Source organism: Allokutzneria multivorans, from assembly GCF_039537405.1.
Lineage (GTDB): Bacteria > Actinomycetota > Actinomycetes > Mycobacteriales > Pseudonocardiaceae > Allokutzneria > Allokutzneria multivorans.
Genome location: NZ_BAABAL010000006.1, coordinates 56,911 through 114,353 on the forward strand (window position 1 = coordinate 56,911; position 57,443 = coordinate 114,353).

Sequence of the window (57,443 nt, forward strand, 5' to 3'; positions counted from 1 at the left end):
ATCGCGGACCTCCGCAAGGAGCTCGCCGACCCGACGCCCGCGCGCGCACGACGCTTGGCCGAGCTGGCCGCCCTGTGCCTCCAGGGCTCCCTGCTGGCGCGGGAAGCCCCCAACGAGGTTTCCGACGCGTTCCTGGCGACCCGCTTCGGCTCAGAAGCCACGCGCACCTTCGGCACGCTCCCGCGCGGCCTCAACACCGCCGCGCTCGTAGAACGCGTGACGCCGACCGTGGCCTAAGCCCTGAACGGGTCGTTTGGTGCGTTGAGCGCACTGAACGGGTCGTTCAGCGCGCTCAACGCACTGAAGTAGGCGTTCGCGCGGGCGGGCGGGTCTAGGCCCTGTCCTGCAGCTCATGAGGTTCGCCGGTCTTCAAGACCACCCAACCCCCAGCCCAGCCATCTCCAACGACAGCAAACCCCGCAACACCGCTGGGTTTGCAGCGGTTAACAACGATCAACAGAGGGGTTTGCCGGTCTTGAAGACACCCCAACCTCCGGTGACGCAGCTCAACCACTTGCAGGACGGGCGCTAGGGCTGCGGGGTGTGGCGCTGGGCGCAGGGGCCGGGCTTCCACCACTCGCCTGCGGCCTCGATGGACTCGTCGCCGAAGGGGTTGACGCCGGGGCCGGTCGCGAGGGCGTGCGCCACGTGGACGTGCAGGCACTTCACGCGGTCGGGCATACCGCCCGCGCTGACCTTGGTACCCAAGGACTCGATGGAGTCGCGTTCGGCCAGGTAGGACTCGTGCGCCTTGAGGTACTGCTCGGCCAGGGCCGGGTCCTCGGCGAGGCGGTCGGTCATCTCCTGCATCACGCCGGACGCTTCCTGCGTGCCCAGGCGCGAGGACAGCCGCGCGCAGGTCAGGTAGTACATCGTCGGGAACGGGGTCCCGTCCTCCAGGCGCGGGTTGGTCTGCACGACCGCCGGGTCGCCGCACGGGCAGCGGTAGGCGACGGCGCGCACGCCGCGCGGGGTCCTGCCGAGCTGCGCGGTGATCGCGTCCCGGTCTGCCTGGCTTGCGGGCTCGTGCCCGGCTCCGGACGTCACTGCGGTCAGCCTCCGACGATCGAGTCCCACAGGCGCTCGAACCACGACTTGTTCGGGGTCGCCTGCTTGGTGGTGTCCTGTTCCTGCGGCGGCGCCGGGGTCGGCAGTTCCACCACGTACGGGGTCTCCCCCGGGTTGACGTACTTCAGCCGCCGCCGCGCCTCGGCCTCGACCTGGGCGGGGTCCAGCAGCTGGGCCTTGCGCTCCTCCAGCCGCCGCACCTCGTCGGCGTTCTGCTGCTGGGACAGGGTTTCCTGCTTGATCTCCGAGCGCTGGCTGATGTAGGTCCGCAGCGGCACGGCCACGGACAGCACCAGAGCGCACACCACCAGCGCCAGCATCGCGGCCCTGCGGGTGGAGGAGAGCTGGAAGGCTCCCGCCGCCTTCGGGGCCATGCTCTGCCTGCGCGGCGGCTGCGGAGTTCGGCGCGGGGCACCGCCGCGGTGGGGCGAGCCCGGCTGCTGCTCGCGCGCGTGCGGTCGGCCCGCGCGCTCACCACCGCTCCGCTCGCCCCGGTCGCCTCTGTCTCCCCGGATACCGGTCCAGCCGCTCAGCCTGCGCTGGGCGCGCTCCGGTCGACGCGCCGCCGCGGCCTCGGTCCGGCGACGGCGGCGCTCCCGATCCTGATCGCGCCCAGCCATGGCTCATCAGCCCCCGTTGGCCGGGGTGTAGCGCGGGAAGGCGAGGTCGCCCGCGTAGCGCGCCGCGTCGCCGAGGGCTTCCTCGATGCGCAGCAGCTGGTTGTACTTGGCGACGCGCTCGGAGCGGGCGGGCGCACCGGTCTTGATCTGGCCCGCGCTGGTCGCCACGGCCAGGTCGGCGATGGTGGTGTCCTCGGTCTCGCCGGAGCGGTGGCTCATCATGCAGCGGTAGCCGCAGGTCTGCGCCAGGGTGACCGCGTCGAGGGTCTCCGAGAGCGTGCCGATCTGGTTGACCTTCACCAGCAGCGCGTTGGCGGCGCGGCGGGAGATGCCCTCCTCCAGGCGCTCGGAGTTGGTGACGAACAGGTCGTCGCCGACGATCTGGACGCGCTCGCCCAGCTCGCTGGTCATCCGCACCCAGCCGTCCCAGTCGTCCTCGCTCAGCGGGTCCTCGATGGAGACCAGCGGGTAGGCCTTGACCAGCTCCTCGTAGTAGCCGGTCATCTGCTCGGCGCTGCGCTTGGAGCCCTCGAAGTGGTAGGCGCCGTCGCGGTAGAACTCGGTCGCGGCCACGTCGAGCGCGAGCACGACATCGCGGCCGAGCCGGTAGCCCGCCTTCTCCACGGCGCTGGCGATCAGGTCCAGCGCGTCGCGGTTGCTGGGCAGGTCGGGGGCGAAGCCGCCCTCATCGCCCAGACCGGTGTTGAGGCCCTTGGCCTTGAGCACCGACTTCAGCGCGTGGTAGACCTCCGCGCCCCAGCGAACGGCCTCGCGGAAGGACTCCGCGCCGATCGGGGCGATCATGAACTCCTGGATGTCGACGCCGCTGTCCGCGTGCGCACCACCGTTGATGATGTTCATCATCGGCACCGGGAGCACGTGCGCGTTGGGGCCGCCGACGTAGCGGAACAGCTCGAGACCGCTGCTCTCCGCCGCCGCCTTGGCCACGGCGAGCGAGGCGCCGAGGATGGCGTTCGCGCCGAGGCGGGACTTGTCGGGGGTGCCGTCCAGGTCGACCAGCTTCTGGTCGACGACGCGCTGCTCGATGGCCTCGATGCCGGTGAGCGCGGGGCCGATCTCGTCGAGGACCGCGGTCACGGCCTTCTCGACGCCCTTGCCCAGGTAGCGGCCCTTGTCGCCGTCGCGGAGCTCGACCGCCTCGTGCTCACCGGTCGACGCCCCGGACGGGACGGCGGCGCGCCCCAGGGTTCCGTCGTCCAGCAGCACCTCAACCTCGACGGTGGGGTTTCCGCGCGAATCCAGGATCTCGCGGGCGCCTACCTGCTCGATGACCGCCACGTGCGCTCCCTCTTTACCAGCGTGTGGGACCCAACAGGCGCCGAGCCTAGTCGTGCCGGGCGAGCACGTCGCGGACCACCTCCGCGGCGACCGCGGCGAGCCCCGCCGGAGCGCCCCTGCGCGCCCTGACCCGCAGCGGAGCGGGCCGCAACACGGGCAAGCCTTCGTATTCGGCCAACCCCTCGGGACGGCGCGCGGTGACGGGGAGCAATGTGACGCCGAGCCCACCTCGGGCCGCCGCGAGCACGCCGGAGAGGTCCTGCGCCTCGCACGCGAGCCGGTACGGGACGTGCTCCTCGTTGAGCACGGCGAGGGCGGTCCGGCGCACGACGCAGGGCTCGGCGTAGACGACCAGCGGCAGCGGATCGGTCGGCACGAACTTCGGCGCCGCGAACCAGGTGAGCCGCATCGTGCCCGCCGCGCGGCTGCGCCCGCCCGTAGGCCCGCCGAGCAGCAGCGCGAGGTCGACGTCACCTCGCTCCACCGCCTCGGCCAGCCGTGCCGTGCGGTCCAGCCGGAAGCGGATCTCGCGCTGGGGGAAGGCATCGCGCAGAGCGACGGCGAGTTCGGGCAGGAGTTGGTCGGCGGCGTGCTCGCTGGAGCCGATGACCAGTGCGGCGTCGTGGTCGAGGCCGAGCCTGCGCAGCGCCTGGTCGTGCGCGGCGAGGATCGTCCTCGCCTCGGCGAGCAGCCGGTCACCGCGCTCGGTGAAGCGGCTCTGCCTGCCGTCGCGTTCGAGCAGCTCCCCGCCGACGATCTTGGCCAGCCGGGCGACGTGCTGGCTGACGGCGGACTGCGTGAGGTGCAGAGCTGTTGCCGCGCGGTGGAAACCCCCGTGGTCGGCGATCGCCACGAGGCTGCGCAGCTGGACGATGTCGAGCACGGCCATGACCCGGATGCTAACCGCTCAATCCATCACGTCTGCTGATCGATCGCGTTTCCTAATCGTTCGGGTGCGCGGTGGCTGGTCCGGCTCAGGCTTGCCGCATGAGGATTCCCGTTCCGGTCGCGCTCGGAGTCGTGTTCGTCTGGACCTCCGGTTACGTGTTGGGCGCCTTGGCGGTCGGCGTGGTCCCGCCGTACCTGCTGACGGCGGTTCGCCTGACGCTGGGCGCGGTGTTGATGGGCGCGATCGCACTCGTGACTCGCGCGCGCTGGCCGCGCGGACGGCTCCTGCTGCACGTCGCTGTCGCCGGTGTGCTCACGCAAGCCGTGCAGTTCGCCGGTGTCTACGGCGGTTTGCAGGCAGGAGTGCCCGCGGCGGTGACCGCGCTCGTGATGGCGTTGAACCCCGTGCTGACAGCGGTTCTGGTGACGGGCCTGCTCGGCGAGCGCGTGGGTCGTCGGCAGCTGGTCGGGCTCGCGCTCGGCGTGCTGTCGGTGCTCGCGGTGCTCGGCGAGCGCGTGGTGGAGGTGGGTCTGGACGCGGGGAGCCTGCTGACGCTGATCGGCCTCTTCGGCTTCGCCGCAGGGGGGATCTACCAGCAGCGGTTCTGCGTCGGCGTCGACGTGCGGGCCGCGAGCACCGTCCAGATGGCCGTGTCCGCTCCGCTGGTCGGAGTGCTCGCGCTGTTCGAGGCCGGGACCGTGCAGGACTGGACCGGCGCCGGGCTGATCGCGCTGTGGTTGGTGTTGATCAACGCTCTGTTCGGGACGGCGGTGTACTTCGAGGCGGTCCGGCGCGGTGGGGCCCGGCGCGCCAGCTCGCTGTTCAGCGTCGTGCCCGCCATGACCGCGATCGCCGCGTGGCCGGTCCTGGGCGAGGTGCCGTCGCTCGGAGCCGCCTTCGGCTTGGTCGTCGGAGCGGCCGCGTGCGTGCTGGGAACGGCGGACATCCGTCCGGTACCGCGAAGAGATCGCGTCGCGACCGTCCATCCGGGATGATCACTGAGGGTGCCGGAGCGCGCGCCGGCTGCCCACCATCCGGCGGTCGATCACTGGCCGTCCCCGGCGTAGCGTGGGGTGGACCATGAGCGACGGCACATTCGAGGCGTTCCGCAAGGCCGAGGCGCTACTGGCGCGACGGCGGCCCCTCGACGCCATCCGGGCGCTGGAGCCGGTTCTCGAGGACGAGCCCAACACGCCGAGCGTTCAACTGCTCGCCGCCCGCGCCTACTTCGCCTCTGCGCAGCTCAACCGGGCCGAGACCGCTTTCCGCAAGGTCGTCGAGCTCGACCCGACCGACCACTACGCGCGCTTCGGCCTCGGCAAGACGCTGCACCGCCAAGGTCGGCTGCACGACGCCGTGCGCGAGCTCAGGATCGCCGTCGCCATGCTGCCCTCCCCCGACTACCAGGAAGCCCTCAACGAGGTGCGCGCCCGCATAGCCGTGGAGAACAGCAACTGACCGCCCTTCCCCCCGGCCTCAACGCGGGCTCCGCACCAATGCCGCGTTTGGTCCGTTGAACGCGCTGAATGACTCATTCAGGTACTTGAGCGCCCTCAATGACTCATTCAGCTACTTGAACGGAGTGCGCGGCTAGCGGGGGAGGCTGCGGCGGGCGTAGGTGTCGGCCAGGCCGAAGACCTTTTGGCCGTACTCCGTGGAGTTGTTGTAGGCGAAGACGGCGGCCCACCAGCCCTTGGCGTCGCTGAGGTCGCGGTTGGCGGAGCAGAGGTAGCGCGCCGCGGTGACGGCGGCGTCGTCGATCTGCTGGGGGTCGGCGCGGCCGTCGCCGTTGCCGTCAGCGGCGTAGCGCTTCCACGTGCCGGGGATGAATTGGAGCGGCCCGACGGCGCGGTCCCAGGTGGTGTCCCCGTCAAGGGTTCCGCCGTCGGTGTCGGGGATGGCGCGCACGTTGGGGCCGCCGTCGAGCGGGATGCCGATGATCGGCTTGGACGGCCTGCCCTCGTCGGTGAGGGTGGCCCCGCCGTAGCGGCCGTGGTTGGACTCGATGCGGCCGATCCCCGCGACAGTGGCCCAGGACAGGCGGCAGCGCGGGCGCTCCACGCGCATGGCCAGGTCGGCGAGTGCGTAAGCGCGCAACGCCCGCGCGGGCACGTCGACGGTGTCGGCGAGGCGGTTGGCCCACTCGGTCAACGAATCGCGCGCGGCGGGAGAGCCCTGCGGCGTCGGCTGTTGCTGGTCTGGGACGACGCCCGCGTCACCGGGCACGACCGAACCGGGACGCACGGGAGCGGCGGTGACCGGAGTCTCCAGCCGGTTGTCCCGCGACGGCGTCATCAGGTCGGACAGAACGGCCAGGCCCGCACCGCCGACGCCGAGCACCAGAACGACGATGAGCAGCCGCCCCAGCAGCGAGCGACCGCGGCGCGGCGGGGTCGGCGACAGCACAGGGGCGGGGGTTACCACCCGGTCAGGTTACGTGCACTTCGGGCCGAACGGTCGGCCTCAACGGCTCAACCTGCCATAACGATCAGCGCGGTCCAGGACGTCCTGGGCGTAGCGACGGCTCTCGTTGTAGGTCAGCACCGCGCGCCACCAGCCGTCCTCGGTGCCCAGGTCGCCGCCGGAAGCGCACAGGTAGCGGGCGGCGGCGAGCGCGGCGTCATCGAGGTCGTTGGGGTCGGCGCGCCCGTCACCGTCGGCGTCGGCGCCCCAAGAGCGCCAGGTCGTGGGGATGAACTGCATCGGGCCGACGGCGCGGTCCCACACGGTGTCCCCGTCGAGCACCCCGAGGTCGGAGTCCGGGATCGACTTCACACCGGGCCGCCCGTCCAGCGGAAGCCCTCGGATGGGCACGGTCGGCCGGGCGTCGGCGTCCAGCCGGGCACCGTTGAAGCGCCCGTGGTTGGACTCGACCTGGCCGATGCCCGCGAGCAGGGTCCAGGTGATCCGGCAGGCCGGGCGCTCGCGCTGGAGCCGCGCGGTCGCGTAGCCGTAGGCCTGCATCGCCGCGCGCGGCACGTTGAGCCGGTCGGACAGGCCGCCCGCCCAGCTCGCGAGCTGTCGCTGGGGCGTCTGGCCGAACACGGTCAGGTGCGCGGCGACCCCGAGCACCGGCAGCGCGGTGCCGCTGTTGGGCGGGGCGTTCGCGGGCAGCAGCGGTGCGGTGGGGCCCGTCGGCTGCTGCCGGGCCCCGACCTCCGGGTCACCTGCGACCAGCAGGGCCGAGAGCGTGCACGCGGCGACGCCCAGCGAACCGAGCGCGAGCGCGGACCACCGTTTTCGCCTCCAGGCAACGTCGAAACGCAAGGAAGCCTCCTCTCCAACCGCCCAGCGTGCCGGTAACGGAACGGTTTCAGCAGAGTAGACAGGAGGACTCGCAGAGCGGTCACGCCGCCAGGTGAGAAGGTTCGCCCGTCCGGTTGACCATGATCTGGTCGACGCGCGAACACGGGGAGAAACGCGGGGAGAATTGTCGGATTTGCCGCCTTGTCCGGGGACATCCCACACAGAACCCTCGAACGGCACTAGACAGCGCAGGTCAGGCTAACCTAATTTCGCCCGTCGGGTTCGCGACGGAAGGACTGCGGAGTGCTGTTCAGCAACGCCCTCATCGGGCTGCGCGAGGGCCTGGAAGCCGCCCTCGTGATCAGCATCCTGGTGGCCTTCCTCGTCCGCACCGACCGCCGCTCCGCGCTGCCGCTGGTGTGGACCGGGGTCGCCGTCGCGATCGGGCTCTCGGTCGCGGCGGGCGCGCTGCTCACCTTCACCGCCGCCAGCCTCAGCTTCGAGCAGCAGGAGGCCTTCGGCGGCTTCGCGTCGATCGTCGCGGTCGCCCTGGTCACCGGCATGATCTTCTGGATGCGCCGCACCGCGCGCACGCTCGCAGGGCAGCTGCGCGAGAAGCTCGGCGAGGCACTGGAGATCGGCCCGGCCGCGGTGATCGCGGTGGCCTTCCTGGCCGTGGCCCGCGAGGGCCTTGAGACCGCGCTGTTCTTCTTCTCCAGCGTGCAGGCCGCTGGCGGCGGAACGCTGGAACCGTTGCTGGGCTTCGTGATCGGCATCGCCGTCGCGGTCGTGCTCGCGTGGCTGCTCTACCTCGGGACCGCGCGGGTGAACCTGGGGAAGTTCTTCACCGTCACCGGGGTCCTGCTGGTCTTCGTCGCGGCGGGCGTGCTGGCCTACGGCGTGCACGACCTCCAGGAGGCGGCGATCCTGCCGGGCCTGAACACGCTGGCCTTCGACGTCAGCGAGTACGTGCCCGCCGACTCCTGGTACGGCACGTTGCTCAAGGGAATCCTCAACTTCTCCCCGCAGACCACCGTGCTCGAAGCCGTGGTGTGGGGCGCCTACGTCCTCGTCGTCCTCACCCTTTTCCTTGCCCCGCAAAGCAAGCGCACCCAGGAGACCGCACAGTGAACAGAAGGCCGTACATCGCAGCACTTGCGCTGGTCTCGCTCTCCGCCTGCGGCTCCCCCGCCGGGGACGGCGGCCCGATCGCGGTGCGCGCCACCGACACGGAGTGCGCGGTCGCCAAGACCACGACAGGCGCCGGGACGATCACCTTCGAGGTGGCGAACAAGGGCACGAAGGTCACCGAGTTCTACCTCTACGCCGAGGGCGACCGGATCATGGGCGAGGTCGAGAACATCGGCCCCGGCCTGACCCGCAAGCTCAACGTGGAGGTCTCCGAGGGCGGCAAGTACACGACCGCCTGCAAGCCGGGGATGAAGGGCGACGGCATCCGCGCCGCCTTCACCGTGACCGGCGGCGCCGCCAAGGCCGTCGACGGAGACGCGAAACTGGCCGAGGCGACCAAGAGCTACCAGCGCTACGTGAACTCGCAGTCCGACGCGCTGCTGGCGAAGACGACCGAGTTCGTGAACGCCGTCAAGGCGGGCAAGGTCGAGGACGCGAAGGCGCTGTTCCCGATCGCGCGGACGTACTGGGAGCGGATCGAGCCGGTCGCGGAGAGCTTCGGCGACCTGGACCCGAAGATCGACGGCCGCGAGGACGTGATCGAGGAGGGTAGTGAGTTCACCGGCTACCACCGGCTGGAGAAGGACCTGTGGGTGGACGGCCTGAAGCCGGACTCGAACTCCATCGCCGACCGGCTGCTCACCGACGTGAAGGAGATCGTCGAGCGGGCGAAGAAGGTCGAGCTGACCCCGTTGCAGCTGGCCAACGGCGCCAAGGAACTGCTGGACGAGGTCGCCACCGGCAAGATCACCGGCGAGGAGGACCGCTACTCGCACACCGATCTCTGGGACTTCCGGGCCAACGTGGACGGCGCGCAGGCCGCCATCGCCTCGCTGCGCCCCGTGCTCGTGGAGCGGGACGCCAAGACTCTGTCCACTGTGGAGGAACGGTTCTCCGCGCTGGACAAGCTGCTGGAGAAGCAGCGCAAGGGCGACGGGTTCAAGCTCTACACCGAGCTGACCGAGCCGGAGAAGAAGGAGCTGGCGGCGGGTGTCGACGCGCTCGGCGAGCCGCTGAGCAAGGTCGCGTCGGTGGTGGCTGGCAAATGACGGGCGTCTCCCGGCGCAGGCTGTTCGGCTACGCGGGTGCCGGGGTGGCGCTCGCCGGAGCCGGAGCTACGGCCGGAGTCCTTGCGGCGCAACCGAAATCCACCCCTCATGTGGTGCCGTTCCACGGCGAGCACCAGGCCGGGATCACCACGGCGGCGCAGGACCGGCTGCACTTCGTGTCCTTCGACGTCACCACGGACAAGCGCGCCGAACTCGTGGACCTGTTGCGCGAGTGGACGATCGCGGCCGAGCGCATGACCAAGGGCGAGGAAGCCGCTGACCGGGGCGCTGTCGGCGGCCCGCAGCACGCTCCGCCAGCGGACACCGGTGAGGCGCTTGGGCTTTCGGCCGCCTCGCTGACGCTGACCGTGGGCTTCGGGCCGTCGTTGTTCGACAAGCGCTTCGGCCTGGAGCCAGCCCGCCCGGCCGCGCTCGCGGAGCTGCCGAGGTTCCCGCAGGACGACCTCGACCCCAAGCGCAGCGGCGGCGACATCTGCGTGCAGGCGTGCGCGGACGACCCCCAGGTCGCGGTGCACGCGGTGCGCAACCTCGCGCGGATCGGCTTCGGCGCGGTCGCGGTGCGCTGGTCGCAGCTCGGCTTCGGGCGCACGTCCTCGACCACGAAGGACCAGGCCACGCCTCGGAACCTGTTCGGGTTCAAGGACGGCACGAACAACATCAAGGCGGAGAGCCCCGAGGAGCTGCGCGAGCACGTGTGGGTCCGCGACGGCGAAGGTCCACAGTGGATGGTCGGCGGCAGCTACCTGGTCGCGCGCCGCATCCGCATGCACATCGAGACCTGGGACCGGACCTCGCTGGCCGAGCAGGAGGCGATCGTCGGCAGGAAGAAGGGCTCCGGCGCGCCACTGGGCCAGACCGAGGAGTTCGACCCGGTCGACCTGCACGTGAAGGGCGCGGGCGGGGTGCCGCTGATCGCCGAGGACTCGCACGTCCGGCTGGCGGCGGCGGAGTCGCTCGGCGGGGTGAAGATCTTGCGGCGCGGCTACAACTTCACCGACGGCTCCGACGGTTTCGGGCACCTCGACGCGGGGCTGTTCTTCATCTGCTTCAACCGCGATCCGCGCACGCAGTTCGTTCCCATGCAGCAGGCACTGTCCAGTCGGGACACAATGATGGAGTACTTGAAGCACAACGGTTCCGGGTTGTTCGCCTGTCCGCCGGGCGTGCGCCCCGGAGAATTCTGGGGACAGCGGTTGTTCCAGTAACCAGACTGGCTCGTTTCCCCTTTCACACGGAGAAGGAGCCAACCCATGGGTGCGCCCTACCCACCGATCGAGCCCTACGACCACGGTCTGCTCGACGTCGGTGACGGGAACCTCGTCTACTGGGAGACCTGCGGGAACCCCGACGGCAAGCCCGCCGTGGTGGTGCACGGCGGGCCGGGATCGGGGTGTTCGGCCAACCCGAGGAAGAACTTCGACCCCGAGCGCTATCGGACGATCCTGTTCGACCAGCGCGGTTGCGGGCGCAGCCTGCCGCACGCCAGCGATCCGGCGACGGACATGAGCGTCAACACCACCGAGCACCTCATCGGTGACATGGAGAAGCTGCGCGAGCACCTCGGCGTCGAACGCTGGCTGCTCTACGGCGGTTCGTGGGGCGTGACGCTCGCGCTCGCCTACGCGCAGCGGTTCCCCGAGCGCGTGTCCGAAATGGTGCTGATCTCGCTGAGCACCACGCGCCGCCGCGAGCTGGATTGGCTCTACGGCGGGGTGAAGCGGTTCTTCCCCGAGGCCTTCGAGCGGTTCCGCGACGCCGTGCCGGAGGCCGACCGCGACGGCAACCTGATGGCCGCCTACGCGCGCTTGATGGAGGACCCCGACCCCGAGGTGCGCGCGAAGGCCGCGCAGGAGTGGTGTCTTTGGGAGGACACCGTGCTCAGCCTGGAGCCCAACGGCTCGATGAGCCCGTTCGTCGGACGGCCTTCGGACTCCACCCTCGCGCTGGTCCGGATCATCACGCACTACTACTCGAACGCGGGGTGGCTGGAGGAGGACGTTCTGATCCGGGAAGCCCATCGCCTCAAGGGAATCCCCGGTGTGCTGATCCACGGGCGCCAGGACCTCAGCTGCCCCGTGGAGACCGCCCACGCGCTCGCGGCGAACTGGCCCGACGCCGAACTGCACGTCGTTGACGCGGCGGGCCACCTTGGCGGCGGCGACACGTCCAAGCACCTCTTCGCCGCGCTGGACCGCTTCGCCACCACCTGACGCGACGCGGCGGGCGGTCCCAGCTCAGGCACCGCCCGCCGCGCTTCAGGTCAGGACAGCTCGGGCAGCGCGGGGAGGGTGACCGCCGGGGTTTCCTCCAGCGCCTCCAACGCCATCCGGATCGCGGTGTCCAGCTGCGGGTCGCGGCCGTTGACCCAGTCCTGCGGGGCCATCACGACCTCGACGTCCGGGTCGACGCCGTGGTTCTCCATGCCCCACTCCACGCCCTTGATCCACGTGGCGTAGCTGGGCTGCGTGACAAGCGTGCCGTCGACGAGGCGGTAGCGGGAGTCGATGCCGACCGTTCCGCCCCACGTGCGCGTGCCGACCACCGGCCCGATCCCCATCGCCTTCGCCGCGGCGTTGACGATGTCGCCGTCGGAGCCGGAGAACTCGTTGGCCACCAACACGACCGGTCCGCGCGCGGCGTGCATCGGGTAGGTGGTCGGTTGGTAGCCACCGCGACCGACCTGCCAGCCGATGACACGTCGAGCCAGCTTCTCCACCACCAGCTGGGAAACGTGCCCGCCACGGTTCTCGCGGACGTCGGCGATGACACCCTCCTTCGCCGTCTCCACGCGGAGGTCGCGGTGCAGTTCCGCCCAGCCCGCCCCCATCATGTCCGGGACGTGCACGTAGCCGATGCGGCCTTCGGCCACTCTGTCCACATAGGACCTTCGGTCGGCCACCCACGCCTGGTAGCGCAGGGTTTCCTCCGAACCCAGGGGCACGACGACCACGCGCCGCGACTCCCCGCCGTCACGCGGTCCGACCGTCAGCTCGATCGCCGTGTCCGCCGTTCCCACGAGCAGCGGGCCGGGCCCGGACTCCGCGTCGACCGCGCGTCCGTTCACCGCGAGCAGCGCATCGCCCTCGCGGACGCCGACCCCGGGAGCGGCCAGCGGCGACCGCGCGTCCGGCACGGAGGACTCGCCGGGCAGGACCCGCACGACCCGCCAGACCCCGTCCTCGTCGCGGGCGATGTCCGCGCCCAGCTTGCCCATCCGGCGCGCGGCGGCGTTCGGGCGGGCGGGCGGCACCACGTAGGCGTGCGAGGCGGCGAGCTCCGCCTGCACCTCCCACAACATGTCGACGAAGTCGTCGTGACTGCCGAGTCGTTCCAGCAGCGGCTCGTACCGGTCGAGCACGCCCGCCCAGTCGACGCCGCTCATGTCCTCGCGCCAGTAGTGGTCGCGCATGAGGCGGCCGTTCTCGCGGAAGGCTTGGCGCCACTCGGCTCCCGGGTCGATGACCACGCGCACCCGCGACAGCTCGACCTCGATGCGGTCGTCGCCCGCGTCGCCGTTGGACTTCGCCTTGCGGTCGGCGGGGAGCACGCGCAGACCACCGCTGTCGCGCACCACGATCCGCTTGCCGTCACCGCTCACCGAGTACCAGTCGAGCTCGTCGACCAACTCCTCGACGGAGCGCTTCTCCAGGTCGAAGTACTCCAGGGAGTTCGGCTGGCCGTCGACACCGCTCGCCCCGTCCTCGTCGAGCACGCCGTTGGTCGGGTAGCGCAGCCACAGCAGGCCGCCCTCCGCCGCGCTCAGCGCGTGGTAGCGGCCGGTCGGCACCGGGAACGCGACCACGCGGGCGGCAAGGCCGTCGATGTCGACGGTGACTGTGACCGAGCGGTCCTCCTTCTTCTTGTCCTTCTGCTCGTCGTCGGAGTCCGGCGTGAACGGGCGACCGTCCAGCTGCGGGCCGAACGGCGAGCGGGTCGTCACGCCCAGCGGCACCAGGTACGGCCGCCCGCCGCTGGCGAAGGACATGTCGAACACGTGCTCGTCGTAGATCGGGTCGAAGTTGCGCTTGGACAGGAAGGCGAGGTGCTTGCCGTCCGAGGTGAACGCGGGCGAGTGGTCGACGAAGCGCAGCGGAGTGACGTCCACAGTGGACAGATCGTCCACGCGGGCCAGCCGGATCTGCCGCAGCGGCCACGCTCCGGGGTGCGACCACGCCACCCACTCGGAGTCCGGCGAGAACACCGCGTCCTCCGGGTCGCCCTGCTCCCCGACCGCCAGTTCGCGCAGCGCGCCGCTGCCCACGTCGATCAGCACCAGCCGGCAGTCGTGCGTGGTGGCCGCGATGGTGCTGCCGTCCGGCGACACCGCCAACTCCTGCACGCGGCCGAGCTGGCCGGAGGCGAGCCTGCGCGGGGTCACGCCCGCCGCGCGCCCGGCGACCGGGCTGATCTCCAGCGCGTCCTCGCCGTCCGCGTCGGTCACCCACACCACGCGGTCGTCGCCGAGCGGTCGCGGCAACCGGCCGCGCACGCCGGGCTCAGCGGCGAGGGCTCGCACCGGCCCATCGCGGTGGGTCAGCCAGTGCACGGTCCCGCGCACCTCGATCGCGCTCGCGCGTCCCGTGCGGTCCGACACCGCCGCGCCCAGGTGCTTCGCGGTGGGCACCGGCGTCGGCTGGCGGAACGGCCTCGGCCCGGTGAGCCGCACGTCGAGCTTGCGGGGCTCGGCGTCCAGACCGTCGAGCAGCCACAGCGAACCGCCGCTCTGGTAGACCACCCGCGAACCGTCCGTGCTGGCGTGCCTGGCGAAGAAGTCCTCGTGCGAGGTGTGCCGCCGCACGTCGGAGCCGTCCGCGGCGCACGAGTAGAGGTTGCCGAAGCCCTCGTGGTCGGAGATGAAGACGATCCGCCCGTCCACCCAGAGCGGCCGGACCAGTGAGGAGCGCAGCTCCGGCAGAAGGCGCTCGAACTCGCCGTCGCCGTCGGTGTCGATCCAGAGCTTGCCCGCCCTGCCGCCCCGGTAGCGCTTCCACCACGCGGGTTCCGGGTTCGCCGTCGAGCTGAGCACCACCGCTCCGTCCGGCGCGACCGCGACACCGCTGACCGGCCCGTAGGGCAGGCGGGTCGCGGGGGCTCCGTCCACGGGCACGGCGCGCGCCCAGGTGTGCGGAAGGCTCTGCTCGCCGACCGCGCTGATCGCGAGGACGTCGCCGTCGGCCGTCCAGCCCAGCACGTTGGCCTTGAGATCGCCCCAGTGCGTCAGCCGCTTGCCGAGCCCTCCGGCGACCGGGACCACGTGGACCTCGGGGGCGCCGTTGAGCCTGCTGGCCCAGGCGAGCAGTTCGCCGTCGGGAGAGAAGCGGGGGTTCGCGGCGGGGACTCCGTCCGCCGTGACCCTCCAGGCGCGGCCACCGTCGAGCGGGGCCAGCCAGACGTCGTCCTCGGCGACGAAGGTCACCAGATCGTCGTGCACGTGCGGAAAGCGCAGGTACCCATCTGTCACCGCACCGACGTTAGTCCCTGCCCCCGTTACCCGGTCGTGAACGGACCCGCGCCGTATTCACACTTCAACACCCACCGAAGCCCCCAACGACCCCTTCAGTGCGTTGAACGCACTAAACGACCCGTTGAGGTCCTTGAACGCACTGAACGACCCGTTCAGTGCGTTGAGCGCGCCAAACGGGTCGTTCAGGGCTTAAGCGGCCGGGGTGGGGGTGGTGGGCCAGTGGGTGCGCCAGCCGGTGGGGCCCATGGTGGCGGGGTCGAGGCCCGCTGACCTGGCGGAGCGTTCGGCGGCGCGGACGTCCTCGGCGTAGCGGCGGGCGACCACGCGCAGCTCGTTCTCGGGGTCCTCCCCCGCGAGCTTGGCGAGCGCGGCGACCACGAACAGCGTCGCCCCGGTGCCGTCGCCGTCGGGGAGCAGGTCGGCGGGGAAGCCCGCGCGCCCGGTCCGCTGGGCGAGCTTGGCGGCGAGGGCCACGGCGGGCTGACCGAGCGCGACACCGTCCACAGTGGACTCGCGACGCTTCTCGGCCTGCTTCAGCTCCTCCCAGCGCACTTCCTGGGTCTCGGCGTCGCGCACGGCGGGGTCCCCGCCCGCGAAGACGTGCGGGTGCCTGCCGGTGAGCTTGGCGACGAGGTCTGCGGCGACCTCGTCGACGGAGAACGGGTCGGCGGGGTCCTCGGCGGCGACCCTGGCGTGGAAGAGCACCTGGAGCAGCACGTCGCCGAGCTCCTCGCGCAGCGCCTGCCGGTCGCCGTCCTCGATCGCCTCCAGCAGCTCGTAGGTCTCCTCGACCAGGTACTGCCGGAGCGAGTCGTGGGTCTGCTTGGCGTCCCACGGGCATCCGCCGGGCGAGCGCAGCTTGTCCATCACCGCGGTGGCCTCGACGAGCGCGGCACCGGCGGGTTCTGGCGTGCCGATGATCCGCGCGCCAGCCTCGTGCAGCGCCGCCGCGGCCGGGTCGGTGAGCGCGGTCGTGATCACCACGACCGGCTCTTCCTCGGCTCGGCGCAGCAGTTCGGCGGCGTCCGGGACCGGTTCCGCCGCGGCTTCCTCGGCAGCACCGGGGGTCGCGTAGACCGCCGATGCCGCGCGGAGCGCGGGAAGCGCGGCAGCGGGCAGGACGGCGCCGAGTCGCGGGCTGAGCAGGACGACCGCGCAGCCCGCAGCGAGCGAGGAGGACGTCACGACCGGGGCGTGGTGGCCTTGAGCTGGAGGGTGGCCTGCTCCAGCGCGCTCGGGACGAGCTGTGCGTTGGTCAGGTCCCAGGTGCCGTAGCGCGGGTTGACCTGCATGCCGATCTCCTCGCGCAGCAGCGAGGCCATGCCCCGGCCGAGCGCGCCGTTGAGCTTGGCCTGCGCCGACGCCCCGGCCTGCCCGGCCTGCGGGTTCGGCGGGGTGGTCGTGCTGGTGTCGCGCTTGTGCACGTAGGCGACGAGCCACTGGCTGGTGGGCGTGGTCTGCTCCATCTGGCCGGACTCGTCGGGCAGCGGGAACGCGACGACGGTGTTGGCGCCGGTGGCGAAGATCGGGCTGGCCGCGATGGCGCTGCTGGCCCGGGAGAACGCGAAGTCCGCGTTCTTGCCGGCCTGGCGCTTCTTCGCGAGCTCGTCCTTGACCAGCTGGGCGGCGGCGGCCGGGCCCTTGGCCATCTGCTTGGCCTTGGCGACCGCGTCCTCACGGCTGTCGGTCACGACGAGGTCGAAGGAGACGGAGGTCCGGTTCGCGTACTTCTTGCCGATCTCGCTCGCCAGCATGTCGCCGCGGATGCGCTCGCGCAGCACCTGCTCGTCGTAGGCGGGGAAGGCGTTCTCGGGGAGGCTGCCGCCGAAGCTGGCGATCACCGAGTCCACCGCGCTGTTGTCGACCTGGACGCCTTCGCGCTGGGCGAGCCGTTCGAGCAGTTCGAGCCGGATCAGCACGCTGAGCAGGCCCCGTCCGGCCAGGTCCAGCTTGTTCTGGGCCTGCAACCGGAGGTACGTGGGGTCCTGGGCGGCCAGGCCGCCGTCGATCCGGCGCTGCACCTCGGCAACGCTGATGACCTTGTCACCGATGATCGCGGCGGCGTTGGGCTGCCCGGCACCGGTGCTGCACCCGGTGAGCAGGAGACCGGTGGTGGCCGCCAGCGCAGCGACCAGGCGAGAGGAACGGCTGATGGCCTTCACGGTGTCGTACCTTCTCACGCTCGGGGTGGGCATGGGGTGCAAGGGTTGGCCAAGCATCGAATGACTGCTGGTCAGACGCCCGCTGGCTGGGGTGCGGCGGCGATCGACTCGACGAACTTGGCGCACCAGTCGAGCAGCTCGCGGTCACGCAGCAGCGGCGCTCCGATCCGCCCGCCCGCCGCGCCCTCGGTGGGCCGGGGCACGGAGACGGTCTTCACGGCGGGCTTGTGCACGGCCTTGGGGTGCAGTCGCTTGAGCCGGACCATCTGCGAGTCGCGCAGGTCCATCGGCGCGAACCGGACGGTGCTGCCCTGCACGGCGACCTCGGTGATGCCGTGCTTGCGGCAGACCTGGCGGAAGGTCGCGACGGCGAGCAGGTGCTCGACGGGCTCGGGCAGCTGGCCGTAGCGGTCGGTCAGCTCCTCGCGCACCGCGTCCAGCGCGGCGGCGTCCCCGGCGGAGGCGATCTTGCGGTAGGCCTCGAGGCGCAGCCGCTCGCCGGGCACGTAGTCGTGCGGGATGTGCGCGTCGACCGGCAGTTCGACCCGGACGTCGGCCAGCTCCTCGTCCTCCTCGCCGGTGCCCGCGCCCGCGTGCTTGCGGAAGGCCTCCACGGCCTCGCCGACCAAGCGCACGTAGAGGTCGAAACCGACGCCAGCGATGTGCCCGGACTGCTCGGCGCCGAGGATGTTGCCCGCGCCCCGGATCTCCAGGTCCTTCATGGCGACCGCCATGCCCGCGCCGAGTTCGGAGTTCTGCGCGATGGTGGCGAGCCGGTCGTGCGCCTGCTCGGTGAGCGGCTTCTCCGGCGGGTAGAGGAAGTAGGCGTAGCCGCGCTCGCGTCCGCGGCCGACGCGCCCGCGCAGCTGGTGCAGCTGGGAGAGGCCGAGCATGTCGCCGCGCTCGACGATGAGGGTGTTGGCGTTGGAGATGTCCAGGCCGGTCTCGACGATCGTGGTGCAGACCAGGACGTCGTACTCGTTCTCCCAGAAGCCCTCGATGATCTTTTCGAGGCGGTCCTCGTTCATCTGGCCGTGCGCGGTGACCACGCGGGCCTCCGGGACCAGTTCGCGGATGCGGCGCGCGGCCTTCTCGATCGAGCTGACCCTGTTGTGCACGAAGAAGACCTGGCCGTCGCGGAGCAGCTCGCGCCGGATCGCCGCACCGACCTGCTTGTCGTCGTAGGCGCCGACGTAGGTCAGCACCGGGTGCCGTTCCTCCGGAGGCGTGAGGATGGTGGACATCTCGCGGATGCCCGCCAGGCTCATCTCCAGGGTGCGCGGGATCGGCGTCGCGGACATGGTCAGGACGTCGACGTGGGTGCGCAGCGACTTGATGTGTTCCTTGTGCTCGACGCCGAAGCGCTGTTCCTCGTCGACGATCACCAGCCCGAGGTCCTTGTAGCGCAGTCCGGTCTGGAGCAGTCGGTGCGTTCCGATGACCACGTCGACGGAGCCGTCGGCCAGGCCCGCGATGACCTGCTCGCCCTCCATCGGGTCGGTGAACCGGGACAGGCCCTTGACCGTGACCGGGAAGGCGCGCATCCGTTCGGTGAAGGTGTTGAGGTGCTGCTGCGCCAGCAGGGTGGTGGGCACCAGCACGACGACCTGCTTGCCGTCCTGGACGGCCTTGAACGCCGCGCGGACCGCGATCTCGGTCTTGCCGTAGCCGACGTCGCCGCAGATGACGCGGTCCATCGGGACGGCCTTCTCCATGTCCGCCTTGACCTCTTCGATCGCGCCCATCTGGTCGGCGGTCTCGACGTAGGCGAAGGCGTCCTCCAGCTCGCGCTGCCACGGCGTGTCCTTGCCGAAGGCGTGGCCGGGCGCGGACTGGCGCGCGGCGTAGAGCTGGACGAGCTCGGCCGCGATCTGCTTGACCGCCTTGCGCGCCTTGGCTTTGGTGTTCTTCCAGTCGGAGCCGCCGAGCTTGTTCAGCGTGGGCAGCTCGCCGCCGACGTAGCGGGAGACCTCGTCGAGCTGGTCGGTGGGGACGAAGAGCCGGTCGCCGGGCTGGCCGCGCTTGCTGGAGGCGTACTCCAGCAGCAGGTACTCGCGGGTGGCCCCGGCGACGGTGCGCTGGACCATCTCGACGTAGCGGCCGATGCCGTGCTGTTCGTGCACGACGTAGTCGCCGGGCTTGAGCGCGAGCGGGTCGACGGCGTTGCGGCGCTTGGACGGCATCCGCCGCATGTCCTTTGTGGACGTTCCACCGCGTCCGCCGGTGAGGTCGGTCTCGGTGAGCACGACCAGTGCCACGTCGGGGGCGGAGAAGCCGTCCTCCATGCCGCCGCAGGCGACCGTGACGACTCCGGTGGCGGGCGCTTCGACGAGCCCGTCCTGGGCGTGCACGGCGGGGACTTCGGCGTCGCGCAGCTGTTCGCAGGCGCGCTGCGCGGTTCCGGCTCCCGGCACGACGAGGACCGCGGCTCCCCCGGCGGCGGTGTGCGCGCGGAGGTCGGAGAAGGCCCGGTCGAGTTCGCCGTGGTAGGCCTCGACCGGCTTGAGGCCGAGCCGGATCGCTCCGGTCGCGGGCCCGGCGGAGAACTGGCTGAGCGTCCACCAGGGGCGGCCGCTGGCGCGGGCGTGGTCGGCGATCTCGTCGAGCGCCCGGTAGGCGGTGGCGCCGAGGTCGATCGGGGCGGACCCGCCGCCCGCCGCCGCCATCCAGGAGGCTTCGAGGAACTCCTGGCCGGTGCGGACGAGGTCGTGCGCGCGGGTGCGGATCTTCTCCGGGTCGGCGAGGAGCACGTGGGTGCCTTCGGGGACCACGTCGGTGAGCAGCTGGAGCTCGCCCGGCAGCAGTGCGGGGATGAGCGCTTCCATGCCCTCGCAAGGGATTCCCTGGGCGAGCTTGGTGAGCATCTCGGCGAGGTGGGCATCGCCCGCGTGCTGTTCTGCGAGCTTCTCCGCGCGTTCCCGGACCGGCGCGGTGAGCAGCAGTTCGCGGCACGGCGGCGCGTGCAGCTCGGCCAGTTCGTCGGGCAGGGAGCGCTGGTCGGCGACGGAGAAGGCGCGGATCTCGGTGACCTCGTCGCCCCAGAACTCCACGCGCACCGGGTGTTCGGCGGTGGGCGGGAAGATGTCGAGGATGCCGCCGCGGACGGCGAACTCGCCGCGCTTCTCCACGAGGTCGACGCGGGCGTAGGCGAGGTCGACGATCCGTTCGACGAGCTGGGCGAAGTCGTGCTCGCCGCCGACGCGCAGGCGCACGGGTTCGAGGTCGCCGAGGCCCGGCGCCATCGGCTGGATGAGGCTGCGGACCGTCGCGACGACGACCTTGATCGCGGTTGCTGTGTCTTCTTCGGGGTGTGCGAGGCGGCGCAGCACCGTGAGGCGCTTGCCGACGGTGTCCGCGCGCGGGGAGAGGCGTTCGTGCGGCAGCGTCTCCCAGGACGGCAGGGACGCGACGACGTCCTGGCCGAGGAGGTCGCCGAGGGTCGTGGTGAGCTCGTCGGCTTCGCGCCCGGTGGCCGTGACCACGAGGACGGTGTTGCGGGCGGCGAGGGTCGCGGCGACGAGCGCTCTGGCGGCCGGTGGGCCTTCCAGTTGGACCGAGGTGGTGCCTGCGGCGTCGGCGACCGCTCGCAGCGCCTCCGCCCTGCCGAGGGTGCTGAGCAGGCCGGACAACGATGCCGCCATCGTGACTTTCCCTCCGTATTGCCGTGTGCGTCCGAGACTACGTCGTGGGTCTGACGGTGGCGCGCCGCGCCCGCTCAGCTCGCGTCGAGGGCGTCCAGCACGCCTGCGCGCGGTTGCTCGTCCGGTCGTCCGGTCGTCGAGGTCGCCGTTGGGCAGGACGTGCAGTGCGTCTCGCTCGACCGCGGTGACAATCCGTTCGGCGGCGACGTCCACGTCGATCATGGTGGCGGCGGAGCCCCGCAGTCCACCGGTTACTCCGCCCACCGCGCCCCGACCAAAGCGGATGTCCCGGCTCACGCGCAGCCCCCCACCCTCCCGGGGGGCGACCCCGAGGCCAGTCTACCGATGCCCAAGCCCGCGAAACCGAAGCTCGACGCACCTGTGGACAACACGAGCCGATGTGGACAACTAGGCGCATCACCTGGTTCGCCGGTCTTCAAGACCACCCAACCCCGCGTTCGATCATCGCTAACCGCCCCCAACCTCGGCGCGGTTGAGGGTTTGTCGTCGTTGAAGACCGCTGAGGAGGGGGTTTGGGGGTCTTGAAGACTGGCGAACCCGGTTGCGCGCGACGTGCCGGGCGATCGCGCGTCAAGGGTTCCGTTGAATCCCTTGGGGTTTCACGCCCGCGCTGAGCACGCGAAACAGATTCACGGTGGTTGTACACGCGACGGGGGACCATGGCGGGGTGATCAAGCGCGGCGTTGCGGTTGTTGCTGTCCTGGCGTTCGCGGCCGGGTGCGCGGGCCAAGGATCGCCCGAGCCTCGCGGGAACGCGCCAACGGCGGGGAAGGCACCGGCGCTCAAGGTCGACGTGGTGACCGCGGGCCTGGAGCACGGGTGGGACGTCGGTTTCCTGCCGGACGGCAAGGCGCTGGTCACGCAGCGACCGGGCAAGCTGACGTTGCTGTCGAGCACGAAACCGGGCGCGACCGCGACGACGGTGCAGGCGGACTTCGGCGACCTGATGGCGCGCAGCGAGGGCGGGCTGATGAGCCTGCTCGTGCACCCGGCGTTCGCCACCAACCGCCGGTTCGTGACGTGCCAGACCACCCAGGCGGACACGCGCCTGATCACCTGGCGGTTGGCGGAGGACGGCACCCGCGCGGAGCGGACCGGCGAGCTGCTCACGGGAATCCCGGTCAGCAGCGGGCGGCACTCCGGGTGCCGGATGGAGCTGGCCAACGACGGCTCGCTGCTCGTGGGCACGGGGGACGCGGCGCGCGCGGACTCGGCGCAGGACCGCAACGGCTTGGGCGGCAAGGTGTTGCGCATCGACCTGGAGACCGGAGGCCCCGCGCCGGGCAACCCGTTCGCCACGTCGGCGAACCCGCGCGAGCGGCTGCTGTGGACCTACGGGCACCGCAACGTGCAGGGCCTCGTCAAGCGGTTGGGGACGGACCAGGTCTTCTCCGCCGAGCACGGGCCGGACGTCGACGACGAGGTCAACCTGTTGCGGCCAGGCGGAAACTACGGGTGGGACCCCTCGCGCGGAGGCACGGTCGGCGGGTATGACGAGGACGTGCCCATGACTGACACGAAGCGGTTCCCCGACGCCGTGACCGCGACGTGGAGTTCGGGATCGCCGACCGAGGCCCTGTGCGGAGCGGCCTTCCTGTCGGGACCGAGCTGGGGTGATCTGGACGGCGTGCTCGCGGTGACCGCGCTCAAGGGCAGCAAGCTGTTGCTGTTCAGCCTCGACGCGGCCGGAGCGGTGCGCCAGGTCTCGACGCCCGCCGAGCTGAACGACACCCACGGCAGGCTGCGCGGCGCGCGGCTCGGACCGGACGGCGCGCTGTACGTGACGACGTCCAACGGCGAGGACGACAAGCTGCTGCGGATAAGCCGGTGAGCACCGGGCGCTGGCTCGACCTGCTCACCGGTGGCGCGGAAGCCGATCCGACCGATCCGCTGATCGCCGCCGCCATCGAGCGCACCGAGTCCCGCGCCCGCACATTGATGTCCACAATGGACAGATCTCCCGGCAGGACGTCGTTGTGGCCGGACCTCACGGGACCCGGCGTCGAGCACACGACCGCGTCGCTCTCCCGGCTGCGCGCGATGGCGCTCTCCCCCAGCACCAAGGGCACGGTGACCGAGGCGCTCGAATGGTTGGCACGCAACCGCTACCGGGAGGACATGGACGAGGTCGGCAACTGGTGGGAATGGGAGATCGGCATCCCCGACCTGCTGCTCGACACGCTCGTGCTGTCCGGCGCGCACATCCCGGAACTGCTCCGCGCGGTGCGGCGGTTCGTCCCCGACCCCACGCGCCGGACCGCCAACCCCAGCGAGGAGGAGGTGGGCGCCAACCGCGCGGACAAGGCGTACATCCACCTCCGGCGCGGCCTGCTCAGCGATTCCGGCCTCATCCCGGAAGCCCGCCGCGCGCTCGACCAGGTCTTCGAGCACGTGGTCACCGGCGACGGCTTCTACCGCGACGGCTCGTTCGTGCAGCACCAGCGCCACGCCTACACCGGCACCTATGGCGTTGTTCTGCTCGACAGCGTGGCGAGAACCCTTGCAGTGCTTGGCGATCCGGTCCCGGAGGTGGTCGAGCGCTGGGTGTTCGACAGCTTCGAGCCGATCACGTTCCGGGGTCAGGTGATGTCCTTCGTGCGAGGTCGCTCGATCACCAGGAGCACCGACGACCACGCCTGGGGACGCCAGCTCGTCAGCGCGCTGACCCTGTTGGCCAGCAAGAAGTTCGGCCCGCTCATCGGCAGCTTGGTCGAGTCCGGCGTCTACGAGCGAACCGCCAGCCCAGCCGAGATCGTGTTGCTGCGCAAAGCAATTGCGCCACCGGATGCACGAAAGAACGCGCACCACACGTTCACCAGCATGGATCGCGTGGTGCACAAACGCAGCGACTGGGTGTTCGCGATCTCCGCACGCAGCAACAGGATCAACGGCCACGAGTCGGGCAACGGCGAGAACCTGCGCGGGTGGTACACCGGCGAGGGCATGACCTACCTCTACAACAACGATCTACAGCACTACTCCGGCGATTTCTGGTCCACAGTGGACATGTATCGGCTACCGGGAACCACAACCGCAACGCATCCCCGGACACCTGCGGACAACCTGTGGTTCGACGGGTTCCGCGGGCCGGACAAATGGGTCGGCGGAGTCACGCTGGACAACGACACCGGCAGCTTCGGGATGCGCTTCACCGCAGGACCGGACCAGCTCGACCACGGACGCCCCGGAGCACCGAACTCGTTGCGCGGCACCAAGTCCTGGTTCATGTTCGGCGACGAGATCGTCGCGCTCGGCGCGGGCATCACCAGCGAGGACGGCGACATCATCACCACGGTCGAGAACCGCAGGACCTCCGCGAAGTTCACGACCGGGCCGGACTGGGCACATCTCGCCGGAGTCGGCGGCTACCTCTTCCCAGCAAACACGAATTACCGCACCGAGACGGGAAAGTACGCCTTATTGGTGTTCGACCACGGCCGCAATCCCCGGTCCAGCAGCTATGAATACGTACTTCTCCCAGGGCTATCAGCGGAGGAGACGGCGCAGCACGCGAGAAACCCGAAGGCGACGATTCTCAGCAACACCGCCCAAGTGCAAGCCGTGCGGCACGGCGACATCCTCGCGGTGAACTTCTACGAGCCAGGCGCAGTCGAGGATCTGAGTGTCGAGAACCCCGCCGCAGTGATCATCGACCGGCGCACGCTTGCGGTCTCCGACCCAACTCGCTCGCAGGAACCCTTGGTGCTCAACGTGTTCCGCCCAGGACTGCGCGTGTCGGCGGCCGACCCCGGCGTGCTCGTGAAGGAACTGCCCCGTGGGTTGCGCATCACGGTCGACGCCGCGCACGGCCGGACCTACCGCGTGCGGTTCGACCAGATCAGGAACGGGCGCGGCGCTTGGGCTTGTGGTCCAGGTGGGACAGGCCGTTCCAACACAGGTTGACCAGGTGCGCGACGACGTCGTCCTTCTTGGGTTTGCGCGCCTCCAGCCACCACTGACCGGTCAGCGCGACCATGCCCACCAGTGCCTGCGCGTAGAGCGCCGCCAGCTTCGCGTCGTAGCCGCGGGCGGAGAACTGCTGGCCGAGGATGTCCTCGACCTGGCTGGCGATGTCGTTGAGCAGACTGGAGAAGGTGCCCGTGCTCGCCGCGACCGGGGAGTCGCGAACCAGGATGCGGAAGCCGTCGGTGGAGTCCTCGATGTAGTCCAGCAACGAGCTGGCCGCACGCTCCAGCAGCTCCCTGGGGTGGTCCGCGACGGAGAGCGCGGAGACCATGCCGTTCAGCAGCACCTGCATCTCGCGGTCGACGACGACCGCGTAGAGCCCTTCCTTGCCGCCGAAGTGCTCGTACACGACGGGCTTGCTGACCCCGGCGCGGTGCGCGACCTCCTCGATGGAGGTCCCGTCGAAACCCTTCTCCGCGAACAGCTTCCTGCCGACGTCCAGCAGTTGTTGCCGTCGTTCCTTGCCGGTCATCCGTACACGGGCCACCGGAGCTCCCCCTCCTGCGATGGCTTCACGCGCGTGCCGGAACCTGTCGCACGTGGACTGTGGCGAGCAGTTTATGCGCTTCGCCAACGAATTACCGGGGACCCCTGAGAACAGGGACCCCCGGTATCGGTGTTCGTCAGTGCTGGTCGGCGGTGATGCGCGCCAAGCGAGCTTCGGTGGGCCAGCGGACGTTCCACACCCAGCCGAACTTCTCGAAGATCCAGATGACCCGCGCGGAGGTGTCGATCTGGCCGCGCTTCACGCCGTGCCTGGCCGACGTCGGGTCGGCGTGGTGCAGGTTGTGCCAGGACTCGCCGAAGGACAGGATCGCCAGCGGCCAGAAGTTCGCGGCCTTGTCCTTGGACTTGAACGGGCGCTCACCGATCATGTGGCAGACCGAGTTCACCGACCAGGTCACGTGGTGCAGCACGGCGATGCGCACGACACCGGCCCAGAAGAACGCGGTGACCGCACCCCACAGGGACCAGGTGATCAGACCGCCGAGCAGCGCGGGCAGGCCGAGGCTGAGCACGATCCACACCACGAACAGCTTGTCGACGCGGCGAATGTCCTTGTCCGCCAACAGGTCCGGCGCGAAGCGCTCGGCGTTGGTGACGTCCCTGCGCAGCATCCAGCCCATGTGCGCGTGCCAGAAGCCCTTGGTGAGCGCCCACGGCGAGGTGCCGTAGAGCCACGGCGAGTGCGGGTCGCCCTCCTTGTCGGAGAACGCGTGGTGGCGCCGGTGGTCGGCGACCCAGTGCAGGATCGGGCCCTGCACGGCGCTGCTGCCCGCGATGGCGAGCATGACGCGCACCCAGCGCTTGGCCTTGAAGGAGCCGTGGGTGAAGTAGCGGTGGTAGCCGACGGTCACGCCGAGCCCGCCGATGTAGTAGAAGACCAGCGCCAGCCCGACGTCCACCCAGCCGAGACCCCAGCCCCACGCGAAGGGGACGGCCGCGATGAGCGCCAGCGTCGGGATGATGACGAACGCGAACACGACGACCTGCCCAACGCGGCTGCGGGGCTCGTCGAACATCGGCTTGGGGCCACGCGCTGGTTCCGCGCCGGAGCGCGTGGAGGGCTCGGATGTCAGCGTCATGCGTTGGCTACCTCATCACTTCGGCACCGGCGAGTCCGGAGCGCATTTCCTGGAACAATTCCTACGGCTACGGAACCGTAACCTACGCAAGCGTAAGTTGAGCGTGAGCCGCCCGTCACCCCCCGAGTGACAACTCGCGGCGTGTCGCATCAAATCGGGCGTGTCGGGCACGTGCGGCGAAGTTTTCAGCACCACACCGGCGGCACGCGCGTGATCGCGCATGATCGGCGCATGACGACATCACCCGTCGCCGAGGCCCCGGTGGCGCGGCCGAGGACGCGGCGCTCATCACCGCGCCGCCGCGTGACCGTCCTGGTGCTGGTCACGGCGCTGCTGCTGGGGCTGGCAGCGGTGGGCGGCTCGTACTACTACTCCTCGGTGCTGCTCGTCCCGAACCACTCGGAACCCCGGTACTACGACGAGGTCTTCGCGGTGAACGACCGGGGCGGCGTGAGGAGCGTCACCCTGGCCGAGAACGAGGGCACCCTCCGCCCCGGCGTCTGGGACCTCCGGTGGACGACGGAGTTCTCCGGCTCCGCGCAGATCGGCGAGATCCTCGGCCGCTCCGACGGAAAGGTGGAGCGCCGCCTGCTGGGCGGAGCGACCCCGCCGATCGGCTCGCGCGTGCGGGTGAACAACGACGTCTGGGGTGCGGGAAACCCGCGCACGGCCTTCGGGCTGGACTTCAGCGAGGTGATGGTGCCGACGGAGCTGGGCCCGGCCAAGGCCTGGTACGTCGGCCCGCCCGCCGGGATCGAGCCGGACACCTGGGTGATCGGCGTGCACGGGCACAACGCCAGCTACACCGAGACGCTGCGGATGATCGGCCCGGTGCACCGGGCGGGAATGGCCTCGCTGTCGGTCAGCTACCGCAACGACAGGGACGCCCCGGGTTCGGCGGACGGCCTGCACCACCTGGGTGACTCCGAGTGGCGTGACGTGGAGTCCGCGATGCGGATGGCGCTGGGCAACGGGGCCAAGCGGTTCGTGCTCTACGGCTACTCGATGGGCGGCGCGGTGGTCGGCCAGCTGCTCGCGCGCTCGGCACTGGCGTCGAAGGTGGCCGCCGTCGTGCTGGACTCGCCGGTGGTGAGCTGGAGCAAGACCCTCACCTTCCAGGCCGAGCAGCGCGGGCTGCCGACCTTCCTCGTCCCGATCGCCAAGACCATCAGCAGCTGGCGGGCCGGGCTGGACTTCGACCGCTTCGACCTGGCCGAGCGGCCGCCGACGGTGAAGCCGGAGACCCTGCTGCTGCACGGCGACGCCGACCGGACGGTGCCGGTGACCGCCGCGCGGGAGCTGGCGTGGGCGGCGGGGCGGTTGAACTGGCCGCTGCGCTACACCGAGGTGCAGGGGGCCGGGCACGTCGCGCTCTGGAACCACGACCGGGCGAGCTACGAGCGGACGGTGACGGACTTCATTACCAACTCGGTTGCGGCCGCGGGGCGCTGACCGGGGAAAAGCTGTCGGAAAACAGCCAGAAGTGTGGCCTGCCTGCCACGAACGGCGCGCGCATGCCACCATGTCGTTGCGTGCGGTAGCGATACCGTGCGCGATGTCGCCCACTATCCGCCGTGGTGTAACGGCAGCACCTCAGATTTTGGTTCTGATGGTTCAGGTTCGAATCCTGGCGGCGGAGCGGACGGGCCCTCCCGGTGTACCCGGCACCGGAGCGGAGCGCCCGGCACGGTGCCCACGACCACGTCGTGGCTGTTCACAAGGGGGGTGAATGCACCTGCAGCAGGAGACCGGCATCGACGGTCCCGCGTACGGCCCGGAGGAGTCCCGGACGGGGCGCCGGCGGCTGGAGCACCTTCCCCCGGAACAGACCGATCTGGAGCTGTCCACCCCGGACCTCCCCTTCCCGCCGATCAGCGCGGTGCCCGAGCCCGGAACCCCGGACGCCTCCGAACTCGTCGAGGCGGAGAGCCCGGACGCCGACACGGCGTCCGCGAGCTCCCCCGTGGAACAAGCAGTAGAACCAGCACAACCCGAGAAGCCGGAAACGCAGCCGGAGCGCCAGGACGCGCGTCCGCCCGCGCTCGCCGAGGTCTCCGACGCGTGGCTGGTCGGCCGCGCCCGCGAACTGACCGCGACCGCGCAGTCCAGCGATCTGGAAGCCCAGCTGACCATGGCCCACGAGGCCGACGGCCTGCTGGCCGAGGCGCAGCGGCGGGGCGAGCCGAGGATGGTCGCGCAGATCCTGCGCGCCTCGGTGATCGTCCGCCTGGTCACGCCGGGGCTCGGCGAGCTGACCGATCCGCTGCTGGAGGAGCTGCTCAGCCACACCGGCAGGCACGGTCTGATCGTGTTGCAGGCCGACGCGCACGCGCTGGCCGGACGCCGCGCGCTGATGTCGGGCTACGAGGACACCGCGCTCTCCGAGGTCGCCGCCGCGCTGGTGATGCTGGAGGGCGACCCGGTCCCCGACGTGCTCTTCGGCGGGCGCACCTGGGCCCGCCTGCTCGCCGCGGCGTGGGTGGACATCGGCCTCGTGCTCACCCAGCTCGGCGTCTACGAGCTCGCCGACGAGGTGCTGGCCAGGGCGAACCTGTGCGTCCGGGAGAACGGCGGACCGCACGAGATCGCCGTGCACATGATCAACCGCGTGCGGCTGCTGCTCGGCTGGGGTCTGCGGCTGGAGCGGGTCGGCAAGGGCGAGGAAGCCGTCGACCGCTTCGCCACCGCCTCCGCGCTGGCCGTCTCCGTCGAGGGCCCGTGGCGGGAGTCGTTGTTCCCCAGGCGCAGCGACCGCCCGGCGGCCGTGCAGGTGCCGATGCTGGGCGCCGCGCACGCGCTGGCCCGCCCCAGCGCCGAGCACATCGAGAGGCTGGAGGAGCTGCTCACGCTCTCGATGTACCCGAGGGAGCAGATCGTCACCGCGATCGCGCTTTCCCGCTGCCTCGAACTGGCAGGCCGGGACGAGCAGGCGCAGCGCGTCCTCGGGGACACCCGCGTGCAGCTGGCCCGCGACACCAGCGAGCCGACCCTGATGCTGTGCCTGGTCCGCGAGTACGCGCGGTTGTGCGGCCCGGACGGCGGCAGGGAGACGAGCAACGCCCTTGAGGCGTACGCGACCGCGCTGGAGCACGAGCTGTGGACGCTGCGCGAGGCCCGCGTGGCCACGCTGCTGACCAGGCTGGAGCACGAGCGGCTGAGCCGTGAGCACGGCGCGATCGCGCAGCAGGCGTTGCAGGACCCGCTGACCGGACTGCCCAACCGGCGCGCGCTGGACGAGCGGATGGACACGCTGGTCGCCACCCCGTCGGCCTACCCGCTGTCGGTGGCGCTGGTGGACCTGGACGGCTTCAAGAGCGTCAACGACCGGTGCTCGCACGCCGAGGGCGACGACGTGCTGCGGGTGATCGCGAGCACGCTGCGCGACGCGCTGCGCGGGGACGACCTGGTCGGCCGCTACGGCGGGGACGAGTTCGTGGTGCTGCTGCCCGGGGCTCCGCTCGGGGCGGCCGAGGCGGCGCTGTCCAGGGCGGTCGAGGCGGTTTCGCGCCTGCCGGTGGACTTCTCGCGCGGCGTGACGCTGTCGATCGGCGTGGTCTCGGTGCGGCCCGCCGAAACGCCCGGTCAGGCGCTGGCCCGCGCCGACGCCGCGATGTACCAGGCCAAGCGCCAGGGCGGCTGCCGGGTCGCGGTGAGCGGTGCCGACACCGCCGACGACCTGCCGCACTCCTCCAGCTGGGTGCCGCCGCCCTGCCCGTGAGCCGAGCATCCGTCATCTGGGCGAACACCGGAAACAGACCCACAGGATTTTCACTTTCCTGATGCGGCTGTGGTCCCGGCCACAGCGCTCGTCCTAGAGTGCTGTGGTCCGATCGGAGCATGAAGATCACGCGAGGGGGTGCCGCCGATGCCCCGCCACCACAGCGACGACGACACCGCCTCGGGGGACTTCCCCAGCGGCGAATGGCTGAACGAACGCGGGAACGTGCTGCTGGCCCGCGCGCAGAGCGTGCCGTTGCAGGAGCGCTGGGCGATCCTCGCCGAGGTCGACGAGCTGCTGACCCGAGCGCGGCAGGTGGCCTCCAGCGAGGTGCTCGCCGCGACGCTGCGCCGGGCGCTGCTGCTGCGGTTGCTGACCAACCCCGACGACGAGGCCGTCGAATCGCTGCTCGACGAACTGGACGCGACCGCGCGCGCCCACGAGCTGCCGCTCTACGAGATCCACCACCACGCACTGCGCGGGCGGTTCGCGAACCGGCGGGCACGACAGAGCGACGCGCTCGTGGCGGCGGCGCGCGGGCTGGCGGTCATGGCAGAGCCGCTGGACCCGCCTGAGGGAACTCCCACCGCCGTGTGGGGCAAGAAGGTCGCGTGCGCACTGCTGACGTTGAGCAGCGCGCTGTCCGGGCTCGGCACCTACGAGCTGGCCGAGGAGACGCTGGACCTCGCGGAGCGCCACATCGCGGCCGAGGACGTCCACCAGCGCACGGTGCTCACGATCAACCGGCTGTGCCTGACGCTGGACTGGGGCCTGCGGCTGGAGCGCGCGGGCTTCGCCGAGCAGAGCGCCGAGCGCTTCGCCGCCGCGGAACGGCTCGCCCGCACGGCCGAGGAGCTGTGGAGCGGCTCGCTGTTCGCCGAGGACGCCACGGGCAAGGCGGCCGACGAGGTCGTGTCCATCGCGGTCGCACTGGCGCTGGCCGAGCCGGACATCTCGCACGTCGACCGGCTGCTGCGGCTGCGCGAGAGCTCGCGCGAGCCCAGCAAGCTGATCCACCTGACCGTCGCGCTGGCCCGCTGCCTCGACGACACCGCGACCGGGATCGCGATGATCTCCGATCTGGAGCGGGAGTTGAAGGGCAGCACCGAGGTGCGGCTGCTCCGGCTGACGCTGAGCTGGGAGCACGCGCGGCTGTTCGCGCTCCAGGAGGGCATCGACCCCGTCAACCACCCGTCCTACCTGCACGTGACCGCCATGGAGGAGTACCTCTGGGGCGCGCGGCAGGCCCTGATCGGCACCATCAGGGCGCGGGTGGAGCACGAGCGGCTCGCGCGGGTGCACGGGGCCGTGACCAGGCAGGCGTTGCAGGACCCGCTGACCGGGCTGGCCAACCGCAGGGGGCTCGCCGAGCGGCTGTGCGCCGCGGCGCTGGCGCCCGGCGGACCGGCGGTGATGGTGGCCGTGCTCGACCTCGACGGCTTCAAGGCGGTCAACGACCGGCTCAGCCACATGGTCGGCGACACGGTGCTGCGCGCGGTCGCGGACACGCTGCGCGCGGCGGTGCGGGCGGACGACCTGGTGGCGCGCTACGGCGGGGACGAGTTCGTGGTGGTGCTGCCGGGCAAGAGCACCGAGCAGGCGCGGTCGGCGCTGGTGCGGGTCGTGCGGGCGGTCGCGGGGCTGCCCGCGCCTGTCGGGCACGGGGTCACGCTGTCGGCCGGGCTGACCCGGCTGCGCACGGGCGAAGCCGCCGAGGAGGCCCTCCGCCGGGCCGACGCGACGATGTACGTGGCGAAACACCAGGGTGGCAACCGGGTGGCGGTCGGCTGACGACGCGGGGCCGGGGCTCGTCGCGGCACCCGTAGGATCGCCCCGCCGGGGTCACCGGTTGGTGCGGCCCCGCGTGTCTGCTGCGAAACGACCCAAGGAGAGCTCTGATGCCACAGGGCGCACCCGCCCCAGGCTCCTCCAGCGTCCCCACCACCCCAGGACCGGTCAACGCGATCGTCCTCGCCGCCGGCGAGGGCACCAGAATGCGCTCGGCCACCCCGAAGGTGCTGCACCCGCTGGCCGGACGGCCGCTGATCGACCACGCGGTCCGGGCCGCCGCCGGACTGGACCCCGCGCACCTCGTCGTGGTCGTCGGCCACGGCAGGCAAGCGGTCGGCGAACGGCTGGAGGGCACCGCGCACCAGCTCGACCGCAAGATCGTCACCGCCGTGCAGGAGGAGCAGAACGGCACCGGGCACGCGGTCGGCTGCGCGCTCGCCACCCTGCCCGCGGGCGCCGACGGCACCGTCGTGGTGACCTACGGCGACGTGCCGCTGCTCACCACGGAGACCCTGGAGGGGCTGCTCGCCGAGCACCGTGACCAGGGCAACGCCGTGACTGTTCTCACCGCCGTGGTGTCCGATCCGTCCGGTTACGGCCGGGTGGTCAGGGACGCCGACGGCGGCGTGCGCGCGATCGTGGAGCAGAAGGACGCCACCGAGGAGCAGCGCGCGATCCAGGAGATCAACTCCGGGGTCTACGCCTTCGACGCGGCGGTGCTGCGCGACGGCCTCGGCCGCATCTCCACCGCCAACGCGCAGGGCGAGCTGTACCTGACCGACGTGCTCGGCATCGCCAGGGGCGACGGTCGCAGGGTCGGCGCGCTGGTGTGCGACGACGTGTGGCAGGTGGAGGGCGTCAACGACCGCGTGCAGCTGGCCGCGCTCGGCGCCGAGCTGAACCGGCGGCTGGTCACCGGCTGGATGCGCGAGGGCGTCACGGTCGTCGACCCGGCCTCGGTCTGGCTGGACGCCGACGTGGTCCTCGCCCGCGACGTCGTGCTCGAACCCGGCGTGCAGCTCAAGGCCGCGACGCAGGTCGGCGAGGGTGCGGTCGTCGGACCGGACACCACGCTCAGCGGCTGCTCGATCGGTGCGGGCGCCTCGGTCGTGCGCACCCACGGCACCGACGCGGAGATCGGCGCGGGCGCCACGGTCGGCCCGTTCGCCTACCTCCGCCCCGGCACCAGGCTCGGCGCGAAGGGCAAGATCGGCACCTTCGTCGAGACCAAGAACGCCACGATCGGCGAGGGCTCCAAGGTCCCCCACCTGACCTACGTCGGGGACGCCACGATCGGCGACTTCAGCAACATCGGCGCGGCCACCGTCTTCGTCAACTACGACGGCGTGACCAAGAGCCACACCACCATCGGCTCGCACGCCCGCACCGGCGCGGACAACATGTTCGTCGCCCCGGTGAACGTGGGCGACGGGGCCTACACGGCGGCGGGCTCGGTGATCATCACCGACGTGCCGCCGGGCGCGATGGGCGTGGCCCGCGCGAAGCAGCGCAACGTTGAGGGATGGGTCACACGCAAGCGCTCCGGCACGCCTGCCGCGGACGCCGCGGCGCGAGCACTCGCGGCGAACAGCGATGATGTGGCGGGCAACGACGCGGAGGACGGGAAGTGAACGACATGACCGTGAGCGCGAGCGCGATGTCGGCGACACCGAAGAAGAGCCTGATGCTCTTCGCCGGGCGCAGCCATCCCGAGCTGGCCGAGGAGGTGTCCAAGCACCTCGACGTGCCGATCACCCCGCAGGCGGCCTACGACTTCGCCAACGGCGAGATCTTCGTCCGCTTCGAGGAGTCGGTGCGCGGGTGTGACGCCTTCGTCATGCAGAGCCACGCCGCTCCCATCAACCAGTGGGTGATGGAGCAGCTGATCATGGTGGACGCGCTCAAGCGCGCCAGCGCCAAGCGGATCACCGTGATCATGCCGTTCTACCCCTACGCGCGGCAGGACAAGAAGCACCGCGGCCGCGAGCCGATCTCGGCGCGGCTGATCGCCGACCTGTTCAAGACCGCGGGCGCCGACCGGATCATGACCGTGGACCTGCACACCGCGCAGATCTCCGGCTTCTTCGACGGCCCGGTCGACCACCTGCTGGCGATGTCCCTGCTGGCCAACCACGTGCGCAGCAAGTACAGCGACGCCAAGATGACCGTCGTCTCCCCCGACGCCGGGCGCACCAAGCTGGCGGAGAAGTGGGCCAACACCCTCGACGGCTGCCCGATCGCCTTCATCCACAAGACCCGCGACCCGCTCAAGCCCAACGAGGTGGTGGCCAACCGCGTCGTCGGTGAGGTCAAGGGCCGCACCTGCGTGGTCATCGACGACATGGTCGACACCGGCGGCACCATCGCCAAGGCGGTGGAGCAGCTGCTGGAGGAGGGCGCGGCGGACGTGATCATCGCGGCCACCCACGGCGTGCTCTCCGGCCCGGCCACCGAGCGGCTGGCCAACTGCGGGGCCAAGGAGGTCATCTTCACCAACACGCTGCCGATCCCGGACGAGCGCCGCTTCCCGCAGATGACCGTGCTCTCCATCGCGCCGCTGCTGGCCAAGGCGATCCACCAGGTCTTCGACGACGGTTCGGTGACCAGCCTGTTCGACGGCGAGGCCTGAGTTCGGGTCCTGCCGAAGCTTCGGTGCGGGGGCCGCACCCGGTACGTAGGGTGCCCCCGCACCAGCACTGGCAACGCTTACGGAGAAACATGATCGTCTGGACCGGCTGGGGAATCCTGGCCCTTCTCATCGCGGCGCTCGGCGGGGGCGGCGGCAGCGGCATCGGTGTCGCGCTCGGCGGCCCCAGCGATTCGCCCAACCTCGGCACGGTGATCGGCCTGGCGCTGGCCGCCGTGGCCATCTGGTTCGTCGGGGAGCGGCTCAACCGGCCGGTCCAGGGCTTCGACCAGAACACCGGTCAGCCCGTGCTCTACCGCAACCGGCACCGGCTGTTCTGGGTGCCGATGCAGTACTTCGGCCCGATCCTGGGCCTGACCGCGCTCGGTCTCGGCGTCGGTCTGCTGTTCTGAGCCCGTCCTCCCGACGGCCCCCGCCGAACCTCGGCGGGGGCCGTCGGCGCGTTGCCCGGTTGGGGGATTGCGCGAAACGGCCCCCGGTTAGGCCCTGGGAAAACCACGGCCTACACTTGCCAGGTTGTCTCGGCGAGGTCGGGTCGTCGCACCCGGCGTGATCGACGCGGCGGCTCATCGGCCGCGCGCATTCACACCTCTCCCGCGCCGCCCGCCGCCGCAGACCGCCAGCTACGAAGTTGATCACTCGACGTCGCAAGGGAGCACCACCGTGTCCGAGGTCCGTCTGGCAGCCGAGCCGCGCACCGAGTTCGGCAAGGGTGCCGCTCGCCGCACCCGCCGCGCAGGCAAGATCCCCGCCGTCCTCTACGGCCACGGCTCCGACCCCAAGCACGTGGCCCTGCCCGCGCTGGAGTTCGCCCGTGTGATGCGCCAGCACGGCACCAACACCGTGCTGTCCCTGGAGGTCGGCTCGGACACCGAGCTGGCCCTCACCAAGACCGTTGTCACGCACCCGCTGCGCAACTACATCGAGCACGTCGACCTGCTGCTGGTCAAGCGCGGCGAGAAGGTCACCGTCGACGTGACCGTCGCCGTCACCGGCACCGCTGCCTCGGGCACCCTGATCACCCAGGAGGCCACCGAGATCCAGGTCGAGGCCGACGCGCTGAACATCCCGGACGGCTTCGAGGTCTCGGTCGAGGGCGCCGCCGCCGGTACCCAGATCCTGGCCAGCCAGGTCCAGCTGCCCGCGAACGTCACCCTGGTGACCGACCCGGAGGCGCTGCTGGTGCACGTCCTCGCCGCGCCCAGCGCCGCCCAGATGGAGGCCGCTGTCGACGCCGAGGGCGCCGGTGTCGTCGAGGACGCTCCGGAGTCCGACAGCTGATCACGCCCACGACGTCGGGCACACAGCACTGCTGACGGCGCGCCGCCCGCGAGGGTGGCGCGCCGTTGCGCTTTCTTCAGGACCGTTCAGGTCGTTCTGGTCGTTCAGGGGGTGGATCATGGTCGGCGCGGACGAGCTGGCGCTGGTGGTCGGGCTCGGCAACCCGGGACCGGGCTACGCGGGCAACCGGCACAACATCGGCTTCCTGGTGCTCGACGAGCTGGCCGGGCGGATCGGCGGCAAGTTCAAGTCGCACAAGGCGGGCGCCGAGGTGGTCGAGGGCAGGCTCTCCGGCAGCCGCGTCGTGCTCGCCAAGCCGCGCTCGTACATGAACCTCTCCGGCGGGGCCACCGCGGGCGCCGCGCGCTTCTACAAGGCCGAGCCCGGCGCGATCGTGGTCGTGCACGACGAACTGGATCTGCCGTTCGGCCAGGTGCGGCTCAAGCTCGGTGGCGGGGAGAACGGCCACAACGGGCTGCGCAGCATCTCCAAGTCGTTGGGCACCAAGGAGTACCTGCGCGTGCGCTTCGGCATCGGCCGCCCGCCCGGTCGCCAGGACCCGGCGGACTACGTGCTCAAGGACTTCTCCGGCACCGAGCGCAAGGAGCTCGCCTTCGCGATCGACCTCTGCGCCGACGCGGTCGAAGCCCTGGTCTCACAGGGCCTTGAGCTCGCCCAGAACAAGTTCCACCCGCTGTCCTAGCTCCACCCGGCACCGGGGTTCCACAGTCTTCAAGACCCACGAACCCGCTGGCTTGCAGGACAGCGGCTAGCCGCGCGAGGGGCGGAGCAGGCCCGCGAGCAGGGCAGCGATGTTCCACGCGTCGTCGACACCACGGTGGTGTGTGCCCTCCAGCGAGAGGCCCGCGAGTCCGATCGCGCGGTCCATGCCCACCTCGCTCTTCAGGTTGTGCGCCAAGGCGAAGAGCGTCTTCACGTTGATGTGCCGGGGCCCGAACGGGTACTTCGCGCCGGTGGACTCGCACTGCCGCTGGAACTGCTTGCGGTCGTAGTCCCCGTAGCTCGCCCACACGAGCCCAGACGCCCCGTACTCCTCGCGCAGCACCGCACACGCGTCCACAAAGGACAGTCCACTTGCGACATCCTCTGCGGTGAGCGTGGTCAGCTCCGTGCAGAACGCGCTGACCTCGGAGCGCTCGGGCCGCACGAGGATCGCCCTGCGCTCACCGCGTTCGAGCGTCGCGGTGTCGAGCACGCAGAGCCCGATCTCGATGATCTCGTTGACCTGTCCCGGAGGCGGCGTGCCGTCCCAACACGTCGCTTCGACGTCCACGACCAGCACGCGTGCCAGGCTTCGCTTCCCCATGCGCTCATCCTCCTCGGCCCCGCCATCGCGTTTCGGCGACGCGATGGCGGGGCCGTGCGTCAGGAGCATCAGGAGGGGATGAACTTCCTGGCCTCAGTGCGGCGGAGCTTTCCGGACGGCGTCTTCGGTAGCGTGGCGGGCGGCAGGACGACCACGGCGGCGGGGCGGACTCCGACGGCGTCCATCACGCGAGCCGCGATCTCCTTGCTCATCGCGCTCTCGGCGGCGGCATCGCCCGCGTGCTTGGACTCCACCGCGACGGCGAAGCGCTCGCGCCGCTGGCCCGCGTCGAGGCGGACGGCCACGGCGTTGCCCGCGCGCACACCTTCCACAGCGCCCGCCGCGCGCTCCACGTCGGTCGGGTAGATGTTGCGGCCACCCATGATGATGACGTCCTTGCGGCGCCCACAGACCACGACCTGGCCGTCGACGAGATAGCCCTCGTCGCCGGTGTTCAGCCAGCCTTCACTGTCCTTTGTGGCCAGTGGGCCGTTCATGGTGAGGTAGCCGTCGGTCACCGCGTCGCCCCGGATGCGCAGCTCGCCGACCTCGCGCTCACCGAGCACCCGACCGTCCTCGCCGACCGCCTGCACTTCGAGGCCGGGAAGCGGCGGGCCGAGCAGCGGGAACTCGCGGGACTGGGCGCCTTCCTCGGCCGGAGCCGCGATGTGCTTGTCCGCCAAAGACTCCGCGTCAACGACATCGACGACGAGGCCGGTGTCCAACGGCGCGAAGGACACGCCGAGCGTCGCCTCCGCCATGCCGTAGGCGCTCACCATGCACTCCGGCCGCAGCCCGAAACGCGCTGCGGCATCGGTGAATCCGCGCACCGAAGCGGGGTCGATCGGCTCGGCGCCGTTGAGCGCGAAGCGGAGCGTGGACAGGTCGAGCGCCCCATCGTCCAAAGTGGACAGACGACGACCCGCGACCGCGTAGCCGAAGTTCGGCGCGGCGGTCACGGTGCCCCGGTAGGTGCTGATCATGTCCAGCCACATCAGCGGCCGCCCGACGAACTCGGCGGGCGATGCCTTGACCAGCTCGGCGCCGATCGTCATCGGCACGGTGAAGAAGCCGACCATGCCCATGTCGTGGAACAGCGGCAGCCAGGACACCAGGACGTCGCGGTCGGCGTCGATCTTCGCCGTCGTCACCATCGCCCGGATGTTGGCCCACAGGGCGCCGTGGCTGATCCGCACGGCCTTCGGGTCCGAGGTCGAGCCGCTGGTGAGCTGCAACAGCGCCACGTCGTCCTCGCCGGTCCGCACCGGTTCGGCCAACGGCTCGGCGTGCGCACGCAGGTCCTCGATCAACAAGAATTCGATGCCGTGCTGGCGCAAAGTGTCGGCGAGGGCGTCGAAGGGCGCGCCCAGCAGCACCCGCCTGGCACCGATCATGCCGAGCACCTTGAGGGTGTCCTCGGCCCACACGGCCAGATCGGTCCTGGGCGTCGGCTGGTGCAGCATGGTCACGCTGCCCCCGGCCAGCCAGCTCGCCTGCACGGCGGCGGCGATCGGCGCGGGATCGGCGGCGAGCACGGCGAGGGAGTCTCCCCTGCTCACGCCCGCGGCGACGAGGGCGGCTGCGGCCCTGCTGGCTTCTTCGTGCACCTCTCCCCAGGTCCTGCGCTGGGGGGCGGCGGGAACGCCGGTGATCAGGCCGCGGTCGGTGGACCGCGCCCTGCTCACCAGTGCGTCGATGAACTGGCTCATGGTTTCGGAGCCTAAGCCAGTCCGACGATCAGTGGACAGCGGTTGCGATCAACCCGCTTCAACGACCTCTGCCGCGGCCATCCACTGCTCCTCGACCTCGGCCTGCTCGGCCTTGACCGTGCGCAGCTCGGTGTCCAGCTCGACCAGCTTGCCCACGTCGGAGCCCGCCGCCGCGAGCTTCTCCTCGATCTTGGCCGCCTTGCTGTCCAGCTGCGCGAGCTTGCGCTCCAGACGGGACAGCTCCTTGCGCGCCGCGCGCTCATCGGCGGCGGAGGACTTCGGCTTCTCGGCGATCGCTTGCGGCGCAACGGTTCCGGAGCCAACAGAGGTCGCGATGCCCGCCGCGCGCATGGCCGCGCGCCGCTTCAGGTACTCCTCGATCCCGCCGACCAGTTTGGCGATCTGGCCGTCGCCGAAGAGCGCGACCACGCTGTCGCAGACCCGTTCGACCAGGTAGCGGTCGTGCGAGACCACGATCATGGTGCCGGGCCAGGAGTCGAGCAGGTCCTCCAGCTGCTGGAGGGTGTCGATGTCCAGGTCGTTGGTGGGCTCGTCGAGCAGCAGCACGTTCGGCTCGGACATGAGCAGCCTGGTCAGCTGCAACCGCCTGCGCTCACCACCGGAGAGGTCGGAGACCGGCGTCCACTGGCGGCTTGCCGGGAACCCCATCCGCTCGGCCAGCTGCGACGCGGACAGCTCGTACTTGCCGAGCACCACCCGCCGCGCGACGTCCTCGACCGCCTCCAGCACGCGCATGTTCTTCGGCAGGTCGTGCAGCTCCTGCGACAGGTGCGCCAGCCGCACGGTCTGCCCCTGCTTGCGGGTGCCGCCGTCCAGCTCGCGCTCGCCCGCCAGCGCCCGCAGCAGCGTCGTCTTGCCGGAGCCGTTGACGCCGACCAGGCCGACGCGGTCGCCGGGGCCGACGAGCCAGGTCGTGTTCTCCAGCAGCGTGCGGCCGTCGGGGATGCGCAGCGTGGCGTCCTCGATGTCGATCACCGTCTTGCCGAGGCGGCGCTTGGCGAAGCTCATCAGCTCGACGGAGTCGCGCAGCGGCGGCACGTCGGCGATCAGCGCCTCGGCCGCCTCGATCCGGTAGCGGGGCTTGGAGGTGCGCGCCGGGGCGCCCCTGCGCAGCCAGGCCAGCTCCTTGCGGGCGAGGTTCTGCCGCTTCTCCTCCAGCGTCGCGGCGAGCCGGGCCCGCTCCGCGCGCGCGAAGATCCAGTCGGCGTAGCCGCCCTCGTACTGCTCGACCCCGCCGCCGACGACCTCCCACGTGCGGGTGCACACGGTGTCCAGGAACCAGCGGTCGTGCGTGACGACCACCAGCCCGCAGCGCCGCGCGCCGAGGTGGTCGGCCAGCCACTGCACGCCCTCCACGTCGAGGTGGTTGGTCGGCTCGTCGAGGATGATCAGGTCGAGGTCGCGGACCAGCGCGGCGGCCAGCGCGACCCGGCGCCGCTCACCACCGGAGAGCGGGTCGATCACGGTGTCCAGGCCCAGCTCGCTGACGCCGAGCCCGTCCAGCACCGAGCGCACCTTGGCGTCGGCCGCCCACTCGTGCTCGGCGTCGAAGCCGAGCGGCTCGATCACGTTCTGCCGGATCGTCGAGCCCTTGGGCAGCTCGCTGCGCTGGGTGACCACCGCGAAGTTCAGGCCCCGGTTGTGGCTGACCCTGCCGGAGTCCGGCGGCTCCAGCCCGGCGATGACCTCCAGCAGCGTGGTCTTGCCACCGCCGTTGAGCCCGACGACGCCGATGCGGTCGCCCTCGTTCACGCCGAGCGAGACACCGTTGAGCAGCTGGCGCACGCCGAAGCTCTTGCTCACGGACTCCAGGTTGACCAGGTTGGCCATCGATCCTCACATCACGAAACGCACGGAAGTGCCGCGTAGAACAACACGGCGCGGGAAGAAGTTCAGGCGTGGACCTGGGGTGGGACGGGGCGGGGCGTGTCGTCGCCGCCGATCACCCGAGCCCCGTGCACCGGGCCCTGCGCCACCCGAACGCTACGGCAGACGCCCGCGCCGGAGAGCTCCGCGGCCACCCGGACGGCGGCGTCGGCGGAGGAGCACAGGAAAGCGCAGGTCGGACCCGAGCCGGAGACGATCCCGGCGAGCGCGCCCGCGTCCACCCCAGCGCGCAGCGTGCGGCGCAGGGAGGGGCGCAGCGAGACGGCGGCGGCCTGGAGGTCGTTGCCCAGAAGCAGCGCGAGCTGGCGCGGGTCCCCAGTCGCCAGCGCTTCGAGCACCGGCTCGACCGAACCGACGCGGGGCGGGCGGCCCTCGGCGCGCAGCCGGTCCAGCTCGGCGAAGACGGTCGGGGTGGACAGGCCGCCCTTGTCGAGCGCGATCACCCAGTGGAAGGTGTGCCTGGTCAGCACGGGCACCAGCCGCTCGCCCCGGCCCGCGCCGAGCGCGGTCCCGCCGTGCAGGCAGAACGGCACGTCGCTGCCGATGGTCGCGGCGATCTCGGAGAGCTCGTCCCTGCCGATCTCCATCCGCCACAGCGCGGCGGCGGCGACCAGCGCGGCGGCGGCGTCGGCGCTGCCGCCCGCCATGCCGCCCGCGACGGGGATGCCCTTGCGGATCACCACGCGCACGCGGGGGTCGTCGGGGTCGCGGCCCGCGCGCTCGGCGAGCGCCTCGATGGCGCGCCACGCGAGGTTCGAGGCGTCGTCGGGCACCAGATCGGCACCGTCGCCGACGACCTCGATGCCCGGCTCGTCGGCCTGGGCAACGGTCACCTCGTCGTTGAGCGAGAGGGCCTGGAACACGGTCATCAGCTCGTGATAGCCGTCTTCGCGCAGGTCACCCACCGCGAGGTGGAGGTTCACCTTGGCGGGGGCGCGGACGGTCACAGGGGGCGGGACCACGGCAAGCACTCTGCCAGCCTACGGCCCCGCGCCCCCTGTTCACGTCTTCGCCGGATTTCAGGCGGGGATCACACCGCCGGGGAAGGTCCTGCCGATGAACTCGCGCACCTGCTGCGAGCGCAGCAGCTCGGCCAGCACCTTGATCCGCTTGTCCTCGGCCAGCTCCGGCCGGGTGACCAGCAGGTTGGCGTAGGCGTTGCCCTCGGCCTTCTCCACCACGAGCGCGGTCTTGAGGTCGAGCTTGGCCTCCAGCTGGTAGTTGCCGTTGACCACGGCGGCGTCGGCGTCGTCCAGGCTGCGCGGCAGCTGGGCCGCCTCGGTCTCCAGCAGCTCGACCCGCTTGGGGTTCTCGGCGACGTCCTGCTTGGTGGCCTTGGCCTCGGTGCCCGGCTTGAGCTTGATCAGGCCGGTGGAGGCGAGCAGGTTCAGCGAGCGGGCGAGGTTGCTCGGGTCGTTGGGCAGCGCGACCTTGGCGCCCTGCGGCAGCTCCTCGATCTTCTTGACCTTCTTGGAGAACACCGCGAGCGGCTCCACGTGCACGGGGGCGACGGACTGGAGCTTGATGTTGCGCGCGCCGGTGAACTCCTCCAGGTAGGGCTTGTGCTGGAAGTAGTTGGCCTCCAGCTGGCCCTCGGCGAGCGCGGTGTTCGGCGTGACGTAGTCGCTGATCTCGACGACGTCGACCTTGATGCCCTTGTCCTTGGCCAGGTTGTCCGCGACGTAGCGCAGGATCTCGGCGTGCGGGACGGGGCTCACGCCGACGCGGATGGCGGCGTTGGGGTCCTTCGCGGGGTCCGCACCTCCGCAGGCACCCAGCAGGAGAGCGCTGGCGGTGACGACTGCGGCGGCGGCGAGCGTGCGGATACGACGCATGGGAATTCGTTGTCCTTAAAGAGAAGAAGAGGCTCAGGCGGTGACCCGGCGACGGCGGTCGATGCCGCGCGAGCCGAGGTCGAAGAGGAACTGCACGAGGCGGGCGAAGACGCCGAGCACCACGACGGTGCTGATCAGCACCTTGGTGTCGAAGCGCTGGTAGCCGTAGCGGATCGCGAGGTCACCGAGACCGCCGCCGCCGACCACGCCCGCCATGGCGGAGTAGCCGATCAACGCGATCACGGTGACGCCGATCCCGGCGACCAGTGCGGGCGCGGCCTCGCGGAGCAGCACGCCGCGCACGATGTGCGGCTTGGTTGCCCCGGTGGTGATCGCGGCCTCCACGACGGAGGTGTCCACCTCGCGCAGCGCGCCTTCGACGAGCCTGGCGAGGAACGGGATCGCGCCGACCGTCAGCGGAACGACGGCCGCGGTGCTGCCGAGCGTGGTGCCGACGATCGAGCGCGTCACCGGGAGCAACGCGATCAGCAGGATCACGAACGGCAGTGACCTGCCGATGTCCACGACGAAGTTGAGCAACCGGTAGGTCAGCGCCTGCGGGCGCAGTCCTCCCGGCGAGGTGACGTGCAGCAGCACGCCCAGCGGCAGGCCGCCGATCAACGCGAACACGGCGGAGAGGGCCACCATGTACAGCGTCTCCCACCCCGTTTCCGCGAGCAGCTCAAAGACGGTGGACCAGGGTGTTTCGGTTCTCACGCAGCAGTCCCCGCAACCAGGGTGGGCTTGTGGCGGACGACGGCGCCGCGCTCGCCGATCCACTTGAGGGCGGCGTCGGCCCGCTCGCCGTTGAGCGCGATGCGGAAGCGGGCGACGGGGGTGTCGTTGAGCCGGGTCATGCCACCGCCGAGCAGCGACAGCTCGACGTCGTGGCGGCTCGCGGCCTCCGGCAACAGCGCGCCGACCGCGGCGAAGCCGACCAGCACCACGTCGGCAACCCGGTCGTACTTGGCGGTGTGCTGTTGGGAGACCTGGTCCAGCTCGGGCAGCAGCGCCGAGGCGGTGCGGCTGCCGGGCTCGGAGATCAGGTCGAGGACCTTGCCGTTCTCCACGACGCGACCGTGCTCCAGCACGGCGATGTCGTCGCAGATCCGGCGGACCACGGCCATGTCGTGGGTGACCACCAGGACCGTGAGGCCCAGTTCGGAGCGCACGCGGTCGAGCACGGTCAGCACGGAACCGGTGGTCTCCGGGTCCAGCGCCGAGGTCGGCTCGTCGGCCAGCAGCACCGAGGGGCTCGCGGCGAGCGCGCGGGCGATGGCCACCCGCTGCCGCTGACCACCGGAGAGCTGGTCGGGGTAGTTCGCCGCCTTGTCCGACAGGCCAACGAGTTCCAGCAGTTCGGCCACCCGCTGCTTGCGCTGCGGACCGGGCACCTTCGCGGCTTCCAGGGGGAGCGCGATGTTGCCCGCCGCCGTGCGCTGGCGCAGCAGGGAGTCGTTCTGCGGGACGACGCCGATCTGCCTGCGGGCCGCGCGCAGCGAAGCGCCGGAGAGGCTGACCAGGTCGGTGCCGTCCACCCGGATCGAGCCGGAGTCCGGCTGCTCCAGCAGCGCGATGCAACGGGCCAGGGTCGACTTGCCGGCACCGCTGGTGCCGACGACGCCGAGGATCGTGTTGGCGGGAACCTCCAGGGAGACGCCGTCCAACGCGCGGACCTCGCCCCCCTTTCCGGGAAAGCTCTTGGTCAGGTTCTCAACAGTGATCACGATATGACTCCATGGCACGGCTGCCGCTCGTGACGGCAGCGCTCCGAGACCGTCCACAGTGGACGGTTAAGGGGGTGGGGTGTGAGAGGTGGTCAGGCGGCGGCGCGGAATGCGCGGCGACAGCCACTCACCGTGCGGAGGCACTGGTCGACACAGCGTCGACGGACCAGGTTGGGTCGACGTGCGGACATCGGCTGGCGAGACATGAGGACTCCATCGGTCCTGGCGTTAGCACCTGCCCGTTTCCGGGTGGTTGCTGCGGCGTCGCTGAGCCAGGTCTCTCGGCCGCTCGGGATGGATTGCTGCGAACAGTAGAACCGACGATGACGGACAGAGGCAAGTCGTTTCGGGTCTCAAGCGGTGGATCGTTCGGCACGTCACACTCACGGCCGAACGTGCAGGTGAACGCGCCGCGAACGTGAACTATTCCCGAATGGTGATACCAGTCTCAGAGTGAGGTACGGGCCTGCGCGATGCGCGCGAAGTCCACGACGTCCAACTGCTCCCCGCGCGTCGAGGGGTCGATGCCCGCCGCGACGAGACACTGCTCCGCAACGGCGGCGGAGCCCGCCCAGCCGGCGAGCGCGGCCCGCAACGTCTTGCGCCGCTGCGCGAAAGCCGCGTCCACCAACGAGAAAACGGCCTGGCGGTCCACAGTGGACGGTTCTTCTCTTCGCACGAAGGACACCAGCGCCGAGTCCACGTTGGGCACCGGCCAGAACACCGCGCGCGGCACCGGTCCGGCCTTGCGCACATCGGCGTACCAGGCGGCCTTGACGCTGGGCACGCCATAGATCTTGCTGCCGGAGCGCGCCGCGAGGCGGTCTGCGACCTCCGCCTGGACCATCACGAGCCCGCGCTTCAACGACGGCAGCTCGGCCAGCAGGTGCAGCACGACGGGAACGGAGACGTTGTACGGCAGGTTCGCCACGAGCGCGGTCGGCGGCTGCGCGAAGTCCGCGGCGGTGACCCTCATGCCGTCGGCCGGCAGGACGGTCAGCCTGTCCGCGTGGGCGGGGGCCTGCTCGGCAGCGGTCTGCTCCAGGCGGGACGCGAGCACGGGATCGATCTCGACCGCCACCACGGCCTTGCACGCGTCCAGCAGCGCCAGCGTCAACGAGCCGAGCCCCGGGCCGATCTCCAGCGCCACGTCGTCCTCGGTGAGGTTGGCGCCGTTGACGATCCTGCGCACGGTGTTCGGGTCGTGCACGAAGTTCTGGCCCAGCTTCTTCGTCGGCCGAACCCCCAGCTCTCCGGCCAGTCGCCGCACATCGGCGGGCCCGAGCAGCCGCACATCCCCTACCCGCTCATCCACACCCGAACCCTAGCCGTTGCACCGAACGACCCGTTCAGTGCGTTGAGCGCACTGAACGGGTCGTTCAGGGAGTTCACCGCACCAAAGGCGGCGTTGATCATGAGCGAGCGTGGGGTCAGCGGAGGCCGAGTTTGGCGGAGCAGTGCGGCCAGGCGCTGTAGCCACCGCGGCGGTCGCGGACCTTGGTGGCGATCGCGATCTGCTGTTCGCGCGATGCCTGGCTGGCCACCGGAGCGTAGGCGCCGCCGCCGTAGGCCTGCCACGTCTGCCGGTCGAACTGCAGGCCGCCGTGGTACTTGCCGTTGGCGCTGACGATCGACCAGTTGCCGGTGGCCTCGCACTGCGCGAGCCGGTCCCACACCGCGGCGTCGGCGATCGGCTTGGTGCCGACCTTGATCTTGCGCGGCTTGGGCTCCTTGAGGACCTTGCTGCGCAGTTCCTTCTTCTCGGTGCGCTTGCCGTTGACGGTGATCACCTTGAAGGTGACCTCCTTCTCGCCCGGCTCGCCCTCCTCGATGACTTCCTTCTCGCCCTTGTTCATCGAGGAGTCTTCCTGCTTCTCCTCGGGCGGGTCGATCTTGACCTTCTCGACCACCTCGGTGAAGCGGCTCCTGGTCACCTCGACGGTCATCTTCTCGCCGGTGAGCGGGGTCTTCGGCTCGGGCTTGACGGTGTCGTCCTGTTCGAGGGCGACGTTCTGCTCGCGGAGCAGGTCCTCGACGGAGGTGGCGTTGGTGGCCACCTCGCGCGGCTGCTGGCCGCCGTCGAGGAGGGTGATGAGCTTGGCGGTCTTGAGGTCCAGTGCCATGCCCTCCAGCGGGATGCGCTGGTGGCGGTCGGCGGAGAGCAGGGCGCCGTCGTGGCGCATGCCGAGGTGGCGCATGGCCTCGTCGACGGTCAGCGCGGTGGTCCACACCTCGCGCTTGCGGCCGTCCACGGTGAGCATGAGCTTGCGGCCGCGCTTGAGCACGATCCGGCTGCCGTCGATGATCGAGGCGTGCGCGGCGGGGGCGAGCGCGTCCTTGGCGCCCGCGCTCAGCCCGGCGCTGTCCAGCGCGCCGTCGACGGTGCCTGCGAAGGTGTGCACCTGGCGCTGCTCGTCGTCGACGGTGATCGTGATCGTCTTGTCCATCGCGATGGCGGTCGCTCCGCCGGTGGTGACGACCAGGAGGGTGGCGGCTGCTGCCGCCCTGACCATCGTGCTCTTCACAGGTGGTCCAGACGTCGGGCGTCCGGGCAGGGGCGAACGGTCGTGCGGGTCGCCGTCGTTCCCCCGACAGGACTCCGGCGCCTCCCCCACCCAGGTGGGGGTCAGACCGCCCGAGATGTCCCCACCCCGGCTGTCGGTCACGGGACCGTAATCGACAACGGCGTCGTCGACAACCACCGGGATCTCGACCGTGCGCTCGGTCACGTCCTCGGGATGCTCGTAGCCGGGATCAGTCACGGAGCGACTACCTCCTGGAACCGGAAGACCCGTTCAGCGGTGGCGGTGGTGGCCGCGGCCAGCTCGGCGAGGTCGTCCCCGCGCAGCTCTGCGAGGCCGCGCAGGGTGTACGCGACGCAGTACGGCTCGTTGGGCCTGCCCCGGAACGGGTGGGGGGTGAGGAAAGGGGCGTCGGTCTCGACGAGCAGCTGCTCGACCGGGACCAGCAGGGCTGCCTCGCGCAGCGCCTTGGCGTTGCGGAAGGTCACCGCGCCCGCGAAGGACAGCACGTAGCCGGTGTCCACGCAGCGGCGGGCGAAGTCCGCGTCACCGGAGAAGCAGTGGAAGACGACCGTGTCCGGCGCGCCCTCCTCGTCGAGCACGCGCAGGACGTCCTCGTGCGCGTCGCGATCGTGGATCATCAGCGGCTTGCCGACCCGTTTGGCCAGGTCGATGTGCCAGCGGAAGGCCTCGGCCTGCGCGTCGTGCGGCGAGTAGTCCCAGTAGTAGTCCAGGCCGGTCTCGCCGATCGCCACGACCTTCGGCTGACCGGCGAGCTTCTCCAGCTCGGCGCGGTCGGCGTCGGTGAACACCGAGGTCCTGGTCGGGTGGATGGCGACGGCGGCGAAGACGCGCTCGTCCCACGTCGCGGCCTCAGCTGCCCAGCGCGCGGCGGCCAGGTCGTCCGCGACGGTGATCGCCCGCGCGACGCCGACGGAGTTCGCCCTGTCCATGGCGGCAGCGACGTCCTGCGCGGTCACGCAGCCGCACGCGTCCAGATGGGTGTGCGAGTCCACGGCAGGGGCCGGGAGCGGTTCGGGGAGCGGCGGGCGTTCGCCCTTGCGTTCCCCGCTCACCTCGGCACCGCCGGGCAGTGACGGGGAGTCAGCACACGGGTGCACACGGCCGCACAGCCTACGGTTCGCGGAGTTGGTCGCCTTATCCGGCTCCGTCCTGGTGAGGTTCTCTCAGCTCTTCTCCCTTCTCCTCGTGTGGGCGATGATCGTCTGCGGTGTTCTTCCGCGGCTGCGTGATCCAGGCGCAGCCGTTGTGCGTCGGCTCGTCCAGTGTGGGTGTGCGGCAGGCCGAGCACACTGAGGTTTTCTTCAGGATTTCGCTGTGGTCGTCCACCGGGGTTTCGCTGGTTTTCCTCAGTGACGCGGCGGTCCCGGCTTCCTAATCTCCATGGTGTGCGCGGCAACAGCGCCGTGGTCCGATCCCACGCGCTGAAATTCACACAACGGCGCAGGACCTACCAGCGGCGGGATTCCTGGCCCATGATGGGCGATCGTGCGAGTCGTTGCCTGGCCTCTGGTCTCCGACACCGCGCCGGAGCGGGTGTTCCGGCGCTTGTCGGAGCGCGCGTCGGCACTCGGCATCGCCCCACCGGCGGCGCTGGTCGGAGACTGGTTCGGCTCGCGTGCGGTGCTCGCCCCGACGCTGTCGGCCCGGCCGGTCGACGACGCCGAGGCGTTCGCGATCCCCGGACAGCAGCCCTCCGTCGCGGTGACCTCGGCCCCGGCCGACGCGATCGGTGGCGGGTGGTTCGGTTACCTCGGCTACGGGTTGACCGATCCAGGGGTGTGGGAGCGGCCGAGGAGGCTACCGAACGTTGTGTGGGGCTGGGCGGATCACGTGCTGCGCCAGGACCGGCGTGGGCGGTGGTGGTTCGAGGCGCTCGTGCCCGACGGGCAGTCAGCACCGGATCAGCTGGCGGCCGAGCTGATCGCGCTCGTCGATCGCGGCGAGGACCCGCCCGTGCGTCCGTGGGTGGTCGACCGCCTCGCGCGGCCGTCCGCCGAGCTGCACATGGACGCCGTGCGCGCCTGCGTCGCGGCGATCGGTGAGGGCGAGATCTTCCAGGCGAACGTGTGCTCGGAGTTCTCCGCCGCGTTCACCGGTGAACCCGCCGAGGTCTACGCGGCCGGGGTCGGCAGGCTGAGGCCGACCCGATCCGCGTACCTGGCGGGCGATTGGGGCGCGCTGTCCTCGTTCTCGCCGGAGTTGTTCCTCTCGCGCAGGGGAAACATTGTCCGGTCGAGTCCGATCAAGGGCACGCTCCCCCGAAGGCTGCCGGAGCACAACGAGAACGCGCGCCTGCTCCGACAGTCCACAAAGGACGTCGCGGAGAACGTGATGATCGTTGACCTGGTGCGCAACGATCTCGGCAGGGTGTGCGCGACGGGCAGTGTCACGGTGCCCGAACTGCTCTCCGTCCGCCCAGCACCGGGAGTGTGGCATTTGGTGTCCACTGTGGAGGGTCAGTTGCCGTCCACAGTGGACGATGGCGAGCTGCTCGTTGCCGCGTTCCCGCCGGGCTCCGTCACCGGTGCTCCGAAGCTGCGGGCACTGGAGATCGTCGCCGAACTGGAGACGAGCCCGCGCGAGGCGTACTGCGGCGCGATCGGACTCGCCTCCCCGGTCGCGGGCATGGAGCTCAACGTGGTGATCCGGACCCTGGAGTTCCACGGCGACACCGTGCGCCTGGGAGTGGGCGGCGGTATCACCGCGGACTCCGACCCCGCGGCGGAGTGGCAGGAGTGCCTCACCAAGGCGGCCCCCATCGAAACCCTCCTCGCCACCCCGCTCCCCACCGCGCTCCGATAATCCCGGCGAGGGCTCATCCAGGCGAGCGCCAGCCCCGCGTCCGGCAGATCGCCGGGTTCTGCGGTCTTCAAGACCACCAAACCCCTGCCCCCATAATCTCCAACGACAGCAAACCCTTGGCCTGCCAGGGTTCGGAGCGGTTAGCGACGGTTGATGCCGAGCTGGGTGGCCGTCAAGACACCCCTACCCACAACGCGATCGGACCGCGCGCGCAGCTCAATCACCTACCGGACACCGCCTGGACCCCGGCGAGGGTCAGCCCGCGATGAGGGCGAGGAGTTCCTCGGCCAGAGCGGGGGTGGCGGCGGCAACTCCGGACCAGCGGCGGGACAGATCGGGGTCGAGCACCAATGGGCGCCCGAAGGCGTCGAGCACCACGCCGCCCGCGGCGGGCACGGTGACCATCGCGGCGGCCAGGTCCATGATCCGGTGAGTGTCGGAGCCCGGGTCGACGAAGCCGTCCACCGAGCCCTCCGCCACCAACGCGCACTCCAACGCCGTCGTGCCCAGCACCCGCACCCGGTCGGCGCGCGAAGCCACCCGCATCCACGCGTCGCGAGCACCCGGCTTCGGCCGCAGCATGCACAACTCCGAGCCGTCCACCGACGTCCGCCCAGTGGTCCGGTACGGCGTCGGCTCCCCCGCCTTCGCCCACCACACGCGCCCGGTGTCGAGCCAGCAGGTGACCGCCTCGGTGGCGACGCCGTCCACCGCGACCACTCCGGCGACGCAGGACAGCGGCACCCCGGCCGCCGCGTTGGCCGAGCCGTCGATCGGGTCGAGCACGAGGGTGGTGGCCGAGCCGTGGTCGAGGAAGCCGATCTCCTCGCTGAGCAGGTTGACCCCGTGCCGGGCGGCGGCCTCGGCGATCGCGCCCTCCACGAGTTCGTCGACGCGCATCGTCGGCGTGCCGTCAGCGCCCTGGGCCACCACAACGGCAAGATCGTCCCTGCCGAACCGGTGCCTCGACGCGCGGTAGGCGGTCGCGGCCGCCCGCACGGCGTCGGCGAGCGCGGGGTGGATGTCGTCGGACAACTCGGGCTCTGGGACCGGCCAGGAGATGCGGCGTTCGATGTCCAGGTCCAGTTCGCTCACAGGGGCTCCTCGATGACGACAGGCGACGGTGTGCTCACCGGGTGCCCAGACGGGTGTCGTCCTCAATCATCCGAGGTGCCCCTTGCACGAGGCCACGACCAGGCGTAGCTTTCGCTGCGAACAAGAAATTCGTTTGTTCATGGGTTCATTGGAGATCGCATGCCCACGCCGTTCAGCGCCGCAGACCGCACCAGGATCACCGAGATCCTGCTGCGAACAGGCGAGAACCTCTTCACCACCCAGGGCCTGCGCAAGACCTCGCTCGACGACCTGGTGAAGCCCGCGAACATCGCCAAGAGCAGCTTCTACGCCTTCTTCGAGTCCAAGGAGGCGCTGTACCTGGAGCTGATGCTGCGGCAGGCGCCCCAGGTGCAGAAGCAGCTGCTGGACGAGGTGCTGACCAAGGCGCCCGACCTGCGCACCGCGATCAAGGACTTCCTGCGCGCGACGCTGCGGGTGCTCGACGACAACCCGCTCTACCGCCGCCTGGTCACCCACCCGGAGGAACTCCAGGCGGTCAGCAGGCGGATCGACCCCGAGCGCGCCGCCGAGGTCCGCGAGCAGGTCAACCTGCCGCTCGGCGAGTTCTTCCGGCGCGCGGCGCGCAGCAGCAAGCTGATCGACATCAGCCCGGAGGCGGTGATCGGCCTGATGCAGGCGGTCCTGCTGCTGCCGCTGCACCGCGACGAGTTCGCCGAGGACGTCTACCCCGTCGTGCTGGACCAGCTGATCGAGTTCGTGGCCAACGGCCTCACCACCGCGCCGGTCCGCGCACTGGTCACCGAGATGTCGCCGATCTATGTCTGACGAGGGAGTCCTCCCCGGCGGTCTGCCGTACTTCACCGTGGGTGAGGGCAGGCCGCTGGTGTACCTCCCCGGCTTCAACCCCAAGCACGAGAACCCGGCGGGCTTCGCAAGGAGGATCAGCGCGCGCACGGTCCGGCCGTTCGTGCGCGCGGGGCGGAAGGTCTACTTCGTCAACCGCAAGCCCGGCATGCCCATGGGCAGCACGATGAGCGATATCGCCGCCGACCACGCGAAGGCGCTGCACGAGTACTTCCGTGAGCCGGTCGACGTGCTCGGCCACTCCACCGGCGGCTCGATCGCGCTCCAGCTGATAGTCGACCACCCCGAGGTGGTGCGGCGCGGCGTCGTCGCGAGCACCGCCTACACCCTCGGGCCGGTGATCAAGCCAGCGCAGTTGGAGATGGGCAGGAGGCTCGCCGAGGGCAGACCGGGCTACCACCTGCTGGTGCCCGGCATGGTGCGGCACCGGGTTCCGCAGGTCGTGTTGACCGGACTGCTGTGGGCGCTCGGCCTGGTCATGCCGAAGCCGAAGGACCCCTCGGACATGATGGCGATGCTGACCGCCGAGGACGGCTTCGACGTGCGCGACCGGCTGCCCGGGGTCACCACGCCGACGCTGGTGGTCTGCGGGGCGCGGGACCACTTCTGGACGCCGGAGATGTTCGCCGAGACGGCCGCCAGGATGCCCGGCGGCACGCTCGTCATGTACCCGAACGCCGGGCACGGGCTGGTCGTCAAGAAGGAGTTCCACCGCGACGTGCTGGAGTTCCTCAGGTGATCGTCAGCGCCACGTAGGTGATCAGCAGGCCGAGCCCGCCGTAGGTGAGGATGTCGGTCAGCCTGGTGCGGATGACCAGCAGGCCGCAGCGCTCCGGCGGCAGCACCGCGCGGAAGGTCGCGGCCAGCAGCAGCGCCCCCGCGATCGCGCCGGACCCCATCCGCCAGCGGTAGAGCATGATCAGCACGAAGCCGATCAGCACCACGCCCACCACCACCGTGTAGGGCAGGTGCACCTGCCACCGCTGCGACGGGGGCGGCTCCGGCGGAAGATCCGGCTCGTGGTCGTCAAGCAAGTGCTGCTCCGCGTTCATCGCGCCGCCCGCTCTGCTGCCTCGACGACGTTGCTGACCAGGATGGCCCTGGTCATCGGCCCGACGCCACCCGGCATCGGAGCCACGTGCCCCGCGACCTCCCTGACGCCCGGGTGCACATCGCCGACCAGGCCCGCGTCGGTGCGGGTGATTCCCACGTCGAGCACGGCCGCTCCCGGCTTCACCATCTCCGGGGTGATCAGCGCGGGGCTGCCCGCGGCCGCGACCACGATGTCGGCCCGGCGCACCTCAGCGGCCAGGTCCTTGGTACCGGTGTGGCACAACGTCACGGTGGCGTTCTCCGAGCGGCGCGTCAGCAGCAGCCCGAGCGGTCGGCCCACGGTCACGCCGCGGCCGACGACCACCACGTGCGCGCCCGCGATCGGCACGTCGTAGCGGCGCAACAGCTCCACGATCCCGCGCGGGGTGCACGGCAGCGCACCGGGCTCGCCGAGCACGAGGCGGCCGAGGCTCACCGGGTGCAGGCCGTCGGCGTCCTTGGCGGGGTCGATCCGCTCCAGCAGCGCGCCGGAGTCGAGGTGCTTGGGCACCGGCAGCTGGAGGATGTAGCCCGTGCAGGCGGGGTCGGCGTTGAGCTCGTCGAGCACCGCCTCCACCTCGGCCTGCGTGGAGTCGGCAGGCAGGTCCCTGCGGATCGAGGTGACCCCGACCTTCGCGCAGTCGTTGTGCTTGCCGCGCACGTAGGCGTGCGATCCGGGGTCATCGCCGACCAGCACGGTGCCGAGGCCCGGCGTGACACCCCGCTCGCGCAGTGCGGTTACCCGGGTCCGCAGATCGTCGAAGATCGCGTCTCTTGTGGCTTTGCCGTCAAGGATCGTCGCACTCACGAACTCCATCGTGGCAGATCAGCGAGTGGCCCTGCTGGGCAGCGCCGCGATGCCGACGGCGGCGACGGTGAGCAACGTGCCGAGGACCGTCGCGGTGCTCAGGTGGTCGCCCGCGGCGGGAACCACGAGGTCGAGCAGCAGTGCGCCGATGAGCTGGCCCGCCACCTGGCCGAGTCCGAACAGCAGAACGCCGGTCGTGGAGACCAGTGCGGCGGCCGCTCCGATGGCCACCGTGCCGAGCAGACCGCCGACGTAGAGCCAGGGTTCGCCCGGAAAGGTGACCTCGGTGCCGCCCGCGAGCAGCCGCACCGCCAGCACGGCGGTCAGCGCCAGCGTCCCGACCAAGAAGTTGATCATCGCGGTGGGCAGCGCCGAGCCCGCCCGCGCGCGCACGATCCCGTTGGCGGCCTGCTGCCAGCCCATGCCGATCCCGGCCAGCAGCGGCAGCGCGGCCAGCCACAGCAGCGACGGCTGCTCGAACCGGTCGGACACCGCGATCATCACCGCCGCGACGGCGAGCACGGCGCCCGCGATCCTGTTGCGGCTCAACGGTCTCGGCCCGTCCGATCCGAAACCGGCGCGGTCGACCGCGAGGCTGCTCGCCGCCTGGCCGGTCACCACGGCGACGGTGAACACCGCGACGCCGAGCGAGGTGATCGTCAAGCCCTGGCTGAGCACGAAGACCGCGCCGCAGACGCCGCCGGTGCAGTGCCACCACGACAGCTGTCCGCCGCTGAGCGCCTCGCGCACCCGGCGCACGCCGCGCCTGCCGACGGGCAGCGCGAGCACGAGGAAGAGCAGCACCAGGAGCCCGGTGCTGAAGGAGATCAGGGCGGCCGTGAGGCCGTCGCCCATCCGGTCGGCGAGTTCGCCGTTGATCCGGGACTGGACCGCGAGCAAGGTGCCGGTGCCCAGTGCGGCGAGCACTCCGAGCCCTCGGGCCAGTCCGCGAATACGCGGTGCTACAGCGGTTTTCTGCACCTAGGCATCGTTGCCGACCCCCACGCGACGAGTCTGTTCCGAAAGCGCAACGTTCCGTACACGGCCGGCACGGATCGCCAGGAGGGTGCCCAGAACGGCCAGCGCGCCGCTCACCGCGACCGCCGCGGCAGGGCCGGAGGAGTCGAGCAGGTACCCGGCCAGCGGCGAGGCCAGCGCTCCGGCCGCCGTTGTCGCGGTCGCCTGCCAGCCGAAGGCCTCGGCCAGCCTGCCCTCCGGAACCAGGTCGCCGAGCCAGGTGTTCGCGGTGGCGATGGCGGGCGCGATGGCCAGGCCGGTGACCACCAGCAGCCCGGCGAGCAGCCACGGCGAGGGGTCCAGCAGCGGCGGCAGCACGAGCGCGACGGCGATCATGCCCGAGGTGAACAGCCCGGCGCGGCGGGCCAGGCTCGGCTCCCCCTTGAACGCACCGGCGGCGAGACCGCCGATCAGCGAGCCGATCCCCCACACCGTGACCATCACGGCGATCAGCTCCGGTGTGCCGCGCTCCCGCGCCCAGCTGATGATCGCGATGTCGGTGATCGTGAAGGCGCCGAGCATCACGGTGGCGACGGTGAGCAGCGGCACCACGCCCCGGTTGCGCAGGATCGAGGTCTTCGCCTCCTGGCTGACTTTGATCGACTCCGCGGTCGGCGTGCCGTGGCCGGAGCGGTGCACGGTCAGCGCGAACCCGAGCACTCCGGTCGCGACCATTGCCGCGCTCAGCAACAGTCCCGCGCGGCCCCCGCTGAAGCCCACGGCGACCGCGATCAGCGTCGGCCCGATCAGGAACGCCATCTCCTGCACGATGGCCTCGATCGCGAACACTGCGTTGTGCTTGTCGCGCTCGACCACCCGCGTGCAGACAGCGCGCACGATCTGGCCGACCGGCGGCATGAAGAGCCCCGTCACGAGACCGATGACCGGCGCGATCGGCCACCAGGCACTGGGCAATCCAGCCAGCACGAGCAGTCCGGTCGTGTGCAGTGTCCCGCTCACCAGGAGCAGGCGCGGGGCCGATCCCCGGTCGGCCGCCTTGCCGCGCAGCGGCCCGGAAACGCCCTGGCCCAGGGTGACCGCGCCGACGATGAGACCCGCGATCAGGTAGGAGTCGGTCCACTCCACGGCGAGGAAGGTGATCGCGATGGAGATGCCCGCCATGTGCAGCCTGCCGACGATCGACCAGCCGAGCAGAGCCCGCAGGTGCGGTGTTCCGGCGAGGTCTTTGTAGGGGCTGCTCACCCCGACAGTGTCACCGCGCCGCTCGCCGGTGGCGACCCTCTTGGGGTGAGTGCTGTACAAACGACGGCATTCCGCGCCTCAGGGATTGCCCGGAGCTACTCGATCACGAGACCATGCGCCGCCGCGAAGCTGACCGCGATCTCCAGGTCCACCTTGGTGCCGCGCAGGTCGGCCTGCACCAGGATGTCCGCGCCGAGCTTCGCCCCGCGCAGGTCCGCGTCCGCCAGCTTGGCGTCCAGCATCCGCGCGCCGGTGAGGTCGCACTTGGTCAGGTCCGCGCCGCGCAGGTCGCTCTCGTTGAGGTTGGCCTCGCGCATCCGCAGCCCGGACAGCGAGGAGTCCTTGAGGTCGGCGCCGCTGAGCCCGACCAGCGTCAGGTCGGTGTCGTGCAGCTGCCACTGGCGGAGCCGGCAGTCGCCGAACTGGGAGCCCATCAGCGAGCACCCGCGCAGCTCCGACTCGCTGAGGTCGGCGCGGCGGAAGGTGCACTGGCGGAACGCGGTGATCCGGTGCTTGGACTCGGACAGGTCCGCCCCGGTGAAGTCGCACGCGACGAACGTGCAGTTCTTGGTGACCAGCCCGCGCAGGTCCGCGTCCACGAAGGAACATCGCTCGAAGGCGCAGTCCTCCCACACTTCATTGGCAAAGACGGCGTCGGAGAAGTCCTCACCGACCACCGGTGGCACTGAATCAACTGAATCATCGGTCGCCTCGCCCACGTCCAGCACCCTGCCACAGGTGATCAGTCAGCGGGGATGGCCCTTTCCACGAACATCCGGACGAGTCCGTCGAGCCCTTCGGCACCGGCGCCGTCGAGCACCTCGGGCAGCGTCAGGTGCTCGACGACCAGCGCGGTGACCGAGAAGTACAGCAGCACCACCGAATCCGCGTCGCCCGGCAGCCCGGAGCCCGTGTGCTGCTTGATGTTCGCGTCCAGGTTCGCGCGCACGGTCGCGGTCAGCGCGGCGCGCAGCTCCGGCCGCCGCGTCGCCTCCAGCCGCAGCTCTTGCAGGGCCAGGTACCCCGTGCGGTCGTCGATGATCCGCCGCACCATCTCCGTCATCAGCCACACCACTGCCTCCCGCGTGCGCGGCGCGAGGGTGTTCGCCGCCAGCGCGGAGGCGGTCGGCCCGAGCCGCGTGTGGATGCGTCCGCCGACCTGGTTGAACAGGTCCTCGCGGCTGGTGAAGTAGTTGGAGGCGGTGCCCTTCGGCACCTCGGCCGCCTCGTCGACCGCGCGGAAGGTCAGCCCGCGCGCCCCCTCCGCCGCCAGCACCTCGATCGCCGCGTCGACCAGCGCGGTTCGCCGTTCGGTGTTCCGTTTTCTGACCACTCTGCTTATAGTACTACAGACACAGTGGTTATGGGAGGAGCGGTATGCGCAAGCTGAGCTACTACATCGCGTCCACAGTGGACGGTTTCATCGCGAGCCCGGAGGGGGCGGCGGACTTCTTCCCGTGGGAGGGCGATCACAACGCGATCATGACCGCCGAGTACCCGGAGACCGTCCCCACTCACGTGGCGGCCATGGTCGGCCTGCCCGTGCCCGAGCCCCGGCACTTCGACACCGTGGTGATGGGGCGCGGCACCTACGACGTCGTGCTCAAGGAGGGCGCGCCGAGCCCGTACGAACACCTGCGGCAGTACGTGTTCTCGAACAGCCTCACGCAGCAGCACCCCGACGTCGAGGTGGTGCCCGGCGATCCGGTCGCCAAGATCAGAGAACTGAAAGCCTTGGAGGGCAAGGGGATCTGGCTCTGCGGTGGCGGAGCGCTCGCGGGCGCGCTGCGCGAGGAGATCGACGAGCTGCTGGTGAAGATCTACCCGATCGTCGCGGGCTCCGGCGTTCCGTTGTTCAGCGGCGAGTT

Annotated in this window: 50 protein-coding genes, 1 tRNA gene and 1 riboswitch (2 of these 52 only partly in view); of the genes, 22 read left to right on the top strand and 29 right to left on the bottom strand. The window is 70.8% G+C overall.

Annotation, left to right across the window (positions count from 1 at the left end; all coding sequences use genetic code 11):
- Window positions 1-237, top strand: the final stretch of a protein-coding gene (locus tag ABD798_RS09975) for an acyl-CoA dehydrogenase family protein (protein ID WP_344873067.1). 1,383 nt of this gene lie to the left of the window's left edge; only the last 237 of its 1,620 coding nucleotides appear in the window; its start codon lies off the left edge, out of view; it ends in the stop codon at window positions 235-237.
- Between the two features lie 291 nt (window positions 238-528).
- Here the strand turns inward: ABD798_RS09975 and ABD798_RS09980 are convergent, their stop codons facing one another.
- The 4 genes from ABD798_RS09980 to ABD798_RS09995 are packed head-to-tail and all read right to left on the bottom strand — an operon-like array spanning window position 529 to window position 3,876.
- Window positions 529-1,047 (bottom strand): DUF501 domain-containing protein, encoded by a 519-nt coding sequence (locus tag ABD798_RS09980; protein ID WP_344873070.1) that lies wholly within the window; start codon window positions 1,045-1,047, stop codon window positions 529-531.
- A gap of 5 nt (window positions 1,048-1,052) precedes the next feature.
- Window positions 1,053-1,688 (bottom strand): FtsB family cell division protein, encoded by a 636-nt coding sequence (locus ABD798_RS09985; RefSeq protein ID WP_344873072.1) that lies wholly within the window; start codon window positions 1,686-1,688, stop codon window positions 1,053-1,055.
- 6 nt (window positions 1,689-1,694) lie between these two features.
- Window positions 1,695-2,987, bottom strand: a complete 1,293-nt coding sequence (eno, locus tag ABD798_RS09990; protein ID WP_344873074.1) for a phosphopyruvate hydratase — start codon at window positions 2,985-2,987, stop codon at window positions 1,695-1,697.
- Window positions 2,988-3,033: 46 nt separating this feature from the next.
- The gene (locus tag ABD798_RS09995; protein WP_344873076.1) at window positions 3,034-3,876 is read right to left on the bottom strand and encodes a LysR substrate-binding domain-containing protein; all 843 of its coding nucleotides are present in this window, start codon (window positions 3,874-3,876) and stop codon (window positions 3,034-3,036) included.
- 98 nt (window positions 3,877-3,974) lie between these two features.
- Here ABD798_RS09995 and ABD798_RS10000 point away from each other — a divergent pair, with 98 nt between their 5' ends.
- Window positions 3,975-4,871, top strand: a complete 897-nt coding sequence (locus ABD798_RS10000; protein WP_344873078.1) for a DMT family transporter — start codon at window positions 3,975-3,977, stop codon at window positions 4,869-4,871.
- An 85-nt stretch (window positions 4,872-4,956) separates the two neighbouring features.
- Complete coding sequence (locus ABD798_RS10005; RefSeq protein WP_344873080.1) at window positions 4,957-5,334, top strand: tetratricopeptide repeat protein; 378 nt, start codon at window positions 4,957-4,959, stop codon at window positions 5,332-5,334.
- A gap of 132 nt (window positions 5,335-5,466) precedes the next feature.
- On the opposite strand, the gene ABD798_RS10010 is transcribed toward ABD798_RS10005, so the two are convergent.
- Together ABD798_RS10010 and ABD798_RS10015 are read right to left on the bottom strand one after the other, a co-directional pair.
- The gene (locus ABD798_RS10010; protein ID WP_344873082.1) at window positions 5,467-6,300 is read right to left on the bottom strand and encodes a lytic transglycosylase domain-containing protein; all 834 of its coding nucleotides are present in this window, start codon (window positions 6,298-6,300) and stop codon (window positions 5,467-5,469) included.
- A 39-nt stretch (window positions 6,301-6,339) separates the two neighbouring features.
- Window positions 6,340-7,143 (bottom strand): lytic transglycosylase domain-containing protein, encoded by an 804-nt coding sequence (locus ABD798_RS10015; protein WP_344873084.1) that lies wholly within the window; start codon window positions 7,141-7,143, stop codon window positions 6,340-6,342.
- A gap of 282 nt (window positions 7,144-7,425) precedes the next feature.
- On the opposite strand from ABD798_RS10015, the gene efeU reads away from it, so the two are divergent.
- From efeU to pip, 4 genes are read left to right on the top strand one after another with little or no spacing between them, the layout of a single operon-like run.
- Window positions 7,426-8,253 carry an iron uptake transporter permease EfeU gene (efeU, locus tag ABD798_RS10020; protein ID WP_344873086.1) on the top strand — a complete coding sequence of 276 codons (828 nt, stop codon included), beginning with the start codon at window positions 7,426-7,428 and terminating at the stop codon, window positions 8,251-8,253.
- The gene (gene efeO / locus ABD798_RS10025; protein WP_344873088.1) at window positions 8,250-9,362 is read left to right on the top strand and encodes an iron uptake system protein EfeO; all 1,113 of its coding nucleotides are present in this window, start codon (window positions 8,250-8,252) and stop codon (window positions 9,360-9,362) included. Before efeU ends, efeO begins: the two co-directional genes overlap by 4 nt.
- The gene (gene efeB, locus ABD798_RS10030; protein ID WP_344873090.1) at window positions 9,359-10,588 is read left to right on the top strand and encodes an iron uptake transporter deferrochelatase/peroxidase subunit; all 1,230 of its coding nucleotides are present in this window, start codon (window positions 9,359-9,361) and stop codon (window positions 10,586-10,588) included. The genes efeO and efeB overlap by 4 nt, the downstream gene beginning before the upstream one ends.
- 45 nt (window positions 10,589-10,633) lie before the next feature.
- Window positions 10,634-11,593 (top strand): prolyl aminopeptidase, encoded by a 960-nt coding sequence (pip, locus tag ABD798_RS10035; RefSeq protein WP_344873092.1) that lies wholly within the window; start codon window positions 10,634-10,636, stop codon window positions 11,591-11,593.
- Between the two features lie 50 nt (window positions 11,594-11,643).
- Here the strand turns inward: pip and ABD798_RS10040 are convergent, their stop codons facing one another.
- The 4 genes from ABD798_RS10040 to mfd all read right to left on the bottom strand — a co-directional run bounded on the left by ABD798_RS10040 (window position 11,644) and on the right by mfd (window position 20,650).
- A complete protein-coding gene (locus ABD798_RS10040; RefSeq protein WP_344873094.1) occupies window positions 11,644-14,844 on the bottom strand; it encodes a S41 family peptidase in 3,201 nt (1,066 codons plus the stop codon).
- A 192-nt stretch (window positions 14,845-15,036) separates the two neighbouring features.
- A complete protein-coding gene (locus tag ABD798_RS10045) occupies window positions 15,037-16,032 on the bottom strand; it encodes a nucleoside triphosphate pyrophosphohydrolase (RefSeq protein WP_344873096.1) in 996 nt (331 codons plus the stop codon).
- A complete protein-coding gene (locus ABD798_RS10050; protein ID WP_344873098.1) occupies window positions 16,029-17,009 on the bottom strand; it encodes a hypothetical protein in 981 nt (326 codons plus the stop codon). Before ABD798_RS10050 ends, ABD798_RS10045 begins: the two co-directional genes overlap by 4 nt.
- 71 nt (window positions 17,010-17,080) lie before the next feature.
- On the bottom strand, window positions 17,081-20,650 hold the full coding sequence (gene mfd / locus ABD798_RS10055; protein WP_344873100.1) for a transcription-repair coupling factor: 3,570 nt from the start codon (window positions 20,648-20,650) through the stop codon (window positions 17,081-17,083).
- 691 nt (window positions 20,651-21,341) lie between these two features.
- On the opposite strand from mfd, the gene ABD798_RS10060 reads away from it, so the two are divergent.
- The gene (locus ABD798_RS10060; protein ID WP_344873960.1) at window positions 21,342-22,502 is read left to right on the top strand and encodes a PQQ-dependent sugar dehydrogenase; all 1,161 of its coding nucleotides are present in this window, start codon (window positions 21,342-21,344) and stop codon (window positions 22,500-22,502) included.
- Window positions 22,499-24,574, top strand: a complete 2,076-nt coding sequence (locus ABD798_RS10065; protein ID WP_344873102.1) for a polysaccharide lyase 8 family protein — start codon at window positions 22,499-22,501, stop codon at window positions 24,572-24,574. Before ABD798_RS10060 ends, ABD798_RS10065 begins: the two co-directional genes overlap by 4 nt.
- Here the strand turns inward: ABD798_RS10065 and ABD798_RS10070 are convergent.
- Entirely contained in the window at window positions 24,510-25,109 is a 600-nt protein-coding gene (locus tag ABD798_RS10070; RefSeq protein WP_344873962.1) for a TetR/AcrR family transcriptional regulator, read from the bottom strand. The genes ABD798_RS10065 and ABD798_RS10070 overlap by 65 nt on opposite strands.
- Window positions 25,110-25,260: 151 nt before the next feature.
- Window positions 25,261-26,223, bottom strand: coding sequence for an acyl-CoA desaturase (locus ABD798_RS10075; protein ID WP_344873104.1), 963 nt, complete (start codon window positions 26,221-26,223; stop codon window positions 25,261-25,263).
- Between the two features lie 231 nt (window positions 26,224-26,454).
- Here ABD798_RS10075 and ABD798_RS10080 point away from each other — a divergent pair, with 231 nt between their 5' ends.
- The 9 genes from ABD798_RS10080 to pth all read left to right on the top strand — a co-directional run bounded on the left by ABD798_RS10080 (window position 26,455) and on the right by pth (window position 36,363).
- Window positions 26,455-27,675, top strand: a complete 1,221-nt coding sequence (locus tag ABD798_RS10080; protein ID WP_344873106.1) for an alpha/beta hydrolase family protein — start codon at window positions 26,455-26,457, stop codon at window positions 27,673-27,675.
- Between the two features lie 116 nt (window positions 27,676-27,791).
- Window positions 27,792-27,862: transfer RNA gene (locus ABD798_RS10085), tRNA-Gln, on the top strand.
- Window positions 27,863-27,952: 90 nt separating this feature from the next.
- Entirely contained in the window at window positions 27,953-29,941 is a 1,989-nt protein-coding gene (locus ABD798_RS10090; RefSeq protein WP_344873108.1) for a sensor domain-containing diguanylate cyclase, read from the top strand.
- 147 nt (window positions 29,942-30,088) lie between these two features.
- Window positions 30,089-31,732 carry a GGDEF domain-containing protein gene (locus ABD798_RS10095; protein ID WP_344873110.1) on the top strand — a complete coding sequence of 548 codons (1,644 nt, stop codon included), beginning with the start codon at window positions 30,089-30,091 and terminating at the stop codon, window positions 31,730-31,732.
- 107 nt (window positions 31,733-31,839) lie between these two features.
- Window positions 31,840-33,363 carry a bifunctional UDP-N-acetylglucosamine diphosphorylase/glucosamine-1-phosphate N-acetyltransferase GlmU gene (gene glmU, locus ABD798_RS10100; protein ID WP_344873112.1) on the top strand — a complete coding sequence of 508 codons (1,524 nt, stop codon included), beginning with the start codon at window positions 31,840-31,842 and terminating at the stop codon, window positions 33,361-33,363.
- A gap of 26 nt (window positions 33,364-33,389) precedes the next feature.
- Window positions 33,390-34,361, top strand: coding sequence for a ribose-phosphate diphosphokinase (locus ABD798_RS10105; protein WP_344873964.1), 972 nt, complete (start codon window positions 33,390-33,392; stop codon window positions 34,359-34,361).
- An 89-nt stretch (window positions 34,362-34,450) separates the two neighbouring features.
- Entirely contained in the window at window positions 34,451-34,771 is a 321-nt protein-coding gene (locus ABD798_RS10110) for a hypothetical protein (RefSeq protein ID WP_344873114.1), read from the top strand.
- Window positions 34,772-35,042: 271 nt separating this feature from the next.
- Entirely contained in the window at window positions 35,043-35,660 is a 618-nt protein-coding gene (locus tag ABD798_RS10115; protein ID WP_344873116.1) for a 50S ribosomal protein L25/general stress protein Ctc, read from the top strand.
- A gap of 118 nt (window positions 35,661-35,778) precedes the next feature.
- A complete protein-coding gene (gene pth / locus ABD798_RS10120) occupies window positions 35,779-36,363 on the top strand; it encodes an aminoacyl-tRNA hydrolase (RefSeq protein ID WP_344873118.1) in 585 nt (194 codons plus the stop codon).
- A 66-nt stretch (window positions 36,364-36,429) separates the two neighbouring features.
- On the opposite strand, the gene ABD798_RS10125 is transcribed toward pth, so the two are convergent.
- From ABD798_RS10125 to ABD798_RS10170, 10 genes are all read right to left on the bottom strand, one after another.
- Window positions 36,430-36,987, bottom strand: a complete 558-nt coding sequence (locus ABD798_RS10125; protein ID WP_344873120.1) for a 3'-5' exonuclease — start codon at window positions 36,985-36,987, stop codon at window positions 36,430-36,432.
- Between the two features lie 68 nt (window positions 36,988-37,055).
- A complete protein-coding gene (locus ABD798_RS10130) occupies window positions 37,056-38,696 on the bottom strand; it encodes a fatty acyl-AMP ligase (protein WP_344873122.1) in 1,641 nt (546 codons plus the stop codon).
- A gap of 48 nt (window positions 38,697-38,744) precedes the next feature.
- The gene (locus ABD798_RS10135; protein WP_344873124.1) at window positions 38,745-40,547 is read right to left on the bottom strand and encodes an ABC-F family ATP-binding cassette domain-containing protein; all 1,803 of its coding nucleotides are present in this window, start codon (window positions 40,545-40,547) and stop codon (window positions 38,745-38,747) included.
- A gap of 62 nt (window positions 40,548-40,609) precedes the next feature.
- Window positions 40,610-41,566: a 4-(cytidine 5'-diphospho)-2-C-methyl-D-erythritol kinase gene (locus tag ABD798_RS10140; RefSeq protein ID WP_344873966.1), complete on the bottom strand. Its 957-nt coding sequence runs from the start codon at window positions 41,564-41,566 to the stop codon at window positions 40,610-40,612.
- Window positions 41,567-41,623: 57 nt separating this feature from the next.
- Window positions 41,624-42,439 carry a MetQ/NlpA family ABC transporter substrate-binding protein gene (locus tag ABD798_RS10145; protein ID WP_344873126.1) on the bottom strand — a complete coding sequence of 272 codons (816 nt, stop codon included), beginning with the start codon at window positions 42,437-42,439 and terminating at the stop codon, window positions 41,624-41,626.
- A gap of 33 nt (window positions 42,440-42,472) precedes the next feature.
- Window positions 42,473-43,156, bottom strand: a complete 684-nt coding sequence (locus ABD798_RS10150; protein ID WP_344873128.1) for a methionine ABC transporter permease — start codon at window positions 43,154-43,156, stop codon at window positions 42,473-42,475.
- Window positions 43,153-44,166 carry a methionine ABC transporter ATP-binding protein gene (locus ABD798_RS10155; RefSeq protein WP_344873130.1) on the bottom strand — a complete coding sequence of 338 codons (1,014 nt, stop codon included), beginning with the start codon at window positions 44,164-44,166 and terminating at the stop codon, window positions 43,153-43,155. Before ABD798_RS10155 ends, ABD798_RS10150 begins: the two co-directional genes overlap by 4 nt.
- Window positions 44,167-44,376: 210 nt before the next feature.
- A riboswitch (SAM riboswitch) is annotated at window positions 44,377-44,467 on the bottom strand.
- Window positions 44,468-44,614: 147 nt separating this feature from the next.
- Window positions 44,615-45,481, bottom strand: a complete 867-nt coding sequence (gene rsmA / locus ABD798_RS10160; RefSeq protein ID WP_344873132.1) for a 16S rRNA (adenine(1518)-N(6)/adenine(1519)-N(6))-dimethyltransferase RsmA — start codon at window positions 45,479-45,481, stop codon at window positions 44,615-44,617.
- Window positions 45,482-45,596: 115 nt separating this feature from the next.
- Complete coding sequence (locus ABD798_RS10165; RefSeq protein WP_344873134.1) at window positions 45,597-46,928, bottom strand: resuscitation-promoting factor; 1,332 nt, start codon at window positions 46,926-46,928, stop codon at window positions 45,597-45,599.
- Window positions 46,925-47,764 (bottom strand): TatD family hydrolase, encoded by an 840-nt coding sequence (locus ABD798_RS10170; protein WP_344873136.1) that lies wholly within the window; start codon window positions 47,762-47,764, stop codon window positions 46,925-46,927. The genes ABD798_RS10165 and ABD798_RS10170 overlap by 4 nt, the downstream gene beginning before the upstream one ends.
- 433 nt (window positions 47,765-48,197) lie before the next feature.
- Between ABD798_RS10170 and ABD798_RS10175 the strand changes: the two genes are divergently transcribed.
- The gene (locus ABD798_RS10175; protein WP_344873138.1) at window positions 48,198-49,514 is read left to right on the top strand and encodes an aminodeoxychorismate synthase component I; all 1,317 of its coding nucleotides are present in this window, start codon (window positions 48,198-48,200) and stop codon (window positions 49,512-49,514) included.
- A 255-nt stretch (window positions 49,515-49,769) separates the two neighbouring features.
- On the opposite strand, the gene ABD798_RS10180 is transcribed toward ABD798_RS10175, so the two are convergent.
- A complete protein-coding gene (locus tag ABD798_RS10180) occupies window positions 49,770-50,609 on the bottom strand; it encodes an inositol monophosphatase family protein (protein ID WP_344873140.1) in 840 nt (279 codons plus the stop codon).
- A 159-nt stretch (window positions 50,610-50,768) separates the two neighbouring features.
- Between ABD798_RS10180 and ABD798_RS10185 the strand changes: the two genes are divergently transcribed.
- Window positions 50,769-51,416, top strand: coding sequence for a TetR/AcrR family transcriptional regulator (locus ABD798_RS10185; RefSeq protein WP_344873142.1), 648 nt, complete (start codon window positions 50,769-50,771; stop codon window positions 51,414-51,416).
- Window positions 51,409-52,194: an alpha/beta fold hydrolase gene (locus ABD798_RS10190; protein WP_344873143.1), complete on the top strand. Its 786-nt coding sequence runs from the start codon at window positions 51,409-51,411 to the stop codon at window positions 52,192-52,194. The genes ABD798_RS10185 and ABD798_RS10190 overlap by 8 nt, the downstream gene beginning before the upstream one ends.
- Here the strand turns inward: ABD798_RS10190 and ABD798_RS10195 are convergent.
- The 6 genes from ABD798_RS10195 to ABD798_RS10220 form a co-directional block, all read right to left on the bottom strand.
- Window positions 52,187-52,489: a DUF3017 domain-containing protein gene (locus tag ABD798_RS10195; RefSeq protein ID WP_344873145.1), complete on the bottom strand. Its 303-nt coding sequence runs from the start codon at window positions 52,487-52,489 to the stop codon at window positions 52,187-52,189. The two genes, ABD798_RS10190 and ABD798_RS10195, sit on opposite strands and share 8 nt — an antisense overlap.
- A gap of 14 nt (window positions 52,490-52,503) precedes the next feature.
- Window positions 52,504-53,355 carry a bifunctional methylenetetrahydrofolate dehydrogenase/methenyltetrahydrofolate cyclohydrolase gene (locus ABD798_RS10200; RefSeq protein WP_344873147.1) on the bottom strand — a complete coding sequence of 284 codons (852 nt, stop codon included), beginning with the start codon at window positions 53,353-53,355 and terminating at the stop codon, window positions 52,504-52,506.
- 18 nt (window positions 53,356-53,373) lie between these two features.
- Window positions 53,374-54,336, bottom strand: a complete 963-nt coding sequence (locus ABD798_RS10205) for a DMT family transporter (protein WP_344873149.1) — start codon at window positions 54,334-54,336, stop codon at window positions 53,374-53,376.
- Window positions 54,337-55,575 (bottom strand): MFS transporter, encoded by a 1,239-nt coding sequence (locus ABD798_RS10210; RefSeq protein WP_344873151.1) that lies wholly within the window; start codon window positions 55,573-55,575, stop codon window positions 54,337-54,339.
- Window positions 55,576-55,670: 95 nt separating this feature from the next.
- The gene (locus ABD798_RS10215) at window positions 55,671-56,261 is read right to left on the bottom strand and encodes a pentapeptide repeat-containing protein (RefSeq protein ID WP_344873153.1); all 591 of its coding nucleotides are present in this window, start codon (window positions 56,259-56,261) and stop codon (window positions 55,671-55,673) included.
- Between the two features lie 56 nt (window positions 56,262-56,317).
- Entirely contained in the window at window positions 56,318-56,908 is a 591-nt protein-coding gene (locus ABD798_RS10220; RefSeq protein WP_344873155.1) for a TetR/AcrR family transcriptional regulator, read from the bottom strand.
- Window positions 56,909-56,952: 44 nt separating this feature from the next.
- Between ABD798_RS10220 and ABD798_RS10225 the strand changes: the two genes are divergently transcribed.
- Window positions 56,953-57,443, top strand: partial view of a dihydrofolate reductase family protein gene (locus ABD798_RS10225; RefSeq protein WP_344873157.1) — the 5' portion only. It continues 79 nt past the right edge of the window; the window shows 491 of its 570 coding nt (coding positions 1-491); it begins with the start codon at window positions 56,953-56,955; its stop codon lies off the right edge, out of view.

What these genes read in the sequence shown, in the direction of transcription:
- ABD798_RS10080 (WP_344873106.1), top strand. Translation starts at nt 26,455, where the DNA reads ATGACGACATCACCCGTCGCCGAGGCCCCGGTGGCGCGGCCGAGGACG.
- ABD798_RS10130 (WP_344873122.1), bottom strand. Translation starts at nt 38,696, where the DNA reads ATGAGCCAGTTCATCGACGCACTGGTGAGCAGGGCGCGGTCCACCGAC.
- ABD798_RS10070 (WP_344873962.1), bottom strand. Translation starts at nt 25,109, where the DNA reads ATGACCGGCAAGGAACGACGGCAACAACTGCTGGACGTCGGCAGGAAG.
- ABD798_RS10105 (WP_344873964.1), top strand. Translation starts at nt 33,390, where the DNA reads ATGTCGGCGACACCGAAGAAGAGCCTGATGCTCTTCGCCGGGCGCAGC.
- pth (WP_344873118.1), top strand. Translation starts at nt 35,779, where the DNA reads ATGGTCGGCGCGGACGAGCTGGCGCTGGTGGTCGGGCTCGGCAACCCG.
- ABD798_RS10185 (WP_344873142.1), top strand. Translation starts at nt 50,769, where the DNA reads ATGCCCACGCCGTTCAGCGCCGCAGACCGCACCAGGATCACCGAGATC.
- ABD798_RS10000 (WP_344873078.1), top strand. Translation starts at nt 3,975, where the DNA reads ATGAGGATTCCCGTTCCGGTCGCGCTCGGAGTCGTGTTCGTCTGGACC.
- ABD798_RS10125 (WP_344873120.1), bottom strand. Translation starts at nt 36,987, where the DNA reads ATGGGGAAGCGAAGCCTGGCACGCGTGCTGGTCGTGGACGTCGAAGCG.
- glmU (WP_344873112.1), top strand. Translation starts at nt 31,840, where the DNA reads ATGCCACAGGGCGCACCCGCCCCAGGCTCCTCCAGCGTCCCCACCACC.
- ABD798_RS10090 (WP_344873108.1), top strand. Translation starts at nt 27,953, where the DNA reads ATGCACCTGCAGCAGGAGACCGGCATCGACGGTCCCGCGTACGGCCCG.
- ABD798_RS09995 (WP_344873076.1), bottom strand. Translation starts at nt 3,876, where the DNA reads ATGGCCGTGCTCGACATCGTCCAGCTGCGCAGCCTCGTGGCGATCGCC.
- ABD798_RS10075 (WP_344873104.1), bottom strand. Translation starts at nt 26,223, where the DNA reads ATGACGCTGACATCCGAGCCCTCCACGCGCTCCGGCGCGGAACCAGCG.
- ABD798_RS10135 (WP_344873124.1), bottom strand. Translation starts at nt 40,547, where the DNA reads ATGGCCAACCTGGTCAACCTGGAGTCCGTGAGCAAGAGCTTCGGCGTG.
- ABD798_RS10005 (WP_344873080.1), top strand. Translation starts at nt 4,957, where the DNA reads ATGAGCGACGGCACATTCGAGGCGTTCCGCAAGGCCGAGGCGCTACTG.
- mfd (WP_344873100.1), bottom strand. Translation starts at nt 20,650, where the DNA reads ATGGCGGCATCGTTGTCCGGCCTGCTCAGCACCCTCGGCAGGGCGGAG.
- efeB (WP_344873090.1), top strand. Translation starts at nt 9,359, where the DNA reads ATGACGGGCGTCTCCCGGCGCAGGCTGTTCGGCTACGCGGGTGCCGGG.
- ABD798_RS10190 (WP_344873143.1), top strand. Translation starts at nt 51,409, where the DNA reads ATGTCTGACGAGGGAGTCCTCCCCGGCGGTCTGCCGTACTTCACCGTG.
- pip (WP_344873092.1), top strand. Translation starts at nt 10,634, where the DNA reads ATGGGTGCGCCCTACCCACCGATCGAGCCCTACGACCACGGTCTGCTC.
- ABD798_RS10110 (WP_344873114.1), top strand. Translation starts at nt 34,451, where the DNA reads ATGATCGTCTGGACCGGCTGGGGAATCCTGGCCCTTCTCATCGCGGCG.
- ABD798_RS10145 (WP_344873126.1), bottom strand. Translation starts at nt 42,439, where the DNA reads ATGCGTCGTATCCGCACGCTCGCCGCCGCCGCAGTCGTCACCGCCAGC.
- ABD798_RS10095 (WP_344873110.1), top strand. Translation starts at nt 30,089, where the DNA reads ATGCCCCGCCACCACAGCGACGACGACACCGCCTCGGGGGACTTCCCC.
- ABD798_RS09985 (WP_344873072.1), bottom strand. Translation starts at nt 1,688, where the DNA reads ATGGCTGGGCGCGATCAGGATCGGGAGCGCCGCCGTCGCCGGACCGAG.